The organism is Bartonella sp. HY038 (assembly GCF_014117425.1).
GTDB lineage: Bacteria > Pseudomonadota > Alphaproteobacteria > Rhizobiales > Rhizobiaceae > HY038.
On record NZ_CP059725.1, the window covers coordinates 1499457 to 1557127 of the forward strand.

Consider the following 57671-nt stretch of genomic DNA (forward strand, 5'->3'; position numbering starts at 1 on the left):
GGCGAAGTTATCAACCATTTGGCGTGTAACACTTTGTGGAAATGGTGTTACATTTTCTTCCACTACACCGTGATTGCCTGCAAAAACAGCAACCAATGGACGAGTAATCACTGGTTTGTCTTGACCACGCCAACCTGCAAGCCAAATGGCAATATCTTCCAAGCGGCCAAGCGAACCGACGGGCTTAGTTAATTGTTGCTGACGCAGACGCGCTTGCGCCATAGATTCTTGATTTTGTTCTGGAAGATTGTGCAAAAGCGCACGAAAATCGTCAAAGGGGCTTGCCATATTGCTCACGAGAATATCCTGCTAGACTTTTAATTGTTATAAATGTGAATCTCTTTGCGTTGGTTTATACGCTGTTCAAATTGATTTTTCAAAGGATCTTACTATCTTGTTGGCGATTATTGCATCAATATGTCGAAGTTTAGGCTTCCTGACCCGTTTGCCAATTAATAAAAGATGGTATGATCGCTCTTATTTGCCAAGTGATGACGCTGCAAGCTTTCCAATTGCAGGTTTTCTCATTGGCCTGTTTGGTGCTGCATTTTTTTTAATTGCGATATTTTTAAACTTAGGAAATCTAGTTGCAGCAATTATCAGCATTATTGCCATTATATTTTTAACTGGGGCCCTTCATGAAGATGGCTTAAGCGATACTTTTGATGGTTTTTTTGCGCCCAAGAACCGCGATCAGCGCCTTGAAATCATGAAAGATTCACGTATTGGGGTTTTTGGCGCTTTGTCGCTTATTTTGTCTATTTTATTAAAGATAGCCTTATTAAATAATCTTTCAACGCAATTTAGCGTAAGCTGTGCAATAATTGCGTTGATTGGTGCAGAAACAATCAGCCGCGCTGCCATGATATGGCTTTGGTATCATTCTCCTTTTGCCCGTTCAAATGGTGTGGCTGTTGCGGCCGGTGCACCAACGCAAATAATGATACGTAATGGATTATTGATTAGTGCATTTTTACTATTTTTGTTAATCGTTCCTTTTTTTGGTCTTATACACTTTATTATAGCGGTCTTACTGACAATGTTTGCTGCATTTTTATTTATGCGCCTTTGCCAGAATAAAATTGATGGAATTACTGGCGATTGCCTTGGTGCATTACAACAAATATCCGTATTGGCCTTTTTAATTGGTGTTTCAATAAGTTATATATAAAAAGAAATAAAAATATTGTACATAATCTGCTCATACCATTCATATTAATTGTGCTAATTTTTAATTTCGCAAAAGGAATTTTTTATCCCATTTTATCCAAGAGAAACATGAAATTAAAAGGCAACTTAAAATATTTTGCGACGTCTATTTATGCCGGAGGTAAAAGTTAAGTCCTTAATGTTTTGAAAAATAGCGAAAGAATTTTAATTTTTTTCTTGATTTACGATATCACTACTATATTATAGATATATCAGAAAGAAAAAATCATTTAAATTGTTAATTGTACATGGAAGAACACCAAAATTTAGACGGCTATTTGATTCATTAATACAATAGGTTATTTTTTTAAAAGGCTTTGTGTTTTTTATCTATGCTTACAAGCTGGGGAGCTGAGCGGTGACGATAAAACAAGGTGTTTTTTTAAAATAGTTGATAGTCGTTTTCCAGTCTCAAAGCAAAATGGCACCAGTTTTTCTGGATGTTGTTTGTTTAAAAACTACAAATGAAATGGGAGTAAACGAATGAAACACAAACTATATACTGCTGGTTTAGCTGCATCGCTATTAGTATCATCCGCATTAATGGCTTCAGCTGATAAGCTAGATGATATTATTAGTTCAGGCACCTTGCGCTGTGCTGTTACGCTTGACTTTCCTCCGATGGGGTCACGTGATGATAAAAATACACCAATTGGCTTTGATGTTGATTATTGCGGAGATTTGGCTAAAGCCCTCGGTGTAAAAGTTGAAATCGTTGAAACACCGTTTCCAGATCGCGTTCCTGCATTGATGTCAGACCGCGCTGATGTAGTTATTGCCTCAACATCTGATACTCTTGAACGGGCGAAAGTTGTTGGTTTTTCAGTTCCTTATATGGTCAACCGCATGGTTATTTTGACGCGCGAGGAAACTGGAATTAATACTTATGAGGATCTTAAAGGCCGTAAGCTTGGAAATACTGCAAGCACCTTTGAAGAAGGTATGATGAAAGCCGATATCGAAAAATGGGGCGGTGGCGCTTACAGTGCCTATCAGTCGCAAAACGATACTATCCTTGCTGTAGCTCAAGGTCACATTGAAGCAAGTGTATTAACCGAAAGCACGGCGCAGCAGGCTATTAAAACAGGAAATTACCCAAACCTAGTCATTAAGGGGGTAGCGCCTTATGTTCCTGATTATTATGGCATAGCAACAAAACGCCAAGAATATGGTCTTATTAATTATCTAAATCTTTTTGTCCATCAACAAGTTCGTACAGGCCGCTATCAAGAACTTTACACAAAATGGTTTAATGGCGATGCCCCATCTTTAATCGTTGAAAAGACCTATCGCTAACATATCATTGATGAAAAATGACTAAATAACAATAAAGCCAGTATATATGACTAATCATTTAATTGGTCATATATAATTATTATGTCTAAAAAAGATAGCTTTATTTAATACGTCTCTCATTCAATGCTACCTTAATTCCAAGCTAATCTTATCCCTCTGATTTCAAATAATAATTAGAGGGATAGTGCAAATTATATTCTACCTAATCTTGTTCTAATTATGTGATAAATGCTTTTGCTGCTTAATTAAATATAGCTGATAAGCAAGATAATTTTTATTGGAGTGAATTTTGGGACCTAAAAATAGGCAACCAGATAATGGGAAAATAGAATTTAATACAGATTATCATATGGGCGGCGATGTCGTTGGTGATTTGATTTTTGCAAATGAGGCACTAAGTTTCTGGGGCGGTGTATCGCCTGAAACTGGCGAGGTGATTGATAGACATCATCCTTTAAGTGGTCATGTATTAACAGGCAAAATTCTTGCAATACCTGGTGGGCGTGGTTCTTGTACAGGTAGTGCTGTGATGCTTGAACTTCTATTAAAAGGAACAGCCCCAAGTGGTCTTATTTTAGCCCAGAGAGATGAAATTCTTATTCTAGGCGTGATGATTGCTAAAATGTTTTTTGATATTTCAATGCCCGTTGCGGTGATAGGAGTTGAGGATTTTAAGCAGTTAGAGAATTTTTCTCATAGTGCAATCATGAATGACTTTGTTCTTGCCGCTCATCATGAAATTGACCGCTCATTAATTGCTCCGCAAATAGAAAATTCTAAAATGCAAATAAGCTTAAGCAATCAAGACCAAAAACTGCTTGCTGGCGATTTTGGAAAAGCAAAATCAATGGCAATGATGGTTATTTGCAAAATGGCCGAGTTGCAAAATGCACAAGAATTAATTGATGTAACTCAAGTACATATTGATGGTTGCATTTATACTGGTGAGGGCGGATATCGTTTTGCTAAAATGTTACGCGATGCAGGTGGTAAAGTCGCCGTTCCAACATCAATGAATTCTATCTCACTTGATATGAAGCGTTGGCAAATGCAAGGTGTCAATGAAAAAGAGGCCAAAAACTCAAGCGCACTTGCAAGCGCCTATACCGATATGGGTGCAAAACCTACCTATACATGTGCGCCTTATCTACTTCCAACGGCTCCTCAATTGGGAGATAATATAGGTTGGGCAGAATCCAATGCCGTGGTTTTTGCCAATAGCGTCCTAGGCGCTCACACACAAAAATATCCAGATTTCTTAGATGCATGCATCGCGATAGCCGGTAGAGCCCCTAAGGCTGGCTGCCATTTAGATATTGGTCGTATTCCAACTTTACTTATAAATGTGGAAAAGACAGACAATATTGATGATGCTTTTTACCCTCTCCTTGGTTATACTATTGGTGATGTCGTAGGCCATCAAATCCCCCTTATATGCGGCTTGGAACAATATCAACCAACACGTGATAATCTGAAAGCGTTAAGTGCCGCATTTGCAACCACTTCAGGAGCACCAATGTTCCATATTGAGGGAATTACGCCAGAAGCAAAAGACAATCCTCAATGGAAAAAGATAATAAACAAAACCATAAATCTTAATAAATTTGATTTGGTTAAAAATTGGCAATCATTAAATGGCTTCAGTCCAGATGAGATTGATCTTATTGCACTCGGTAATCCACATTTTTCATTTGAAGAAGCACAATGCTTAGCAAGTTTGGTCGCGGGCAAACAAAAGAACCCTTTAGTTGATTTTATGGTGACTATGGGCCGCGATGTTTTTGCCAACCTTAAAAAAAGTGAATCTTATAACGTACTTCGATCATTCAACATAAATTTTGTCAATGATACCTGTTGGTGCATGATCACAAAGCCTGTGATTGGTAAAAATGTTCAAACTATTATGACAAATTCAGGAAAATACGCTCACTATGGTGAAGGTCTTACTGGTTGCAAAATGCGTTTTGGCAGTCTTGCAGATTGTGTAGAAGCGGCAATTTATGGAAAAATTTCAAAAAAACTACCCAACTGGTTGGGTAATAATTAACTTCAGAGGTGAATATGTTCAATTATACATTTCAATGGAGGGTTGTTTGGCAAAATCTCGATAAATTGTTAGAAGGTGCATGGGTTAGCCTTTACACTGCAGCAATTAGCGTAATTTTAGCTATTATTCTCGCCTTGATACTACTGGTGTTCCGCCGTTCCAATAATATTTTTCTTACAAGTTTCGCGTCATGTTGGATATCTATTGCGCGTAATACTCCAGCGCTTTTACAAGTTTATTTTATCTATTTCGGCCTTGGCGCTTATGGTATTTTTTTGGGGTCATGGCTTACATTGCTCGTTGGTATTACTTTTAACAGTGCGGGCTATTTGGCCGAAAATTTCCGTGGCGGCATGCAAGCTGTGCCAGAAACCCAAACCCGCGCGGCACGCTCATTAGGCATGAGCGCTTATCAAGCCTTTACATTGGTTGTTGTTCCGCAATTGTTGCGCGTAATTTATTACCCACTCACCAACCAGATGATATGGACGCTATTAATGACATCTCTTGGCGTAATTGTTGGTCTTGATTCAGATCTGATGGCGATAACCAAAGGTATTGCAGATCAAACCTATCGCACTTTTGAAATCTTTTTTGCAGCAGCCATTATCTATTATATTTTGAGCAAGATCCTGCTGCTCGCAGCACGCCTCTGCGCTCATAAAATATTGCGCTATTAAGGGAGTTAATTGATGTTTTTTGGTAAATTATCATGGAATGATATTCTCTATATGGCCAACGGCGCTTTGGTGACTATCGAACTTACTGCTCTTGCAATGCTTATTGGAACCATAATTGGCGTATTCTGTGGGTTCTTACGTGCTGGTGCCCCCACCTTATCTGCGCCTTTATCGTGGTTTTTGGACATTACTCGTAGTGTACCATTGCTTATTCAATTTGTGGTCTTTAACTCGTTCAAAAGTGTTATAGGCCTAAATTGGAGCGCATTTACAATTGCTTGTATTGTACTTGGACTTTACGCCGCATCTTATTGTACTGAAATTGTGCGTAGTGGCGTTTTGGCTGTGCCTTCAAGTTTACGTAGAGCGAGCCGCTCCTTAGGGCTTAGTTGGTGGCAAGACATTATCTATATTGTTTTACCTCTCGCAACGCGAATTTCGTTTCCTGGTTGGCTCAACCTTACACTGTCAGTCATGAAAGACACAGCTCTTGTCTTCTGGATTGGAATTGTAGAATTATTGCGGACTGCGCAACAGGTTAATGTTCGTTTAAATGAGCCATTGCTGATATTTTTTATTGCAGGTATTTTCTATTATATCATTAGTTGGGTTGTTTCCCGTATTGGCGCCCACTTTGAAAAGAAATGGGGTGCAGCATGATTGAAATTCATGAAGTTTCAAAATCCTTCGGTAACTTAGAAGTTTTAAAAGGGGTTTCACTTAACGTTAATAATGGCGAAGTGATGTCGGTCATCGGTGGATCTGGATCTGGTAAATCAACAATGCTTATGTGCATTAATGGACTAGAACGTATTAATAGCGGATTTATAAAAATTGATGGTACAAGTGTTTTTGATAAAAGCACAAATATTGATAAGCTTCGGCAAAAGATTGGTATTGTATTTCAACAATGGAATGCTTTTCCCCACCTGAGCGTCATTGAAAATGTTATGCTCGCGCCCCGCAAAGTCTTAAAAATGAACAAGAAAGACGCGCGTGACATGGCCGTAAAGCAACTGGAGCATGTTGGACTAGGCTCTAAGCTTGATGTATATCCCTCGCAATTATCTGGTGGACAGCAACAACGCATGGCAATTGCGCGAGCCCTTGCTATGTCGCCAGATTATATGTTGTTTGATGAAGCCACTTCAGCGCTTGATCCACAATTAGTCGGCGAAGTATTAGATACGATGCGCACCTTGGCAAAAGAAGGCATGACTATGATATTGGTAACCCATGAAATTAGCTTCGCGCGTGAAGTATCTGATCGCGTTGCTTTTTTCCATCAAGGAAAAATTCATGAAATTGGAACACCGGATGAAGTTTTAAAAAATCCTCAAAGGCAGGAAACTATTGAGTTTTTGCAATCAGTTCGATGAGTAGTTCTCCCAATATATAGTGAAAGCGCCGTATACTTACGTGCACTTAAACCAATTGACTATTAGCTTTCTAAGTTAATTTCATTTTGCTAATTATCTATTATAAAAGGATATTGCAGTTATGCGCAGCAATAAGATTATTCACGTCGTTACATGTCATGCTGAAGGTGAAGTGGGGGATGTTATTGTTGGAGGTGTCCTCCCTCCTCCTGGAGATACAGTTTGGGAGAAATCTCGCTTCATAGCTCAAGATCAAAATTTGCGCAATTTCGTTCTGAATGAACCGCGCGGCGGCGTATTTCGTCATGTTAATTTACTTGTTCCTCCAACTGATCCTAAAGCGCAAATGGGGTGGATTATTATGGAGCCGGAAGATACGCCGCCAATGTCAGGTTCCAACTCTATTTGTGTTGCAACTGTTCTCTTGGATAGTGGCATTATCCCCATGCAGGAGCCGGTTACCAAGCTATATTTGGAGCCCCCTATGGGCTTAATTGAGATTGCAGCGGAATGCCAAAATGGTAAAGCTGAGCGGATACATGTGACCAATGTTCCCTCATTTGCAGATAAGCTGGATGCGCAAATCGAAGTAGAAGGAATAGGTACCATCAAAGTTGATACCGCCTTCGGCGGCGATAGTTTTGTTGTCGTACACGCAAGTGATATCGGCTTGGAAATACGACCAGAATCGGCCGATCAACTAGCTAAAATTGGTGTCAAAATAACACAAGCTGCCAATGAACAAATAGGCTTCAAGCACCCATTAAAAGATTGGAACCATATTTCCTTTTGCGCGATTACTGAGCCTGTCCAACGTATTAATGGTATCCTTACTGGTAAAAGTGCGGTTGTCATTCGCCCTGGTAAAATAGACCGTTCGCCAACTGGAACATTTTGCTCTGCTCGTATGGCGCTTTTATATGCAAAAGGTGAAATGGCTATTGGTGAAAAATTCATTGGCACATCTATCATTAATACTGAATTCCATTGCCAGATAGCTGAAAAGGTCGATATTGCCGATAAAAAAGCAATTATTCCGGTTATTTCAGGGCGGGCATGGATTACTGGAGTTTCTCAGCTGATGTTGGATCCATCTGATCCATTTCCCAATGGCTATCGCATATCCGATACTTGGCCAAATGGATAAATAATCTTAACAAACAACTTTACTCGTGATAGAGCAAGCATGTTTTTAAATTGCTTATGAGCCATGCATGATACGTTTAGCCATATGCGGATTTTATCTATCGATTGCACCAATAATTTAAACTATATATTTAGGAATAATTATGTCCAACCAAGTTGTAACATTGTCTTTTAACGAGCTAAGTGCATTAGTTTGTAAAATTTTAATAAAAGCCGGTGTGCATAAAGATACTGCTCAACTCATTGCTAATAATTGTGTAACCTGTGAAGCGGATGGAACCCATAGCCACGGATTATTTAGGGTTGCCGGTTATTTATCTTCATTAAAATGCGGTTGGGTAAACGGCGATGCAACGCCGATTATCGACGATTGCGGCGCTTCCTTTATTCGGGTAAATGCTGATAATGGATTTGCTCAACTGTCTTTAGCTGCAGCTAAGCCCTTGCTTTTGAAAAAAGTCAAAGAGACTGGTGTTTGCGTGTTATCAATTGCCTTATCTCATCATTTAAGTGCTCTTTGGCCTGATGTTGAGCCCTTTGCGCGAGAAGGTCTTGTTGCATTGAGTTTTGTTGCTGGACTGCCTGTAGTTGTTCACCCTGGTGGACGTAAGACAATTTATGGCACTAATCCTTTTGCTTTTGCTTCACCAGTTGCTGATGACAACCCTTTAGTATTTGACTTTGCAACAAGTGCACTTTCCAATGGCGATACGCGCATTGCAGCAAGCAAAGGTCATTTGCTTGCTGATAATTCTGGAATTGATCGTAATGGCGATGCAACCAATGACCCAAAGGCTATACTTGATGGGGGAGCTTTGCTGCCCTTTGGTGGGCACAAAGGGGCGGCAATTATTCTCATGGTAGAAATACTAGCGGGCGCTCTTACTGGCGGCGCATTTTCAACCGAAGTTGATTTTAAAGGCTATGAGGGGGCCGAAACCCCAAAAACAGGACAACTCTTCATTGTTATTGATCCAAAGCGCGGTAATAATTTTGATTTTGCAACGCGGGTTAAAGGTTTGCTCGATCTTATACGTGATAGTGGTAGCGATGTAAGACTACCCGGTGACAAACGCTATCAGCAACGCCAAAAAGCATTACGTGAAGGAATTACTATTCCCAAAAACCGCTATGACGAATTACTTTCCTATTTGGTTGATTAAACGAGCATTGTCGTAAATATCGCCTAACATGATATTTACGACAAAATCTTTACCTAAGATGTTTAAGCCATCATCTCACGCAAGTGATGCATTAATTCACGCGCTTTATTGCCAGCTACATCAGAATCCCCTGACATAATGCTGTCAATTAATTCAATATGCGCTGCTGCTGATCTGCGTATAGCATCTTGACCGCGATGCAATCGATACCAAAACCGCCTTGAATGGGTTTGTAATGGCGCTACAACACGTGCTGCGAAAACATTGCCGGCAGATCTACCAAGATTTTCATCAAAGATCTTATCGGCATCTAGAAACAAAAAAGCGTCGTTGATTTCAACTGATTCCTTTAACTGCTTAGAAGCCAATTTCATCCGTTCAAAATCAGGTGCTCCAGCATAGCGTGCAGCATCGCGCGCCAGTAACACTTCAAGCCCTTCTCGCGCGTCAATTACGCGCGCAAAATCTTGCGGCTCTAACGCAGTTACCGCAATGCCTGAGCGCGGGCGAATTTCAAAAAAACCTTCCCATGCTAATCTTTGAATGGCTTCACGCACTGGTGTGCGCCCCATACCTGTTGCTTCAATAAGGGAACGCTCATTAACCACCATGCCGGGCTCAAGCACCAATGTAACGATCATCCGTTCAAGGCTTTTATAGGCCAAATCAGCCTGACTATCGGACATCCCGGTAATTTTAATTTCTTCCATTTTTCCGCCTAAAAATCGACTTGACATAAAAATATCTTACTGATATCTATCTGATATATCAATGCCTGTAGTTTGGTTTTTCAATCTTTTTTATGTTTATTTCCAATAGCAGGCCAAAAAAAAATAAATAATGTTATTCGCAATGAGGAGACGAATATGAGCGCTTCAATATTTTCTGGTGTAATTCCTGCTTTGATGACCCCTTGTAAAAGTGATCGTAGCCCCGACTTTGATGCTTTGGTCAAAAAGGGGCAGCAACTTATAGAAAGTGGCATGTCGGCGGTCGTTTATTGTGGTTCAATGGGAGATTGGCCACTTTTGACTGATGCCCAACGTATGGAAGGTGTGGAGCGTCTCGCAAATGCAGGTATCCCAGTTATTGTTGGCACTGGCGCCGTAAACACTGCAACTGCGGTAGCTCATGCATCCCACGCCCAAAAGGTTGGCGCAAAGGGTCTTATGGTAATTCCGCGTGTGCTATCGCGTGGTAGCGTTGTCAGCGCGCAAAAACATCATTTTAAGGCAATTTTGTCTGCCGCTCCTGATCTACCAGCCGTTATTTATAATAGTCCTTATTATGGTTTTGCAACTCGTGCCGATTTGTTTTTTGCTTTACGGCAAGATCATAAAAATCTCGTTGGTTTTAAAGAATTTGGTGGCGCTGATGACATGCTTTATGCTGCTGAAAACATAACTAGCCAAGATGATGAAGTAACTTTTATGGTCGGCGTAGATACAACTGTTGTTCATGGCTTTGTTAATTGTGGTGCAACTGGTGCAATCACAGGCATTGGCAATGTGCTACCTAAAGAAATCATCCATCTTTGCAATCTTTCTATGGCCGCAGCCAAGGGCGATGTAGATGCGCGTAACCGCGCCTATGAATTGGAACATGCTTTGGCGATCCTTTCATCCTTTGATGCAGGCCCTGATCTTGTTCTTTATTTCAAATATATGATGGTTTTAAAGGGTGATAAAGAATACAGCCTACACTTTAATGAAAGTGATGAACTAACTGCAAGTCAACGTGGATTTGTTGAAACACAATTCAACCTATTCAATACTTGGTATGCTGAGTGGTCAAAATTAGCTGGCGCCGTAACAAAATATAAGCCGTAAACACAATTTTGATAAAAGCCCTATTAAAAAATAGGGCTCCATTTGAAAGCATAGGAATATATTTATTATATTTACATGCTGACGCTTGGTTATTCGCGATCAAAACAGTGGGAGGAGGCCTGATGGATAACACACCGAAGGATATTGTCATTATTGGAGGAGGCATTATCGGTATTGCGAGTGCCGCTTTACTTAGCGAAAGAGGGCATAAAGTGACCCTTATTGATCGCACGGGCATTACCGAAGAGACAAGCTCTGGTAATGCTGGTGCATTTGCATTTACAGATGTGTTACCAATTGCATCCAAGGGTATTATGCGTAAATTACCCAAATGGCTGTTAGATCCCCTTGGACCTTTTACTATTCGGCCCAGCTATTTACCAAGCCTCATTCCTTGGCTTTACCAATTTTGGCGTGCTAGCAGTAAATCAAAACAAGTTCATACCATTGAAGCGCAAGTTGCAATGATGGGACTTGCCGAAAAAGAAATGCTTGCGCTTATAAAACGAGCTTCCCTTGAAAACTACCTTGGCACGATTGGCAATTTAGAAGTTTATGAAAGTGAAAACGAATTGCAATCAGCGCTGCCAAGCTGGAAACAACGTGAAAACTATGGCATTGAAGTGCGCCATATGAAAGCTGGTGAAATGGCGCAATTGCAGCCAGGTCTTTCACCGCGTTTTGTTGCGGGTAGTTTTGTTGAAGCCTGGCGCAATGTTACTGATCCAAAATTATTTGGTAAGGCTCTCTGGGAATATGCGCAAAATCTTGGCGCAAAATTTATAAAGGCGACTGTTTTAGAAATATCACCTTTAGAAAATGGTGCGAACATTACCACCGATAAAGGTGAAAAATTAACCACGAACTTTACCATTATTGCGTCAGGTGCTTGGTCTAAGCATTTTGCACAAAAATTGGGTGACACGATTCCTCTAGATACCGAGCGTGGTTATAACACTACATTACCTGCTAACGCACTCGATTTACGCCAACAGGTAACATTTGGCGGTCATGGTTTTGTTATTGTGCCGCTTGCTACCGGCATTCGCGTTGGGGGTGCAGTTGAAATGGGCGGTTTAAAATTACCTGCCAACTATAAACGATGTGGTGCCATGTTGACAAAAGCTAAGGCCTTTTTCCCTGATCTTAAAATTGATTGTGGCAAACAATGGATGGGGCATCGGCCATCTATTCCCGATGGCTTACCAGTGATTGGCACCGCTAAAGCAAGTCCTTATATTCTATATGCTTTTGGACACGGACATTTAGGGCTTACACAATCTGCTGCCACGGCACGCCTTATTAATGATATTATTGAAAAAAATAGCAGCGAAATATCAATTGCGCCTTTTGATCCTCGGAGGTTTTAAAAATGGCACGTCATTCGTTTTTTTGTATTGATGGACATACATGTGGTAATCCTGTGCGTTTGGTGGCTGGTGGTGGGCCTCAATTGAAAGGCAGCACCATGATGGAAAAGCGCCTACATTTTTTAGCTGAATATGATTGGATCCGTACTGGGCTAATGTTTGAACCTCGTGGTCATGATATGATGTCTGGTTCTATTCTTTATCCGCCAACACGTGACGATTGTGACATTGGTGTTCTTTATATTGAAACATCTGGTTGTTTGCCAATGTGCGGACATGGTACAATTGGTACCGTTACTATGGCGATTGAATATGGTTTGATAAGCCCTAAGACACCAGGTAAAATTAGCCTTGATACCCCAGCAGGTAAGGTTGATATTGCTTTTCAACAAAATGGCGAATATGTCGAAGAAGTTCGATTAACTAATGTTCCAGCTTTTCTTTATGCAGAACAGCTTGATGTAGAATGCCCTGTACTTGGTCATTTAAAAGTAGATGTTGCCTATGGTGGCAATTTTTATGCGATTGTAGAACCACAAGAAAATTATTCCGATATGGCTGATTATAACGTTTTGGAGCTTATCGCTTGGAGTCCGATCTTGCGCGAACGCCTCAACGAGCTTTATAGTTTTCAACACCCTGAAAAGCCTGAAATAAACCATCTTAGCCATATTATGTGGACAGGAAAGCCAACGCAACCTAGTGCCCATGCTCGTAATGCAGTATTTTATGGTGATAAAGCAATTGATCGTTCGCCTTGTGGTACCGGCACATCAGCGCGAATGGCACAGCTTACAGCCAAAGGAATATTGAAAGAAGGCGATAGTTTTATCCATGAATCTATCATTGGTTCAATGTTTGATGGACGCGTTGAAAAAATAACACATGTTGCAGATCGCGCAGCCATCATTCCATCTGTCGCGGGTTGGGCAAGAATGACTGGATTTAATACAATTTTTATCGATGATCGCGACCCCTATAAGCATGGCTTCATCGTTAAATAATTATAATTTATAAGCCGTAAAAAAACCTTCGCAAATTTACGAAGGTTTTTTAAAAGTCTAAGGCTCTTCAAATAGGCAATATATTGCCGCAAGGCTTCAATTTATCAAGCTTTCATCTCTGCCCTGTTAACTTATAAAAGCAATTGCAAGCTATCTCATTGGCTATCGATTTCAAACCTCATTATTCACAAAAGCTCAAAATTTTTCAGTACTTTCCATGACAACGCTCATTGTCATTTATAGTAGCTTTTGCTTGATCGCCATTAAAAACTTTACACAAAATTTGAGCAAACAAATATATTTTAAGCTAATTGTGTTAAAGTCCTCTCAACTATCCTTCCAATTCCATTTTATATTTATTTTTTATGGTTAGTAATTAATTCAATTACATCATCAATTGCAATCGGCATGCTAAACGTATTGGATTGCAAATATTCGCAATTTGCTTCCTTTAGCATAATGGCAAGACCTTCATTTTCAACACCTTCAGCAATAACCTGAAAACCAAGATCATGAGCCATACCTATGAGTGAGCGCAACAAAATATTTTGCTTTGGTCGTTCATTATTAAGCAAAGAACGATCTAGCTTTATGATGTCAAATGGAAAACGCACAAAGTAAGAAAGTGAAGAATATCCTGTACCAAAATTATCAAGAACCAAGCCAACACCTAAACCTTTAAGACGCTCGAATAAAGATACTGAAAGTTCAGGATTTTGCATAAGAACAGCTTCTGGCATTTCAATCAATAATTGTCCTTCTCGCAATGGATTACGAACCATCATAGATTGAATGCTAGCTACGAGCTCATTGCGCAGTAGATCAGCACTAGGCAGGTTGACCGAAACAAAATACCGGTTGCCAGGAAATTTTTGGTTTAGCAGCATTATGCCTTGTGCTGCGCGATGAAGCACAAAATTTGCCAATTCCAATGTAATTCCCGCGTTTTCCGCTGCCGAAATAAAGTCTTGGGTAAATAATGTACCTCGGCTTGGATGATCCCATTGCAACATTGCTTCAAAGCCGACCAAGGTGCCATCGGCAATTTTTAACACTGGATGATAAACGACATAAAGTTGATTATGGTTCAAGGCTTCACGCAATTCATCATCAATGGAGCGCTTTTCGATATTTTGGCTACGGAAAACCGGCCTAAATGGCTCGATTTTATTACCACCATTATATTTCGCTGCAAACATTGCTAAGATAGCGTCATTCAAACGATCTTCAGCCGGTGCATTACCACCAAGCCAGGGTAAAAGCCCAATAGAAGCTGTTAACTGCACTTCACGCTTAGCAAAGCTGATAGGCATATTTAAAGCTTTTTTTAGATTGATCGTAAAATTTGCAACCTTTGAAAGATCGCTTTGTGAAGCGAGTAAAAATGCAAACCTATCTGAAGATATACGGCTCAATGTATCTAATGGTTTAAGATGCCGAGCAAGACGCCGCGCCATTGCAAGCAAAAATGTATCGCCAACCGACAATCCGTAACGTTGATTGATTGAACGGAAATTATCAAAATCAATAATTAACAATGTTGGCTTTAAATCTTCATCATTTTGAGCTAAGTCGCAAAAACTTTGCAAGCGATCAAGAAATAATTGTCGATTAGGAAGACCGGTTAAGCTGTCATAGATCGCATTGTGCAATAGACGCTCTTCAGCTTTCTTATGCTCGGTAATATCCATTAACATGCCGACACAACGAATAATTTCGCCGTCTGGCCCAATGACAGGACGTGCCCGCAACGAAAACCAACGATATTGACTATCCCCTGCCCTTAATCTGAAAGTTTGATCTAACCGTCCTGCACGCGTATCAAGAATTGCATCAAGGGTCATCCGGAAACGATCTCGATCATCGGAATGCATAGCTGGTAGCCAATTGCGCATCGGTCCAATAAGACTTTTTGCTGCGGACCCAATATAAATTGATAAATCTGGAGTGGTAACAACGCGGTCCCTTACCACATCCCAATCCCATACGATTTGATCCGTTCCCATAACGGCAAGTGCTTGTCTTTCAAGGTCAGAAAAAATACCCTGATTACCAGCACCGCCAGAAAATGCGTGCTGCATAACAGTAAAGCTAAGCAATAATACGATAAGGACGAGGCCACCAGCTAAAGCAGGCTGCACGATATCGTTTTCAAGCTTTCCAGTAACTGCAGCATAGGCAGCAAACAACCAAAGTATGAATAAAATCCAACTTGGCACCAACATAATAGCACGATCATAGCCGCGAATGGTGAGGTAACAAATAAGCAAAACACCAATTAATGCGGTTGCACCAAGAGAAACGCGGGCAAAACCAGCAGCTTGAACCGGATCAAATACCACCATGCCAGCAAGACCGCAAAGGGCTCCAAGCCACAATACAATACCGAAACTAAAATGATAATGCCAACGATGTAAATGAAGGTAGGTAAAGAGAAAAACTAATATTGTGCCTGCTAAGGCCACCTCTGTTCCTGCCCGCCATAGTGGTTCAGAATTAGGAACAACATTTAAAAATTTATTTAAAAAACTAAAATCTACACAAATATAACCAAGTACCGCCCATGCAAAAGCTGCGGTTGCAGGAAAAAGCGAGGTACCTTTAACCACAAATAAAATGGTAAGCAGCAAAGCTAGAAGACCAGAAATACCAAGTAATATTCCACGATACAGCGTATAAGAATTAACTGTATCCTTGTAAGCATCAGGTTCCCACAAATATAATTGCGGCAAATCACGTGATCCAAGCTCTGCTACAAGCGTTACAACAGCACCGGGATTGATTGTAAAGCGGAAAACATCCGAGTCTGGACTAGCCTGACGTTCTAAAGTAAACCCCTCACTTGGAGTTATCGATCGTATCCGAATAGAACCTAGATCAGGATCAAGTAAGCCAGAACCTGCTAGCCGATAATGGGGTGCTACAATTAACCTATCAAGCTGTTGGTCGCTTGGATTGGCAAGAGTTAAAACAGCCCAATTGCCTTGCGAGTTTTCACTATTAGCTTGCACTTCAATCCGATGGATGATTCCTTCTGGATCAGGAGGGGTTGAAATACTAAAGCTCGAACCTTGATCAAGGTTTATTTCAACTAGCCCAGAAAGGTCAAGGGCGGCACTATCAGGTGATATTTTAATTGGATCAGCAGCATTAGCAGCTATTGATAGGCCAATTAGCATAAAGAATAAAAGGATGAAGCGCATAAAAAAGCGAATTATAGCCAATTGGGGCCTCCGACACTTTTTGCATTATCAAGCTGTTTGCATATAAATGCATGTTTAGATAAAGGCTTTCGGCTTTGGCTCGGCATTAGACCAATTATCCCTTTATATTAGAAAATTTAGGCAAATCACCTTGCCCGATTTTAATAAATCAATAAAGACCCTTTGCAGGGCTTTCAAGCTATTTAATGGCAAGCAACCCAGAAAATTATAAATCATGACGATAGCACTTCTTTAATTTGTCATGCGACCATAAGCAATACATCAAAATAATAAATATTTTAGGAACGCCCCTATTTTTATTGTAGTTTCATTTTATTGTGGTTTTATGGGGAGTAAAATGATTACTGACCATACAGATGATCAATCGGAGCGTTTAGCACCCATCATTGCTTATAGACGAACTGGACAGTGTGGTGGTAATACAAATAACCGCAGCTTTATCAACGCCTTGATCTGGCAAGCGCTCAGGTCGGCGTTAGTGTGACCTTCTAGCTTGTTTTGGCCCTTACGGAACAGTAAATCGACGCGAATAATTGCGGATTGAAAAGAGTTTCCTACCTGAGCGGTTAGAGAAAATTGCTATAGAGCCGGCCATCATATGACTGATGCTTGATGCAAGATTTGTTCATGCTTATGCTCAATCAGCACGAGCGCGGAAAAAGGAAGGCCTTGATGCCCATGAACTTAGTTATTCCAAAGGCGGCTTAACTAGTAAAATGCATGTTGCTTGAGATGCTTTGAGTACACAATTATGTCCAATTGTGACTTAAAACTATTTTAACTTACGAAATCGTAATGGCATTATGCAAGTTAACAAGCAGTGAGAATGCTTAACTGCAACATAGCGCAGCGCTTCTTTTAAACTGCATAATTTTTGAATGTATATTTTAAGATCCGCTCAATAATTATATCTCAATTTAAATATAAGATTTATAAATTATTGAAAATCGTTTTGGGCTGTATTTTGAACGGCGTTTTTACCATTGCGTTTTAGTTTTACGCCAACCACTGGTATCATATCTTCAGAAACCTTAACCGATAGGGTAATATTCATTGTATCATTATCAGCTAGATGCGCGGTCATCGTACCATTAATATTTTCTCGCACTAGACCAAAAACCATATGTTTATTGCTAATACGCCCCGAAATGATATCCATGCCGTCAGCCTTGGCACCATTATTAAATGCGCCTTGATAACCTTTTTCAATGCGTGCAACACGAGCTTTGACGCTTTGGCTAAAAATGCCTACACGGCAAGAACCATCCAAGACCATACCAACCTTTGCCTGTTCCTGCACACCTGAAAATGTACAGGTAAAGCGCGTACCTTTATATTTCCCAGCAACAACTTCACCTGGCCCGGTCCATTGCCCTTCAATTTTTTTAAAAAATACTTCCTCGGCGTCTTGTGCAGCACCGTAAGCGGAAGAGGCACATATGACAGCTGCAAAAAGCGGCAATAAAATTTTTTTCATTTAAACAGCTTTCCTTTTATCAGCTTCACATTAGCTTACAACCATGGAGCATCCAATTAAAGTAACAATTAAATGCATTTAATATCAAGCATCAAGATTTAAATTAAAGAATAATAGTTGAGATTCTTATGGTTAAAAATCGCAAAAAATGGTTAATAAGATATTTCAATTGCTAGGCTAAATAATAATTATTCCGCTTTAATTATAAAAGAACTTGGCCTTAGATCAAATTACATTATTAATCTTTGTTTGAAAAACGAATAAGATCACCGGCAAAATCACCAATACTGGGACGTTTTTCACCATCGAAAGGAAAAGGACGAAGTGCATCCATTGCTGCAATTCCTATACGGGTTGTCATCAACCCATTTACAACACCTTCACCTAGTTTTGCCGACAACCTCGCTGCAAGTCCCTGCCCAATGAATTGCTGTATAAAACTATCACCTAATGCAATAGTACCAGTTACAGCTAAATGAGATAAGACTTTACGCAATATGGCAATAAAACCAAACCGGCTTGGTCTACAACCGTAAAGCGACGCTATAGCGCGAATAAGCTTAGTGGCTTCATAAAAAACATAAATAATATCAACAAAGGCGCGCGGACTTACTGCTGTTACGACTGATACACGCTTAGCAGATGCCAAAATTAAACTACGTGCTTCTTTATCTAAAGGACGCAATATTTCAGCCTCTGACAAATGAATAAGCGCGCGACCATCAATGATATCACCTTCAAAAGCAGCAATTGCTTTGCGTCCATGCAGAGTTAACGCCTGCCCTTCAACTAAATTATTAAGTGCATGGATTGCTTTTTTCGCTTCTTTCATGTCATCGCGCATAACGGCATCGCGAGCCTGCCGCCTTATTTCAGATACCGAGCGTAAACGTATAATTGCGCGCAATTCATTGAAAATAAAAATAATGAAAGCCAAGAGCCCTGTAACTGCAATTACAAGCGCAAACCATCCAAGAGCTACATAGCGAGAAAATAAAGTACGGACAAGATCATCAATCCATAGGCCAATTGCTAAGGATAATAATATGCCAAGAGCGGATAAAAAAATCTTACTCCACGTGAAATATTGCTTATTGCCCTGCTCTTCCTGCGCTAGCACGTCAAGATCGGCTAATTCAGCCTCATCAAAGGGATCTGCTGTTATATTGATAGTTTCAAGATCAGAAATGGCCCTTGGCCTACGCTGTGTCATGCAAGGTAATCTCCAAGCAAAAATTCCAAACTACGATCCAAACGAATATGCGGCAATGGATCAGTCGCTTTAACAATTGGTGGGCGAAACCGGATAAAGCGAATATTCATCTTTTTATCATGATCGACAATATCTTGAGGATCTTTTGGCAAATCACCGGGAAAAATTGCAGTCTCTGTTTCGCCATCAAAGCAAACGCCATCAATTATTTCACCTTCTAATGGTGTCCCAATAATTATAGGTAGTTCTTCATCGCCAATTTTTGCCAAGGCTTCACGGGTGGTGCGAACTGAAGCCATGGCTATGCTATCAGTTTTAACACCACGCAATTTTGCATTTTCAAGAGCATTGAGTGTTAAGAGCTTAATAATTTTTTCCAGCCTCTCATGGCTTTCATGATGAAGTTGATCTGCCTTTGTTGCTGCAACCACAATTCGATCTATTTTGTGGCTAATAAGTTGACTCGCCCAATTATTAGCACCTGAACGAAAACATGATAGAATTTCTGTCAAAGAATTTTGCAGGTCTTGCACAGCATGGGCACCCGAATTAATCGCTTGCATCGCATCCACAAGAATGATTTGCCTATCTAAACGAGCGATATGATTTAAAAAAAATGGCCTAATCACGTGCTTTTTATAAGATTCATAACGCCGCTCCATCACAGATGCCAAAGAGTGAGGCTCAAATGGTTTATCGCTTAAATTAGGCAAAGGTGCAAAGGTAAGCGCAGGCGAACCATCAAGATCGCCAGGCATTAAAAAACGACCCGGTGGCAACATGGAAATTGCACTTTTATCTTCCTTTGCCAACTTTAAATAAGTCTTAAAAACCGAACTTAATTGATCGATGATATCATCGCTAGCCTTTGCAAAGCTATTGACGTGGTGGGCTGCACCAAGCCAATCACTTGCAAATTCCTTATGTAATTTATTATTTGCGCGCTCAAAAGACTCTTTTGAAAATGTCCGATAATCCTTTGCCAGCAAAGGAAGATCAAGCAGCCATTCACCAGGATAATCAATGATATCAATAGTTAACTTTCCACGTGAGAAATATTTACTAAATGTAGAATTTGATTGATACTTTATTGTTAATCGCAATTGTGATAATGAGCGAGTAGAATGGGGCCACTGGCGCTTTAATGCTAAACTATCTATATGCTTTTCAAACTCAAAACGAGGCAATGTATCGTCTGGTTGATGCTCTATATCAACGGATATGATACGCTTTTGTGCTATAGCTTTAAAAAGTGGCAAGCGCCCACTTCTTAGTAAGTTCTGAATTAATGATGTAATAAAAACTGTCTTTCCAGCGGTAGAAAGTCCAGTGACACCCAGTCTTATAGTTGGATGGATAATTCCTGAAAAACGGTCAGAAACAGTGTTAAGGGTCATCCTAGCTTCATCGCCAAAAGATGTGAATGATGCCAAAGCGATTGCCCTTCAATGATGGTAATATAATTAAATGAGATTGCTTAGATATAGTGAGATTAGCGATAGTGATTTAAAAAAAACACAAACGACGCTAAATTGCTTGTTCTCGACGTTTTTCTAATATTTCCATGGAAACAGGAGTTAATTCAACAGATTCACCACAGCCACAAGCCGAAGTTTGATTAGGATTATTAAAAACAAATCCTGTCCTAAGGGTGGTTTGCTCAAAATCCATTTGCGTACCAAGAAGGAAAAGAACAGCATCACGCCCAACAAAAACTCGGGCTCCGTCTTTTTCAACAATATCAAAATTTCCCTCATGCTCCTTCATCAAATTGATGGTATATTCCATTCCTGCGCAGCCACCCTTTTTTACACCAACATGGATACCTTGGGCATCAGGATTATTCCCCATAATTTCTTTGATACGCTCAACAGCACTGTCTGTTAGAGATATAACGGCAAAACGGCTCATTTATTCAACCTTTCAATTCGTGTTATACTTAGTGTGGCTGATTGACAAACGCAAGAACACCATCAATATTTTAATTAAACGACAAGATTTTAATCAGAATACGAGGCAGGCAATATAAAACAAGATGAAGCTTCTGACAATTTCAATCGCATGCCTTTTTACCAACAAAATTGCCATCCCATTGTCAGGCAGTGGCGATTTGCCGCCATGGACACTTACCGCGTTACGTTTTATCTAGAAGAGATTTAAAATAGACCTAAACATAAAGCATTCAATCAAAAACCATGAAAACACATTTAATAAAATATTTTTTGCCAGTTGCATTATTTATACTCCCTCCTCTTGCCACGGCGCAAGAGCCATTAGGCGATATTGAGCGCGGCTCAAAAATATATAAACGATGTGCTGTTTGCCATTTGATCGATAATGATAAAAATCGTGTAGGTCCATCATTACAAAATATTATAAACCGCACTGCGGGATCGCTTCCTAATTTTCGTTATTCGCCAGCAATGAAAAAAGCTGGAGAAGATGGCCTTACCTGGAATAAAGACACGTTACGCGAATTTTTGCTTGGGCCTCAGGCGATGATAAAAGGCAACAGAATGGCTAATATAAGGTTTGCGTCAGGTGAAAACCTTGATGACCTCATCGCTTATATTTTAAAAGAGTCATCTAACAGACCACAATAAGTTAGGCTTCTCCCCCCTATGACTGCTCAATATTTACATATAATGATATGCGAACCGTCTTTAAAAACAAGATTATTCATTTTTCTTGTTATTAATTTGAAATTTTTCGCTTGCCTTTATCAGCTTCATAATCTATTGCTTCGGTCGGCTCGGAGCGTAGCGCAGCCCGGTAGCGCACTTGACTGGGGGTCAAGGGGTCGTGGGTTCGAATCCCGCCGCTCCGACCAATTTTCCAACCAAAATTAAATCTAGCTATGGAATTAATATAGAACTGTGATAATGAGAAGCTATACTCTCATTGTTTTGCCTGTTTATGTTTTTTTAGTTGTTACATTTTAATATAGGCGTTTTCTATAAAGAAAAATCAAACTAATTATAAAAACATTCTTAGCAATATTTAATATGCTAAGGATAGCTTTAAGATTTATGTAGAAATTTCAGTAAAGCATAGAGAGCCAAAAAATTATCTATAATTTATATTTGCTTATGCGCATTTTCTTTTGAAAATCACTATAAATTAAAAAAGACCCATCATTTATTATGATGGGTCTTACATTAAGAGAAAAAAACTAATTATCTAAGTTTACTTAGTCTTCCAAAGCATAACAAGCAATCCCTGCATCTTTCAAGCTATTACATGCTTGCCACGCAGCAGTTTTAGATTGAAAACCCGCAAAGCGTGCACGATAATAACGCTCATTACCTTGATCAAAAACAGCAAGGAACGGATCTGTGCCAGCTAAAGCCTGTTGACCTGCAGCTGCCGCCTTTGCCAAAGCCTCATTTGCCTCAGCAGTGGTGGATTTTGATCCAACTTGAATAACCCAACCCTTTTTAGAGTTACTAATCGATGAAGTAACAACGGTGTCCAAATCATTAGGCACGGGAATAACATCATCTTGCGGAACAGCTATAATCTCACTATTAATCGTATTAGCAACGACATCTTCCACAGCTACCTGTTTATCATTGACATTTGACTTAACAAAACTTGCTTTAAAAACCGGCTTTGGTGGATTTTTAATTGGTGAGCTTTCAATTACAACATCATTAGCCGCAGCAATTGCCGGTGGTAGTTTTGCACTACGTGAAGCGAGAGCTGTTAACAACGCAGCATCATGCTCACGATCGGTTACGCTCGTAACCTCAACATTTTCAACAGGTTGAGCCTGTGGCTTAACATTATTGTTGCGCGCAACAGGTATTGGTGCTTCATGGCCTTGAGGCAATTCAAAACTGCGGCTAGCCAAAAGCGGTGCTACGCTACGTTTTCCTGTCCCACCATCAATATAAGTAAGCAATAGTTCACGCATATGCTGATCACGCAACGCACCCGAACGACCACCCATAACTACGCCAACAATTGATTTATTTCCAATTCGCATTGAAGTGGCAAGATTAAAACCAGACATACGCGTATAACCTGTTTTAATGCCATCAACACCCTTCATTGCACCAACAAGACGGTTATGCCCGTTAATTGTCTTACCACGAAAGTTAACACTTGTAGAAGAAAACCAACCATACTGGCGTGGAAAATGCTCACGCAATGCGAGTGAAAGCAAAGCCATGTCACGTGCAGTCGTGTAATTGCGTGGATCAGGCAAGCCAGATGCATTAACAAAATTACTATTCATCATACCAAGACGACGTGCTTTTGCAGTCATCATTTGCCCAAAACGAGCTTCTGAACCACCAAGATATTCAGCAATTGCTGTTGCAACATCATTTGCCGAGCGCGTAATCAAAGTTCTAGCTGCAATTTCTGCAGGAATCGTTTGACCAGGCTTAAAGCCAATTTTTGTTGGGGGACGTGCGGCGGCATAAGCAGAAACAGGAATAGGTGTATTTGGTGAAATGCGCCCTGACTGCATGGCTTCAAACAGCATATAAAGCGTCATCATTTTCGTTAGCGATGCAGGATAACGCTTTGCATTAGCATTTTCCTGAAAAAGAGTTTTACCCGAATTTGCATCAATAACAATTGCAGCATATTTATCAGCATAAACCCCTTTAGGAGCAGCAGCGGCAATATTTGCACTTAATGACAACGCAACAACTGCCATTGTTGACTTGCAAAAAAATGATGTTAATTTTTCAATAGTTTTACGCACATCTACACCCTGCATTAAGCATTACACTTCAGCGCTAAAAATTCGCTTAACGATGATTTGGTGTTAGATTAGTGCAAACAGCGTTACTAATCCGTTTACGCACATTCAAATATAAAAGCTTTTTTAAAGAAAAATCATTTTTATAGCGAGAACAAAAAGAGAAAAGAAAAAGGCAAAAAGAAAACAAACCATAAACATTATTTAAATAATCTTTTAAAAACAAAATATTAAAAAAAATTAACCATATTACAAATTAGAATTTAAACATTGAGACAATGATAGGGTTATTATTTCCATAGTTGCAATCATCCTATAAGGGAATAAAATCACGGCAAAATAAGACATGAAAGGTTTTAAGAATGTTCTCACCCAAGGACGCAAAAATGGGGAAGCTTCATATGCAGAAGGACAGTGCAAACAATGGCAATGAAAGTGATTCTGAAATTGCTGTTGAGGTTCGTACGCGCCCAAAAATAAAAAAGCCAAACCTTTACCGTGTTATTCTTCTTAATGATGACTATACACCCATGAATTTTGTGATTGATATCTTGATTGAAATTTTTCATAAAACGATAGACGAGGCAACAGCTATTACCTTTTCCGTCCATCATCTTGGTGCCGGTGAATGCGGCATATACACCTATGAAATCGCGGAAGAAAAAGTAAGTCAGGTTATAGACCGTGCCCGATCTGAACAGCACCCACTTCAATGCATCATGGAAAAAAAATAAGTTTTTGAAATGACCTTACATATATTGGACGCAGCAAAGATCATATGGTCAACAAAAAAACATAAAACAGATGATTTATATAGGTTTTTATTTCTGATAATAGTCCTACTGCTAACATGATTGGTTAAATGACTAAAACTACCTTGCTAGATTTTATGTTATTTTCCATCCCCATAATTAGCATAAGGAAAAACCGGAATTACGGCAAAATTCGGCTTTATAGAGTTAACCAAAATTGAAATATAAAACTACCAAAAAATTGAAGCATCACAAATGCGCTATAAGCGCAATAAATCTACATCGTTAAATTTTACAGCCAATATTATTATAAAGATTTTAGATAAAACACTTGAAGAGACGCAAGCAATTACCTATTCTGTACATCATCTTGGTGCTGCAGAATGTGGTGTTTACACATATGAAATTGCTAAAGAACAGCTTGTCCAAATGCTTCAGCTTGAATATTTGGCGCAATACCTTTCTTTACGGCATAATGGAAAATAAGTGAGGTTGTATGCCATCTTTTACCCCTGGCCTTGAAATGGCTTTACACCGCGCCTTAACATTTGCGAATGAAAGTCGCCATGAATATACGACATTGGAACACCTTCTCCTTGCATTAATAGAAGAAGAGGATGCGGCAAATGTTATGCGTGCATGTGGTGTTGACCTTGATATTTTAGCTGCCAGAATAAAAGATTACATTCAATCTGAGCTTGATAAACAAGTTATGGCCGATGACCATGATACTAAACCAACAACAGCTTTCCAACGGGTAATTCAACGAGCAGTTATTCATGCCCAATCAGCAAGCAAAGACGATGTAACGGGTGGCAATGTTTTAGTTGCTATTTTTGCTGAGCGTGAAAGCCATGCAGCATTTTTTCTACAAGAACAGGAAATGACCCGATATGATGCCGTGAATTATCTTTCCCATGGCATTGCGAAGGCTGGCAGTATTCCTGACAACATGATCTTTTATGAAGATTTTGAAGTTGGTGATGATGACGACACTGAAACAAAAAGGACGCCTGATGCACTGTCATCTTATTGCGTCAATTTGAATGAACTTGCAAAAGAAGGTAAGATTGATCCACTTATCGGTCGCGACAGTGAGGTTAACCGCACTATCCAGATTTTATGTAGGCGTTCAAAAAACAATCCACTTTATGTTGGAGAGCCTGGCGTTGGCAAAACTGCGATTGCTGAAGGATTAGCAAGACGCATCGTTGACAAGCAAGTACCAGAAATTTTAGCAGACGCTACAATTTTTTCTTTAGATATAGGTGTATTATTAGCAGGCACACGTTATCGCGGAGACTTTGAAGATCGTTTAAAGCAAGTTGTGGTAGAACTTGGCAACCATCCTGGTGCCGTGCTCTTTATTGATGAAATTCATACAATCATTGGCGCTGGCGCAACATCTGGTGGCACGATGGATGCGGCTAACCTTTTAAAACCAGCTTTGGCGTCCGGTGCAATACGCTGTATGGGGTCAACTACCTATAAAGAATATAGGCAGATTTTTGAAAAAGATCGAGCACTCGTTAGACGCTTCCAGAAAATTGACGTGAAAGAACCAACAGCGAGTCAAGCATTAGATATTATGAAGGGTTTAAAACCCTATTTTGAAGATTATCACAATGTTAAGTTCACTGATGAGGCATTAAAAGCTGCGGTTGACCTTTCGGCTCGCTATATTTCTGATCGGCAATTGCCAGATAAAGCAATCGACGTCATCGATGAAACAGGTGCTGCACAAGTTCTTTTACCTGAAAAGAAGCGTAAAAAGACTATTACTATCAAGGAAATTGAAGCAACAATTGCGAGTATGGCACATATACCACCCAAAACGGTATCTCGTGATGATAGACAGGTTTTATCAAACCTTCTCAATGAGTTAAAGCGCGTTATTTATGGACAAGATAAAGCAATTGAAGCACTTACTGGCTCAATTAAGCTTGCTCGGGCTGGCCTTCGCGAACCCAATAAGCCAATTGGTAGCTATCTTTTTTCAGGACCAACTGGTGTTGGTAAAACCGAAGCGGCTAAGCAGCTTGCCTCATCATTAGGGGTTGAATTGTTACGTTTTGACATGTCAGAATACATGGAACAGCACTCCGTATCACGTTTGATCGGTGCCCCTCCAGGTTATGTTGGCTATGATCAAGGCGGCTTGATAACCGATGCAGTTGATCAGCATCGCCATGCGGTTTTACTGCTTGATGAAATTGAAAAAGCCCATCCCGATGTCTATAATGTGCTGTTGCAGGTTATGGATAATGGCAAGCTTACAGATCATAATGGTAAGCAGATTGATTTTCGCAATATTATTTTGATCATGACGACCAATGCTGGCGCATCGGATTTAGAAAAGGCTGCAATTGGTTTTGGTGATACGCGACGCACTGGTGATGATATTGAAGCAATAAACCGGCAATTTACGCCTGAATTTAGAAATCGCCTCGACGCTATCATACCATTTGGACCACTGGCAATGCCTGTCATTCATCAGGTTGTACAAAAATTTGTTATACAACTTGAAGCTCAACTTGCAGATCGTGGCATTACCTTTGACCTCACCGATGGCGCGATTAAATGGTTGGCTGAAAAAGGTTATGATGCACGAATGGGCGCTCGTCCTTTGGCACGAATTATACAAGAGCACATTAAGAAACCGCTTGCCGATGAAATTCTTTTTGGAAAATTGCGTAAAGGTGGAACTGTGCGAGTTGCATTGAACAAGAATAATAGCGGCATTGCCCTTGATATCCTGCCGGCTGATACACCAATTCGTGCCCCTAAGACAAATGACAAAAAAAATGAAGATGCTTGCCTTGGCGACGCATCCGACGAAAGTGAAAGCAGCCTATAATTCGTATCAATTTTAAATTAACCCATTGAAATATATATTTTTTAAATTTCTATAAATAAGCCAAATATATGTTATTGCCTTTTGGGTTTGAGATTTTGAGAAAAAAATATCACAAAAATGTTTTTAGCAAAGTTATATCTGCTTTGCTAAAAATGCTTTGACTTTCATTTTCATCATCAATTTTCTTTTCAACTATTTGATCTAATTCTATTAGCTATCAAAAAAATTAGGATAAATATAATGCGCGAGAAAATATCCGGCTCTCAATTGGAAAAGGGGCTTGATGCCCTCGCCACTAGATTTCATGCTAATTTTAGTCGCAATGAATCTGTCTGCTCAACCCACACCCATACAATTACTACACTTCCTCACCAGCTACCCGATGCGGTGGTTTATGTTGAAAATACTCAAGATATGCAAGATGTAGTGGTAATTGCCAAACAATATAATCTTCCTATCATCGCATTTAATGCAGGTACATCGCTCGAAGGGCAATTAAACGCACCATTTGGGGGCATTAGCGTTGATTGTTCACGCATGGATAAGGTGATCGAATTTAACCCAGAAGACATGACTATAAGCGTTGAACCAGGTATTACGCGCGAAGTATTAAACAGCTGGTTGCGCGACAGTGGTTTATTTTTTCCTGTTGATCCGGGTGCAAACGCCTCTATTGGCGGCATGGCATCGACCCGCGCATCTGGTACCAATGCTGTACGCTATGGCACCATGAAAGATGCAGTTCTAAGTGCAGAGGTGGTTATGGCTGATGGCAGGCTTATTCGCACCGCTAGCAAAGCAAAAAAAAGTGCTGCAGGCTATGATTTAACTCATCTTCTTGTTGGATCTGAGGGTACATTAGGATTATTTACTGCTATCACCTTAAAACTACACCCTATCCCTGAAGTTATTGCCAGTGGTGTTTGCACATTTGATAGCGTTAAACATGCGTGTGATGCGGTAATTGAAATGATTCAATGCGCCGTACCGATAGCGCGTGTTGAATTAATGGATCAAATTCAAGTTGCTGCTTGTAACGCTTATTCAGGTTTAGACCTTGAACCGCGTCCAACTCTCTGCCTTGAATTTCATGGTGACAGCGCTGGTGTAGACACACAAATCGCGCTTTTTGACGAAATTGCCAAATCCCATAGCGGCTTAGATTTCATCCATTCGCGAGATCCGCAAGAGCGGACAAAATTATGGACAGCGCGCCACAATGCGTTTTGGGCAAGCGAAGCTTTAATGAAAGGGTGTGAAATTTTTTCAACCGATGTCTGTGTACCCATATCAAAACTAGCTGATTGCGTGGAAGAAACTCAAAAAGACTTGCAAGAATCAGGATTAATGGGACCTATTGTTGGGCATGTAGGCGATGGTAATTTTCATGTTTTACTTGGATACCACAAAGACAAGCCAGACGAAGTTTCTAAAGCTATGGAGTTTTCTGCGCGCTTAAGTGAAAGAGCTATTGCTTTTGATGGGACCTGTACGGGGGAACACGGCATTGGCCAACGCAAAGCACCTTATTTACGTAAAGAATTTGGCTATGGCGTCGATTATATGCAATTGATCAAGCAAGCACTTGATCCGCAAAATATTTTAAATCCGGGAAAATATGGCTTTAAAAATTATTAAAGGCATTTTTCATATTTTCATATTGCCTTGCATTAATGTTTAATTTTTAGTCTAATCAAATAAAAATGCCGAGACATCAAAACCTTGCCGGCATTTTTACTTAATATCTTTATTTAAATCGATACTCTAATATCTTGTTAATTAAACAAAATACAATCAATCATCTTTCCATGCTTCGATCATCACATCGCTGGTTGAAACAGGTTCAAAGCCTAGCTTTTGATATAGCTGTAAAGCACGCGGACTATCAAGCGTGTTAGTTTGGATTATTACTTTTTGCGGGTCTAAATCCCAAGCTGAAGATAAGACTTCATTTAAGAAAAATCGTGATAACCCACGTCCTTGAAACTCTTTAATCAAACCAAAATATAACACTTCAGCAATAGGCATGTTACGCAGGTTAAGCTCCGCAAAACCTGCAGGACAACCATTAATATATAAAATATAAATTACAGTATTTGGTGATTGGATAATATCAATTAATTCTTGATCTTTTAACTTGCGTCGTACGGACCAGTGATGCTCCTTACCTATTTCGCGATATAAATAACGATAGAAATGAGCGGGGCATTGTTCCGCTTTCATGATCGCGAGCGTCATACCGATGGGTAATGGAACGCTATTATTACCGCGTGTTTGCATTTCAAGATGTGTAACACGAGCAGCAAGATATTGGGGAGATTTTTTAAAAACCATTTTTTACATTTCCAAATCTTCATCTGTAACAACAGAACTATCAACTAATGAACCCCATTCGCTCCACGAGCCATCGTAAAGTCGTACATTTTCATTTCCTAACCCTTGTAGTGCCAAGGTTAAAACGGCAGCAGTTACACCCGAACCACATGTCGTCACTACAGGTGCTAATGGATCTATTCCTGCACTTTTAAAAATTCCAAAGATTTCTTCGTTCGACTTGAATTTCCCCTCGTCAGAAAGCAAGGAATAGGGAACATTTTGAGCATTTGGCATATGCCCGGAACGTACCCCTTCTCTTGGTTCCTTTTCTTCGCCAGAAAAGCGTTTCTTTCCGCGCGCATCAGCAATAGCAACATTGCCATCACCCACAATACCGCGCATTTCATCGATTAAAACAACTTTGGTAAGATCAGCATTAGCATTAAATATTTTGGGGGTGATAATTGTGTCATTACTAGTTACAGGACGCCCTTCCTGTTGCCAAGTTTTAAAACCGCCATCAAGCACATAGACTTTTTCTGCGCCCATCAAGCGCAATAACCACCATGCACGCGGCGCAGAAAAGAAACCATCACCATCGTAAACGACGATGGTATTTTTTTCATTTATACCAAGCGCACCAAGCGCTTTTGCAAAATACTCAGCATCAGGCAATGTATGAGGCAAGGAGGAATTGGGATCACTTAAAAGATCATGATCAAAAAACACTGCTTCAGGTATATGCGACCTACTATATTCTAAGCGACCATTTCTATTGGCTTTGGGTAAATACCAAGATGCGTCAATAATATGAATATCACTTGCACCCAATTGGCTTTCCAACCAGTCTGCAGACACAATAAAAGGATTGTTGTGAGACATTGCGTTTCCTTCCCTAATTATTCCTATATTACGCCTTTCTTGTTAAAAATCGAGAACAATTTAAGAGAGAATATGCGATTCATTCCCCAATGATAAGGACTGAGAAAAAACCTAAATATGATTTTTGAGATTATACAAAAGGAACATTATATTGTTGCGCTTTATCTAGCCATTGCGGGATTGGCAATGATTTTTCGCGCAAGAATTGTGGATTATAGAGTTTTGATAGGTAGCGGTCACCATAATCACAAAGCATGGTAACAATGGTTTTGCCCTTACCTAATTCGCGCGCTAAAGAAATAGCACCGGCGATATTAATACCTGATGACCCGCCAAGGCATAAGCCTTCATGTTGAGCAAGATGGAACAACTCAATAAGCGCATCACTGTCACTGACCTGATAAGAAAAATCAGGCAACAAACCATCAAGATTGGCGGTTATACGCCCTTGCCCGATGCCTTCAGTTATTGAACTACCTTGAGATTGCAATTGACCGTTGGTGTAAAAAGAATAAAGGGCTGCGCCATAAGGATCGGCAAGACCAATTTTAATCGCTTTATTATGCTCTTTTAAGCCAATAGCCGTACCTGCCAAAGTTCCGCCAGAGCCGACAGAGCAAATAAACCCATCAATATTGCCTTGTGTATCGCGCCAAATCTCTTGAGCCGTTGTTTTAATATGGGCTTCACGATTAGCAATATTATCAAATTGATTAGCCCATAAAACACCATTTTCAGTGGTCTTTTTTAAACTCTCGGCAAGGCGGCCCGATAATTTAACATAATTATTGTCATCACGATAAGGCACTGCTGGCACTTCAATAAGCTCGGCCCCCTGCAAGCGCAGCGCGTCTTTTTTTTCCTGTGATTGGGTGTTTGGAATAACGATAATTGTTTTATAGCCTAAAACCGCCCCCACAAGTGCAAGACCAATGCCGGTATTACCTGCTGTTCCTTCAACAATAATGCCCCCCTTTTTAAGTTCGCCCTTGCGTTCTGCATCAAGAATAATCGATAAAGCTGCCCGATCTTTAACCGATTGACCAGGGTTTAAAAATTCTGCTTTACCCCAAATTTCGCAACCTGTTAACTCACTTGCGCGGTTTAAACGGATAAGCGGCGTATTTCCAATAAGATCGAGCACAGATGTATCAGCCACGTTTTTTCCTTTAATGTTGAGGTTTGAGCATTTTGGCGACATAAATTTGCAACAACAATTTATATCTTTTTGGTAAACCTCACCAACAATAAAAAGTAAACATCATGCAATCAAAGAAAAATATACCACAAATACAATATTATATGACAAATTCCATCAAATATCGAGATCAATCAAAAAAATATTCCATTCACAAAGGGCACATAAATACCCTTTGTAAAATACCCTATAATGCAAGTTATGAATATAAAATACTCATAACTTTAAAGATAATAATATGACGCCGCCAGCAATAAAAACAACGCCAAGCCAATTAATACCAGATAGTTTTTCACCAAGAAATGCTACACCAAAAATCGCGACTAAAATAACCGATAATTTATCAACCGGTGCAACCCTTGAAGCATCGCCGATTTGCAAGGCCCTAAAATAAGCAAGCCATGAAGCACCTGTTGCAAGCCCTGATAAAACGAGGAACAGCCATGATTTAGCTGATACTTCACTTGGCTTATGCCATTGATCGGTAAGGGTTAAAAACAGGCAAAGTGCCGCCACAATAACCAGCGTGCGTATAAAAGTAGCAAAATCAGAATTAATGCCATGAATACCAACTTTTGCAAAAATTGCGGTTAATGCTGCAAAAACTGCTGATAAAACTGCCCAAAACTGCCAAGAAGCTGCCATTTTTAAAACTCAACCCCCTTTTGTCCTTTAATGCCTGAGCGAAACGGATGCTTGATGAGCTCCATTTCAGTAACAAGGTCAGCTTCATCGATAAGCTCTTGCTTGGCATTGCGGCCAGTAATAATGACATGCTTCATGAATGGGCGTTCACGCACGGTTTCAAGCACTTCTTCTAAAGGCAAATAATCATAGCGCAGAACGATATTCAACTCGTCACAAAGCACCATATCGTAATTTTCGTCCAAAATCATTGATTTGGCAACTTCCCAAGCTTCCCGTGCCATGGCAATGTCTTTTTCACGGTCTTGTGTTTCCCAAGTAAAGCCCTCGCCTGCGGCAAACACAGTTATTTGATCACCAAATTTATCCAAGGCCAAACGCTCGCCGGTGGCGCGTGAACCTTTAACAAATTGCACAACACCAATTTTCATATTATGGCCAAGGGCGCGAAAAACCATACCAAAACCTGCGGTTGATTTGCCTTTACCTTTACCGGTATTAACAATCAAAAGTCCTTTTTCGCCGGTTTTCCCCTCATTCATTCGATCGCGGGCAGCTTTTTTTTTCTTCATTTTTTCCGCGTGACGGGCATTGATTTCCTCGGTCGTCATAGTGGTTTTATCCATTTCATTCACCCTTATTTTGTAATTCTTCCAATTGAAATGCTGCTGAATTGGAGCGCCCAACCCAAAGACCACGATCTAAAGCCTCATTTAGCTTTTGTGCTATCTCACGCAGTGCTGCCGGATTTTGCTCAGTTAAAAATGATCGAACCATATCATCATTAATATAGGCATTATAAATTGCTTCAAAATGTTCGCTACGCACGGCATTTGTAGTTGCGGCAAACGCAAAAAGATAGTCAACACTCGCTGCCATTTCTACGCCCCCCTTAAAACCATGTCGCATGGCACTTGCAATCCATTTGGGATTGATAGCACGGCCACGCAATGTGCGGGCAATTTCTTCCTCCAAGGTTTTGATAAGGGGGCGTTCTGGCCTTGATAAATCATTATGATAGATTTGCGGCCATAGCCCTGATTGTGTTGCCGCAGCAGCAGCCATACCACCTTCAAAAGCATAATATTCACCAGAATCTAGTAAATCATGCTCTCTATTATCCTGATTTTGTACCACCAACTGCAAGGCAACCATTCTGGCATTTAATTCCGCGCTTGCCGTTTCCCCCTCACCTATGCCATAGGCATGATCAGAATTAGCAAGCCATGCTTTTCCAAGATCATCTCGCCCATCCCACTCGCCAGAATCAAGAAGCTCTTGTAACCCTGTGCCATAATGACCCGGTTTTGCACCAAAAATACGATAGCCCGCCTTTTGGCTCGCTTGTTGATGGGTTAATCCATCGTCATCCATGAAACGCATCATGTCCCCCTTCATATTGGCAGCAATCGGGTTATAGCCCTCCTCTTCATCAAGCGCACCAACAGCTCTAATGGCTTGGTCAAGCAAAACCAATTGATCGGGAAACGCATCACGGAAAAACCCTGATATACGCAGCGTGACATCAACACGCGGACGGCATAATTTTTCTAAAGGTATAATTTCATATCCCGTCACCCGCCGTGATGCCATATCCCATAAGGGCTTAACGCCAAGTAAAGCTAAAGCCTGTGCAATATCATCGCCGCCCGTGCGCATATTAGACGTGCCCCAAACGGTAAGCCCCAGCGCTTTTGGCCAATCACCGTGATCTTGAACATAGCGTTTTATCAACAATTCGGCAGAGCGAAAACCCAAATCCCATGCAGCAGGGGTTGGCACAGCGCGGTTATCAACCGAGTAAAAATTGCGCCCTGTTGGTAAGACATCAAGTCGCCCGCGCGTTGGCGCACCAGATGGTCCTGGAGCAACAAATTTACCATCAAGCGCAGTGAGCAGGCCATTCATTTCGGCATTGCCGCAGCTTTCTACTAAAGGGCGTAAAAACCTATCAATTTTTTGCAAAATTATTTGGGTTTGTGGCAGCAAGGCTGGACAAATAATAGTTTTTTCAACAAGACTTGCCGCTAATAATTCGATACGCTCAACGCTATCACCGAAGCTACGCCAAGGATCATTGATTAAATCAGCAAGGATTTGAGGTCGCTTACCTTGCCAAGGCGCTGCCAAATCACAATTTAACGGATCAAAACCCAAATCAAGATCATTGGCTATAGCACGATGTAAACTACCATCTTCATTTTGACCCCGTGGAACACGAACCAAAGCCACTAACAGATCAGTCAATTGCTTGCCGGTTGGCGCAGTGCCAAAAACATGCAAACCATCTCTAATTTGTAATTCTTTCAAATCACATAAAAAGGCATCAAGTTTTTGCAAGGCAAGATACTCATCATCGTGCCCTTTAATCCCTGCATCACTGCCAATACCTGTTATGTCAACCAGTTGTAAAATTTGATCTTTCAGCTTCAACAATCGGCGCGGATCGACCCCTGATGCCTCATAATATTCATCCACCAAGACTTCTAAATCTTTAAGCGGCCCATAACTTTCAGCGCGGGTTAATGGCGGTGTCATGTGATCGATTATCACTGCACTTGAACGGCGTTTGGCTTGCGTCCCCTCACCTGGATCATTGACGATAAAGGGATAAATATGCGGGATTGCACCAAGCGCTAATTCCGGATAGCAATTTTGCGACAGCGCCAATGCTTTACCTGGTAACCATTCCAAATTGCCATGCTTACCCATATGCACAATGGCATCTGCCCCATAGACATGACGCAGCCAAAAATAAAACGCCATATAGTGGTGAGATGGAACAATGTCAGGGGCATGGTAAACTTGTTTGGCATCCATACCAAAAGCACGCTCAGGCTGTAATGCAACCACTATTTTACCAAAGAACAGAATTGGAAGCGCAAAAGCATCATCAACAATAAATGCATCCTCCTGTGGGTCACCCCAGCGCTCTTTCATTTCATCTTGGGTGATCTGCGGTAATTGTGCAAATAATTGCCGATAACGGTGAAGAGCAAGGGACACATTAATAATACGACCTTTTACCCCCTCATTGGTGGGCCCTTCGATCAGCTTTTCCATAAGAGCTAGTGGTGTTTCAGGGATATTTTCAACATTATAGCCATTATTTTGTAAAGCATTCAATACCAAATGGGTGGCTGCAGGTGTATCAAGACCAACCCCATGTCCCAAACGGCCATCACCACCCGGATAATTAGCCATAACTAACGCGACATTTCGTTCAATTGGCGCTTTTTTGCCAAGTTTAATCCAATTTCTTGCTAAATCAGCAACAAAATCAACACGATCTTGCTGTATTTGATGGCGAATAATATTGGCTTCCACTTCTTCATCAAAAAATTCTGCCGCTTTAAAGGATATAGCACGAGTTAAAACACGGCCGTCTACTTCCGGCAAAGACACATTCATGGCAATGTCTCGTGCTGGCAAACCACGACTTGATGATTGCCATGTAGCTTTATCGCTACCTGATAAAACCACCTGCAACACCATATTATGATATTTATCAAGCACTGTACCGGTTGTCTCACCGCTTAATGACGAAACAGCAAAACCCGTTGTGTTTAAAATAAGCGCTGGTGGGCACTGGCTTAGCAGTTCATCAAGAATAGCAACACTTAAACTGTCTTTTAAGCTACTTATAAAAAGTGGTAACGGTGCAAGACCGCGCTGCTGTAAAGCTTCCACTACCGCTGCAATTGGCTCAGTCTGCCCACTTTGAACAAGAGCACGATAAAAAGTAATTGGCACAATAGGGCTATTGGCGACTACCCCATTTTCTTGCCATTTATTTTGAATTTCTGTCAAGCTAGGATTTGCAAGATTGGGCCACCAAAGTCCCGCTTTCATCAAAGGTTTTGCACCAATTGGACGTTCATTTTTCCCTAATATAAAACCACAATAATTGAGAAAATTCTGGGCATTAAAGCTGCCACCTTCAATCAAATATTGCCACAAGGCATCGCAATCTTCGCGGGCAATGTTACAAAAACGCAACAAAGTTGGATCTGGTTTATCATCACCTGGTAAAACCACCAATTTAATATCGTGCGCACAAACGGCAGCGTAAAGCGTTTCCAAACCATAGCGCCAATAACTTACGCCGCCAATGACGCGTACAACAATAAGGCGAGCGAATTTTGCAGTTCGCTCAATATATTGATCCACCGACATCGGGTGAGAAAGAGCCATTAAATTGGCTAACCGTAATGAATAAGCCTTATCTAAAAGCGCGGATTTTGCCGCGGCTATGCTACATAGCTCCGTATCGGCAGATGATAGAAAAATTACTTCACCTACCGATTGTCCAAGATCAATTGCCTCATCAGCGTCGCTGATTGCACCTTTTTGCGCCAGTAAAAGATGCATTATTAGGTCTTATCAGCTACTTGCTGAATGGACTTTGTAATTTTTGTAACATCCATATCATGCAATCCAATCACCACTAAGCGACTTAAACCCTTTTCACTTTCATCAAGCGGACGATCATAGTAATGTTCAATACGACTGCCAACAGCTTGAACAACAAGGCGCATAGCTTTGCCTTTAACTGCCATAAAACCTTTAAGGCGTAAAATATCATTGTCACGAATAATATTCTTTAATGTATCAACAAAAAGGATTGGATCGGTGATTTCACCAAGTTCAACCACAAAGCTCTCAAATTCATCATGACTATGGGCCTCCCCTTCTTCATGATGCATTTCATGGTGAGATTTACGGTTTTCAATGTCGCTTTCTGTGCAGACATTTAAACCAAGCACTATATCTGCATCAAGTTTACCAAAATTAGCAGCAACCATATTAGCAACCCGCTCGCCATGTGCTGCAATAGTTTGTTTAACTTCAGCCAATTGTTGCTCATCAATTAAGTCGGTTTTATTTAAGACAATAAGGTCTGCAGCCTTGATTTGGTCTTCAAACAATTCTTCCAATGGACTTTCATGGTCTAGCGATTCATCACTTAAACGTTGGGCGGCAATCTTGTCATGATCATCGGCAAAGCGTCCCTCAGCAACCGCTGCACTATCAACAACGGTAATAACGCCATCAACGGTTACTGATGTTTTAATTTCAGGCCAATTAAAAGCTGCTACCAAGGGCTGTGGCAAGGCAAGCCCTGATGTCTCAATAATAATATGATCAGGCCGCTCGCTACGTGCCAAAATCTTGGTCATTGCAGGTATAAAATCATCAGCAACGGTACAACAAATACAACCATTATTTAGCTCGATAACATCTTCTTCCTTGCAATTTTCAATTCCACAACTTTTAAGCAGATTACCATCAACGCCAAAATCACCAAATTCATTAATAATCAAAGCTATCCGTTTACCATTTGCATTTTCAAGCAAATGACGGATCATAGTTGTTTTACCAGATCCCAAAAAACCTGTGATGACGGTGGTCGGAATTTTGGTTGTAAGCAATGTCATAACTAATTACCCTTTAATTGGATTGGAAGTCCTGCTGCAATAAAATAAACATTATCAGCATAGCTAGCAATTTTTTGATTGAGCTCACCGGCAAAGTCACGAAACTGCCGACCTAGCTTATTGTCCGGCACTATACCCAAGCCTACTTCATTAGCAACAAAAACAAGATGAGATTGATTGTTTTGCAGTTGATTGAGCAAAGTATTTTGATAGGCTGCAATATCATAGTCGTTAAGCATTAAATTGCTGAGCCATAAAGTCAAGCAATCAACTAGAATAATATTGTCCGGGCTATTCAAGTTTTTAAGCGCCGCACCCAACTCTAACGGACATTCTAATGTTTGCCAATGATCTTTTCGTCGTTCTTGGTGTACATTAATGCGAGTTTTCATCTCATCATCGAAGGCTTGTGCTGTAGCAAGATAAATTGCAGTTAAGTCTGTTTGAAGAACTAAATTTTCTGCAAATACTGATTTTCCAGAACGTGTTCCTCCTAGAACCAAATCAATGCGTGCCATATTACCTTCCCTATTATGCTGGGCTGCTTTATTTTAAAGAAATTCTAAAGAGAACAATCTTTTTCTCTATGGTTGTATTCAGGCTCTTCACAAGCTTTATAAATTAAACTAGACCTTATCGGCAATTAAGCATGACTGCGGTAAAACTATATCATTATTTTTTCAAGGCTTTCATATAAAACTCTTGATTAAAAGTGAAATTAATATGGACGTATTTTATGGCTAACCCTATTAACACAATCGAATTAGAAAAAATGGAGCCAATTGCATCACAATCCTATCGCGATGCAATGAGCCATTTTGCTGGTGCAGTTCATATTGTTACAACCGATGGACTTGCTGGTAAGCGCGGCACAACAATTTCCGCCTGTTGCTCCCTATCAGATTCCCCACCCACCTTACTCATTTGCCTCATGAAAACCCATGCCAATAATCGTCTTTTTATCGATAATGGCCGGTTTTGTGTCAATACTCTTGCAGGCAATTTACATGAACTTGCCGACATATTTGCAGGGCGCGGTGGCCTTAGCCAGGATGAGCGTTTTGCCAAAGCTGAGTGGCACAGTATGAAAACAGATTCGCCCGCCCTTGTTGGTGCCCTTGCTTCATTTGATTGCCGTCTTGTTGGCTGGCATGAACATGACACTCATTATGTGCTTTATGGCGCGGTCGTCGATATTAAACGCGAATCCGCAGATGATGCTTTAATCTATCTAAACCGTGCCTACCACCATTTACCATTAACTAAACTACCATAAGAGCCGATTTTTATTTTGGGGGCAGAACAGTGGATAGGGTTGATTTATTTAATTTAAAAGCTTGATTTGCTGAATAAGCTTTCATATAAGGCTAAATTGTTGACTATTAATCTTTTGATAGCCCCATATGTCTCCGTAGCTCAGCTGGATAGAGCAGCGGTCTTCTAAACCGCAGGTCGTAGGTTCGAATCCTATCGGAGACGCCATAAAAATCAATTAAATCAAATCAATAGACAATTTGAACAATCTGAAACTTTAGAACAAACAGTGTATTTAGGACCCGCAAGAGTTGGCGCAATTTGTTCTACTTACGTTGCAATGATTAAATTGCAGCTTGTTGATGCGTTAATACAGCTGTCTCCAAAACCAATTGCTCAATAATATATTAAAATTAGACAGGCTTATTATTGATCAAGCTCATATATTTAAGCTATCAGTGCCTTTGACTTACAGCTTCAAAAAGCCATTATTTTCTTTAGTCGCATAACAACACTATTTTTATATGAAACTAAATTTCAAAATTTTCGTTATTTTTATGATATTATCACAAATTATTTATTAGAATTTGCAAATTTAACATCTTGCAGTTAATTTGATTAATTGGTTGTAGAAAGTTTTCATCCAAAAACCATCATTGATGAGTGAAAAACTAGAGCATATTTATACATCGAATTTTTACGAAATAAAATGAAAGACTAAAACATATAAAGGTAAAACTATGAGCGAAACGAAACAAAAAATCATTTTAGACTGTGACCCTGGTCACGACGATGCCATTGCCATGTTGTTAGCCCATGGTAATCCTAATATTGAACTTGTAGCTGTAACCACTGTTGTTGGTAACCAGACGCTCGAAAAAGTGACACGCAACGCGCTTGCTGTCGCACGTATTGCTAATATTACCAATGTACCTTTTGCAGCAGGTTGTGTGCGCCCATTAATTCGCGCCATTGAAGTTGCCCCTGATATTCATGGTGATTCTGGTCTTGATGGCCCCGTGCTACCAGAGCCAACACTAAAGCTTGATCCGCGTCACGGTGTTGATCTCATTATTGACACCATCATGTCACATCCGCCTAAAACAATTACAATCGTACCAACTGCCGGCCTTACCAATATTGCTATGGCGGTTAGAAAAGAACCACGCATTGCCGAGCGGGTAAAAGAAGTGGTGCTAATGGGTGGTGGCTATCACGTCGGTAATTGGAGTGCGGTTGCCGAATTCAATATTAAAATTGACCCAGAAGCTGCCCACATCGTCTTTAACGAAAAATGGCCGCTCACCATGGTAGGGCTTGACCTTACCCACCAAGCACTTGCAACGCCCGATATTGTTGAAAAAATTGCTGCGATTGGCACGAAACCTGCTCAATTTGTTGTAGAGCTGTTAGAATTCTTTGGCAAAATGTATAAAGAAGCGCAGGGCTTTACGGCTCCACCAGTACATGATCCTTGTGCGGTTGCCTATGTCATCAATCCAAACCTTATCAAAACTAAGCGTGTTCCGGTTGATATTGAACTCACAGGAACTCTCACTCTTGGTATGACTGTTGCAGATTTCCGCTTCCCAGTTGATGAAAGCTGCCATACGCAGGTAGCAACCGAGCTTGATCGCGAAGGTTTTTGGGATCTCATCATTGATGCGCTACAGCGCATTGGTGAGGTTAATATTTAAATTACATTCAAGGGCATCTATGATGCCCTTTTTCCCAATATTAAATCACGTATTGTTGATAAATTATGCCATTCTTCATGCATCTTGATGCTGATGCTGTATTTTAACCAAATTCCATATCATACTATTATCAAGCAACATTATTTTGCCATGATTTCGCATATTTCCAATTTATGCCTATAGACATAAATTAGAAATTAAATTATGAATTTACCTTCATTTTTGTAATTATCATACTTTAAACAATGCGGACTCGTAATAAAATGTCAACCGCTTCCTCCGATAGCACTACTAAAAACTCCATCGGCAAGGTTTTGCTTGCAAGCCTTATTGGCACGACTATAGAATTTTTTGATTTTTATGTCTTTGCCATTGCTGCAGCCTTATTCTTTCCTGATATTTTCTTTGCAAAAGGCGATGCGCTAAATCCAGATGCCAACACGCTTGCCGTACTCAGCTCATTTGCCATTTTCTCTGCGGCCTTTTTTGCAAGACCGCTTGGAGCCATTATATTTGGCCATTATGGCGATAAGATTGGTAGAAAAGCCACATTGGTTGCTGCTTTGCTCACCATGGGCATCTCAACTGTCATCATTGGCTGCTTGCCCACCTATAAGGACATCGGTTGGTTTGCGCCTTTGCTACTAACACTTTGTCGCTTTGGTCAAGGTATTGGTCTTGGCGGTGAATGGGGCGGCGCTGTGCTGCTTGCAACCGAAAATGCTCCACCTGAAAAACGCGGTTGGTATGCAATGTTTCCACAACTAGGCGCGCCTATCGGTCTTATTTTATCCGCAGGCTTATTCTGGGCGATGATAACCGTTTTGGATATGGAGCAAATTTACAATTGGGGTTGGCGTATTCCATTTATTGCCAGTATTATCCTTATTGTCGTTGGTCTTTGGGTTCGTCTTTCAATTAGTGAAACACCGCAATTTAAAGCTGCAATTGAACGTGAAGAACGCGTAAAAGTACCAATGGTAGATGTTTTCACCAAGCATTTGCGTACATTGTTATTAGGAACTTTTGCCGGTATGACTACATTTGTGTTGTTTTACTTGTTTACTGCCTATCTCCTTACTTACTCACAAAAAAATGCAGGGCTAAGCTTTACCCAAGCTTTGGAGGTTGAAATCGCTGGTGCTGTATTTTTTGCACTTTTCATTCCTTTCGCTGGTCGGATTTCTGATATAGTTGGTCGCCGCCGCTTAATGATTTATGTAACCATCTTCATCGCATTATTCTCCTTTACTGTTCCTTATTTCCTCAGCCAAGGTATTTGGGGACTATTTGCAGTATCAATTATTGGCCTATCACTTATGGGCCTAACCTATGGCCCAATTGGTGCGGTATTAGCTTCACCTTTCCCAACTAATATTCGCTATAGTGGCGCGTCGATGACTTTCAATTTGGCTGGAATTTTAGGTGGGTCTTTTGCGCCATTTATCGCAACGTTACTCGTTGATAAGTTTAACAATCTCGCTTATCTTGGCTATTATCTTTGCCTAAGCGCTATAATTTCTTTAATTGCATTCATAGCCTTTAAAGATAAAGAAATCAGTCAGTAGTCGCAATTTGCGAATAGATGCCCAAAAAATAAAAAGCCCTTTCATTCAAGATGAAGGGGCTTTTCTATTAGGTGCATTTTAAAAATCTATTAAGGCGTTGTTTAAGGCGCCAAAATGAGCCAAAATATTGCAAAAGGCGGTAAAAAGGCTAAAAATGTAACCCAAATTGGCAATGGTCGCTTTAAAATACGCCAAAAAACAAGCGTATATATAACTGTAAATAATATGAAACTTAGATCAAACGCCATTAAAACATGGGCCTCACCAAAAAGCGATGAATAAATATGACTAAAACCAATGAGAAAAAGCGTTAGTAATGAAGCTGCTAAAGCCCAAGACAAAATAAGAATACGTTGTGTAAGTAACATCTACTAACACCTATCAACGCTTCATTGACTTTACTGTCCGCCATAGTGCATAGCCCCCAAGCGCAATAATAACAACAAAAATCCAACGTCCATATTCTAAATGACTTGGATCAAGCAATGTTTCTGGCTTTGCTAACCCCCAAAAACCAATGGCTATTAATAATATTGGTGTTACACGCATTTTAAGCTTTTTTCTCCCATTTTTGGTTTTCGTTTTGTTGCCAATAGGTGACTGTATGCCCCGCTGTTTTAAACTCTTTCCATTGCGCGCGTACACGATTAAGTTGTTCGCTATCATGTCCATCGAATATGATGACAATACGCTCGTAATTATCAAGATTTTTGCACTGCGCTCCCTCAATGCAAAAACGCACTGTTGATTGATTAGGATTTTCGTCCGTGCAGGTCATGATAACCGGCTGCTCATGAGGCCAAATATCACTATCAAGTCCATGTGGAATAAATGATATTGGCGAAAATGCCCATAAATGCTTATCAATTTCATCACGGCGTTTTTCACTATCAAATTGGATTGAAACGCGCCACTTTCGCTCTAATGAGCGCTCGACAAGACCCGGCAGGGTCCTGTCTAATGTTGATTGTGTTAAGTGATAGAACAGAACTTCACTCAAAACTTAGTCCTCATAATATTCGGCAACAAACCGATCTAATAGGCGTACGCCAAAGCCCGATGCCCATGATTGGTTGTACTCATTTTTAATTGAATCAATAGCTGCACCAGCAATATCAAGGTGGGCCCAAGGAGTATCACCAACAAAGCGTTTTAAAAATTGCGCCGCCGTTACCGAACCAGCCAACCGACCAGTACTGTTGCGCATATCAGCAAATTTCGAATCAACAATCTTGTCATATTCTTTGCCCAATGGCATGCGCCACAATTTCTCACCGGTTAAACGGCCGGCATCAAGTAGATGATCGGCCAATGCATCATCATTAGCAAAAAGACCAGCATGCTCATGCCCAAGAGCCACCATAATAGCCCCAGTCAGTGTTGCCAAATCAATCATCAACTTTGGTTTAAACTTTTCTTTTGTGTACCATAAGGCATCAGCAAGAACTAAGCGACCTTCAGCATCGGTATTGATAATCTCAATCGTCTGCCCTGACATTGATGTAACAATATCACCAGGGCGTTGTGCATCACCATCCGGCATATTTTCAACCAAGCCCACAACACCAACCGCATTTACCTTGGCTTTACGGGCTGCCAAAAGGCGCATTGCACCAACAACTGCGGCGGCTCCCCCCATATCACCTTTCATATCTTCCATACCTGCCCCGCCTTTAAGCGAAATGCCACCAGTATCGAAAACAACACCTTTACCAACAAAAGCAATAGGATTATCTTTAGATGCGCTGCCATTCCAACGCATGATTGCAAGGCGCGGTGGACGCGCAGAGCCACGCGCCACACCTAAAATGGCATTAGCACCAAGCTTGCGTAACTCTTTTTCACCTAGAATTTCAATTTTTAGTCCAAGTTTTTCAAGTTTTTGTATTTCTTCAGCAAATTCAACGGGGCCTAAAATATTCGCAGGCTCATTAATAAGATCACGAGCAAGAATAATTGCCTCAACCATTTGTTGAGACTTTTCAAAGGCGGCACTTAAAAGCTTTTCATCATCAGCTTGAATAGTCAGCTTTACTGGTGCCTTATTATCTTTCTTTGCTTTAGTTTTATACTTATCAAAATCATAGAGCCGCAGCAATATACCGCTTATAAAATCAGCAATATCACGCTTCGACGGTGTAATATCCGCAAAAGAAAGGGCAACAGTAATATTTTGACTACCACCAAATTGTGCCGCAGTTGAACCGCCAAGTTTCATCCAGTCATCAAAATTATATTTATCAACCTCACCAGCACCAATGAGAATAAGACGATCATAACCTTGTTCATTATTTTGAATAGATTCGACAGCGGTGGAAACTTCACCTTTAAAACCATGAACTTTAATTAATTGGTTGACGAAATCTTCATTGGCAATTTTTAAAACCTTATCACTTGGCCTTACATTAGCCCCATTAAATATTATAAAAGTGCCTTTTTTAGGCTTGGCAACGCTGGAAATCTTAGGCGAAATAATCTTTGACATTGAGCATCCCTTTGTTTTGGATTTACTGTTTAATTACACAATTTATGATAGCTTCTTGAAAAAATGTAAAAACCTATGGCAAAAGTAAAATAATTAAGCTTTATATGCGATTCTTATCGGTAATATGATAAATTAAGTTTCATTTTACAAATTGATATTTTTTAAAAGGCCTATTCGCCCAAGAGAGCAGGAGTTTCAACTCTTTTTATGCATTTAATCGAGACCTATATCCTGCGCAGGATTCTAACTTTATTTTTTGCCGTTTTGCTTGGTTCAATCGGGATCGTTTGGATTGTCCAGCTACTTGATCGCATTAATTTTCTAACCACAAGCGGACAAACTTTTTGGACATTTTTTAATTTGTCCACGCTTATTATACCTTCAGTTATTCCGCTCGTTATTCCTTTTGCGCTTGTTATCGCGATTGTTATTATTTTTTATATGATGAACCAAGACTCCGAGCTTGTCGTTATATCGGCTGCGGGTAGTCCGCGTTATGTTATCTGGCGCCCAGTAATATTATTGGCGATTTTAGCATCTATCAGCTCCTTTGCTATTACAAATTATGTTGCACCACATGCGCGCCTCAATATGCGACAAATGTTGGCTTCAGCCAATTCAGATCTAATTAATATGTTCTTACAAACAGGAGCCTTTCGCCAGTTAAAGCAAAATATCTATCTCGAAATTGGTGAACGTACAGCGGATGGAAAGATTGGTGAGCTTTTTATTGTCAATCGCACTGATCCAAACATTGAAATTAATTATTACGCGGTTAGCGGTTATGTTGCCAATAATAAAAATGGAGATTTTTTAGTATTAAAAAACGGTGAAATCCAACGCCGCGAATACAAGACTGGTGATATAAAAATCATTAAATTTGAATCCTATACATTTGATTTAAGTGAATTTGCGCCAGAAGAACGCGGCTCTTTTACCTATCCTAAAGACCAATTCTTATCGGAATTACGCCACCCAAACCCCGATGACCCCAATTTTCAACGCCGTCCACAACAATATACAGCCGAATTGCACCGCAGGTTTTCTTCATGGCTTTATCCAATAGTATTCGCCTTGATTGCGTTGACAACCGTTGGCGACGCGCGCTCACACCGCCAAGGTGGTACATCCGCAATTTTGGTTGCCTTGGGTTGCACGTTTTTTATTTTTTGGCTTGGTTATTTTTTTGGCGACAAGGCCGACAATGATCTTGCTTATATTCCTTTTCTCTATGCGGTTCCCATTTTATCAATTATGTTCCTGTCATTTTTATTACTGACAAATCGTCAATTATCTATACCGCAAATTTGGCAAGATAGTTTAGCAAAAGTGTTTTCGAAAGTTCGATTTAAAAAAACTAAGAAAGCAGCGAATGAAGGAGTCCAAAAATGATTGGCTGGACACTTGGACGCTATTTTTTCATTCGTTATATCCGTATTACTTTTTACTTTGTCATCGGTATTTTCACCCTTGCCATGTTAATAGATTTTTCTGAAAATGCGGGGCGACTTGCGTCTCTTCCCGGCTATTCAGCTTTAGGCGCTTTTGCTTTATCTGCCTTACGCATTCCTTTTATCATGCAACAACTCTTTCCCTTTGTTGCTTTATTTTCAGCAATGGCAACATTAATGTCTCTTAATCGCCGATTCGAGCTTGTGGTGGCACGCTCTATCGGGCTTTCTGCTTGGCAATTTTTATTGCCTGCTTGTGTGGGGGCGTTGCTATTTGGGCTTGCAGCAGTGGTCATCGTTAACCCACTTGCAGCTTGGAGCCAAGCAAAAGCAGAAAGCCTTATTGCTCAATGGACTAATCCAACCAACATTGCAATTAACGCAAAAGATAATCGTGTTCCTTGGCTAACACAAAGCACTGGGAATAGCAGGATAACTATTGGTGCTGCATTGATTCTCGAAAAAGGTCGCGTTTTACAAAATGCTGTATTTGTTCGCTATAATGATGACAAAACAATAAAAGACTGGCTAAATGCTAGCACCGCAACCTTAGAAACTGGCAAATGGATTTTGGACAATGTAACTCAAACCAGTGCAGGCGCGCCACCCAAGTCTTTTAAAACATTGGAAATACCGACCCAGCTACGCCCCGAATATTTAGAGGAGCGCCTAGCAGATCCAACAACCATTCCGTTTTATGAACTTCCTCATAAAATTGAGGTCGCACGTTCTTTTGGGTATTCTGCAAATAATTTTAACATGCAACTGCAATCTCTCATTGCATTACCTGCCCTTCTTGTGGCAATGACATTAATCGCAGCAACTGTTTCATTGAAATTTGTACGATTTGGCCAGTCTGGTATTATGATTTTAGCTGGCATCCTTGCAGGTTTCGTGCTTTATGTTGTATCGGTAATGGTTAAAGCTTTTGGTGATGCAGGTTATGTCCCCCCCATAGTCGCTGCATGGGTACCAGTTTTAATTGCAATGTTCTTTGGAGTTTCTTTCTTGCTCCATAAGGAGGATGGCTAGTGAATAAATTAAATAAACACAGTAATTACATTGGTTACCTACAAGCCTTGGCTTGTGGTACAGCACTTGCTTGTGTTTTAGGAACTGTAGGACTACCTTCCTCTGCCTATACCCAAAATATTGGCTCTTTAACCACTAGTAATTCTGCTAATAATAACGCTCCAATGTTATTATCAGCTGATGAAATGGTGATGGATCGAGATCAGCATACAGTAACTGCTCGAGGCAATGTTCAAATTGAATATAATGGCAACCGTATTGTTGCACGAGAGGTTACCTACAACCAACAAACTAAGCGTGTGATGGGGCGTGGCAATGTAGAGATTGTCGATGCAAAAGGTGTAAAAGTTTATGCCCAAGAAGTTGATTTAACCGACGATCTTGGTGAAGGATTTGTGAATAGCCTTCGTGCTGAAACCGCCGATAATACACGTTTTGCAGCTGAAAGCGCTGAGCGCAGTGGCGGGCAAATGACCGTCTTTAATAACGGCGCCTATACAGCTTGTGAGCCTTGTTACCAAAAGCCTGATAGTGAAGTGCTTTGGCAGGTTAAAGCGCGCAAAATTATCTGGAACGGCACAACTAAAACCATGCGCTTTGAAGATAGTCGCTTTGAAGTATATGGTGTACCGATTGCTTGGTTTCCCGTTTTTGAAATGGCCGATCCTTCAGTCAAAAGAAAGAGCGGTTTTCTTTCACCTAGCTTTATTTATAAAGATAATTTAGGGTTTGGTGTTTCAAGCGGCTATTTCTGGAATTTAGCACCCAACTATGATTTTACTTTGTCAACAACTGGCTATTCCAAGCAAGGCGCATTGGTCTCGGGTGAATGGCGGCATCGTTTAGAAAACGGTAGCTATGACATTCGCTTAAATTACATCAACCAATTAAATCGTGACGACTTTGATAGCTGGTCAATTGATAAGCGCCAAACTAATCGCTACTCTTTGACTACTAAGGGCGATTTTAATATTAATCCGCGCTGGAATTTTGGTTGGGACATTCTTGCACAATCAGATCGTAATTTTAGCAGAACCTACGGTATTTCTGATTATAATTCAGAGGTTAACCGGTCGCAAATATACTTGACTGGTTTGAATAAGCGCAATTATTTTGACATGCGCTTTTATCACTTCGATGTTCAAGAAGATCTATTAAAATCAAATAGCAGTGAACGTAATACCAAACAACCTTGGGTTTTACCAAGGATCGATTATTCGTTCATTCCTGATGAAGCTGTTTTCGGCGGTGAGTTAAAGGTTACGACAAACTTCCAATCGCTATATAGAGAAAATGCCGATTATGCATTTGCTGACTGGAATGGAAACGCACTTGACAGAGCGCGCTTAGCCGGCATCAATGGAACATCAACACGCTTAACTGGCGAACTTGAATGGAAGCGTGATTTTATATCTGAGCAAGGTTTGGTGATAACACCGTTATTTGCTTTGCGCGGCGATGGTTTTGTAATATCGCCGGACGATAATTATAGCAAAGCGCTATCATCTAGCTTAGACTATAGCAAATTTGATATTAAAGATAATGCCTTGCGTGGCATGGCTACAGCTGGCTTGGAAGTGCGCTATCCAATTTTAATAAGTGCGGGCAGTTCAACCCATATCATTGAGCCAACCGCACAAATTTATGCTCGCAATAATGAACAATATGCTGGGCGCTTAACCAATGAGGATGCACAAAGTTTCGTATTTGATGCAACTACATTATTTGAGCGCGACAAGTTTTCGGGATATGATCGCGTAGAAGGCGGCACTAGAGCCAATTTGGGTGTACGTTATTCTGGCAACTTTGATAATAACTGGTCGCTTTATGGCCTAGCAGGACAGTCATTCCAAATCGGCGGCATAAATTCATTTGATAGCAGTGACTTGGTTAGCGTTGGCTCCGCTTCTGGCCTTGAAACCGCACGCTCTGATTATGTAGCAATGCTTGGCTTATCTGATGGCGCAGGCCTATCCTTGGCAACGCGTGGGCGCTTCGATGAAAGAACCTTGCAAGTGCGGCGCGGTGAAATAGATCTTCGCAAGCAATGGTCCAGTCTATCGCTAGGAACGCAATACGCCTATATTGAGCGCCAAGCTAATTATGGTTATTCTGATGACCGCCAAGAAGTTTCAGTTAATGGAAGCGTTAAAATAATTAACAATTGGAATATATCAGCCAATACTAGCTATGATATTGTTTCAGAGACGGTTGTACGCGCAGGTACCGCAATAAATTATCAAGATGAATGCTTTGGTATTCTTTTTGGTTATTCGCAAACTCGCAATCCAGGAGAAACCGCATCTTCGCATAATTGGAATTTTATGCTATCATTTCGTACAATTGGTGATTTTGGATCAGGAACCGCCCGTTAATTTTACACTTGTTAATATGGTTCGTTATGGACCTGTCATTGTTTTGCCTTTTATTTTATTATAATTGTGTTAAAACATATGTCGTTATGACATCGAATAAGATGAGAGCTTGAAATATGGTAAGAATAAAAAGCCGCCTTTTTGCATATTTAATGTCTGCGGCCTTAAGTGTTAGTTTTGTTGGTAGTGATTTTGCAGGCTTGCATGCAGCTCAAGCAGCATCAACAACCGTTGCCTTGGTGGTAAATGGCAATGCAATAACAAATCTTGACATTGAACAGCGTAAAGCGTTTCTAAAGGTTCAAAACCGCGGCGGTAATCTTACCCAGTTAGCTCGCGAAGAGTTAACTGACGAAATGTTAAAGCGTGTAGAAATGAAACGCCGCAACATTGAAGTCAGTCTACAAGAAGTTAATGCTGCATATGACAATTTTGCCGCGCGCAATAATATGTCCCCTCAGCAAATGGGACAAATGTTAACGCAAGCAGGTTTGACACCAGCCCATTTTAAAGCTTATATCATGGTGCAAATGGGATGGGGTCGCTTGGTCAGCGCGCGTTTCCGTGCTGAAGGTATGGTTTCCGAAGGGGAAGCTGTACAACGTATGTTAAAAAATGGTGGTGTTAAACCAACCGCTAATGAATATCTTATACAGCAAGTTATATTTGTTATACCGGCAAACCGTCGTGGTGCAATATTAGGTCAGCGCCGCCAAGAGGCCAATGCTTTACGTTCACGCGTTAATGGATGTGATTCTACCCGTGAATTAGTAAAAGGCAAAATTGATATTACTATTCGTAACCTTGGGCGTGTGCTTGAGCAACAATTACCACCTGAGTGGGAAAAAACAATTAAAGCAACAAGTGTTGGCAAAGCTACAGCCGTGCAAGAAACCGCTCGCGGTGTTGAATTTTTGACTATTTGTTCCATTCGCAAAGTCAATGATGACCGCGTAGCTCAGCTTGTTTTTTCTATTCAAGAAGGCAATAATAGCGAAGCTAAAGCATCTCAGCTTGAAAAGAAATATATTGCTGAACTTAGAAAGTCAGCACGGATTCAAACACCTTAATGCTGCCTATTGCTCTATCATCTGGGGATCCTTCTGGAATAGGCTTGGAAATTGCTTTGAAGGCTTGGCTGAACCGCAAGCTTTCAAACTTACCGCCTTTTTTTATTATTAGTGACGCAAATATTATAGCGAAACGCGCTAAGTTATTTGATCTTGATGTTGATATCCATATCAGCACTCCAAATAATCCTGCAGAAAATTTTGATTATTCTTTACCTGTTCTACCTTTGATAAATCATCAAATTGATCAGGTTGGCGTACCCTTAACGAAAAATGCCGCTGGCATTATTGAGGCAATTGAACAAGCTGTTGGCTTAGTTTTTGATAAAAAAGCAAGAGCTATTGTCACCTGCCCTATTGCAAAAATTAACTTATATGAATCTGGGTTTGGGTTTCCTGGTCATACTGAATTTTTAGCAGACCTAGCGCAACGCTATATAGGACAACCAGTTAAGCCTGTTATGATGCTAGCAGGGCCAGAACTGCGAACGGTTCCAGTGACGGTACATATTCCTTTGAAGCAAGTACCACAAGCACTGACTAAAGAGCTCATTATCGAAATAGCAACAATTTGTAATAATGATCTTATCCATAAATTTGGCGTTAGTGCGCCACGTATCGCCATAGCTGGGCTAAACCCTCATGCAGGTGAGTCAGGCGCCATGGGCGTGGAAGATAGGGATATTATTCAACCTGCTATTGATATTTTACGCCAACAAGGTCTTATTATCACCAATCCCTTGCCATCAGACACTATGTTTCATGCACGAGCACGCGCAAATTATGATGTTGCCCTTTGTATGTACCATGATCAAGCGCTAATTCCAGTAAAGACAATTGGCTTTGATGATACTGTTAATGTGACTTTGGGATTGCCTTTCATTCGAACATCTCCAGACCATGGCACCGCCTTTGATATCGCTAATAAGGGTATTGCGCTACCTGATAGTTTGATTGCAGCGATTAAGCTCGCAGATAAATTATCACAGAACCATACTGAGTAACTTTAACCATGTTGGCTACCATTATTTTAAATGCTAAAGCCTTTAGCAATGCTGACTTCTCTAGTTTTTAGGATCTTAAAATAATTATCGGTCAATTGTATGATATCTTGCATTTACCATTACAATCAGTTACCGATGCGAAAGATATTTAGAAATTTAAGGTATAACATGGCCATTGATAATCTCCCCCCATTGCGTGACGTTATCGAGACATTCGGTCTATCCGCCAAAAAATCACTTGGCCAAAATTTTTTATTTGATCTTAATCTAACCACAAAAATTGCTAAGCAAGCTGGCGATTTACAAGATAAGCCGGTTTTAGAAATTGGCCCCGGTCCCGGTGGATTAACACGTGCGTTATTAGCGCAAGGCGCAATTGTAACCGCAATTGAACGTGATGAGCGTTGTCTTGCGGCATTGGACGAGATTTCACGCGCATACCCAAATCGTTTAAATATTATTCATGGTGATGCGTTAGAAGTCAAATATACTGAACTATATTCAAATATTGAGGAAAAACCACGCATCATTGCGAATCTACCCTATAATGTGGGTACGCAATTATTGATCAATTGGTTATTAACTGAACCATGGCCACCTTTCTATCACTCTCTTACCTTGATGTTTCAAAAAGAAGTAGCACAACGTATTGTAGCCAAAGCAAATGATGATCACTATGGACGACTTGGCGTTCTAGCTGGCTGGCGCACACAAGCACGCATAGCTTTTGACGTACCACCTCAGGCTTTTACTCCTCCTCCCAAGGTAACATCGTCTATCGTTCACCTTATACCTAGAGATAAGCCATTAACTGTCAACGTTGCAAAGCTAGAACAGGTGACACTTGCGGCCTTTGGCCAAAGACGCAAAATGTTACGCCAAAGTCTTAAAAGTCTTGGTGGTGAGCAACTGCTAAATGAGGCTAGCATCGACCCTACTCGGAGGGCGGAAACCTTAGACATTGAGGACTTTGTCAAACTAGCAAATTTAATATAGCCTTCTTAACACAAGCTACATTAATAAATAGTTGTAGGTTGAGCTATTTAAAAATATTTCATTTTTGTATTTTATGATAACAAAAAATAATCTAATCATTTATTAAGCGATCGAATATCTGCTTGCTTTACATATGTTTATGCTAAGATAAACATCCCCAAAATATGAATTAAATCAATCACAATAAATGGTCATTTATCGGGAAAAGACTATTTTTTAGTTCTAATTACATACAAGATGTAAAGTTTGAAAATGGTAGACATAAGATACAGATGCGCGACACCTAATTGTTTTGACAAAAAAATAATATTAAGCCCCTTTGCATAAAGTCAAAGTATTGCTTAAAAAATACACGAAACAGTCACAAATATTTCTTGGAGCCAGAACCTAGAACCTCACTGAAAATTTAATTGAGTATCACCGTCCATTATTAATTCACTTTGTTTGGGAAAACGGAAGGATGGATAATCAATTGGACTCATACTCCCTATAAACAGTATAACACAAGAAAATTGCGTTAGTTAAAACGATTGCACTGATGGTTAATGGGCAACAGTTAATTGGGTTTTGATTTCGTTCTTGCAATGTTGGTTCCCCACAAGCAAGAAGATCGTGATATCGGGAACCCTTTTAATAAACAGCCAATACAGTTTGTAGGATTGATCATTGATCCAAAGACTTTGCGCCATTTACATTGATTGAATATCATTTTTATCGCTTGCGGGATGTAGGTTTACTTGACCTTATTGATCAAGCGCTTGTCGTTTTTTTGAGTTTAATCTACCAGCAAGCTGAACAGCCAAGCATAGCAATTATTGCTAACCAATCTGTAAAAACAGCAGAAAGTAGCGGCATTGGGATATTACTTAAAAGATAGTTATTGGAAAAAATAACGCATCTTAATTGGTGCATAACGCTGATAAAGAATTGGGAAAAGACAGCAGCTTCTCAATCATTTGATTAATTAAATCAAATATTGATTTATCTTATAAATCCAATAATTCTCACAGACACAACTCAAACACAGGCTTTGAAATTGCTAGAATAAGCAATCAATCTCCATCATTCATTTCAAGACCTAATTGTGGAGTACAAAAAGAACGTTTGCCACGGTCTTCAATAAAATTCAACATATCAATAACCGCTAATGAATCAGGATATTGTGCACGCACATCCTGGGCACGTTCCTTAATTGGCTTAGTACGATCAAACAGCATATTCACCGCATGACGCATTGCATGAATCTCAACGCGTTGAAGACCAGATCGTTTCATTCCTATAATATTCAAGCCACCAAGATGGGCATGAACTCCAATAGCACTACCAAAAGGAATAAGATCACCCACTAATGCAGCCAAACCACCAACAAATGCATGATGACCGACCCGAGCAAACTGGTGGACAGCTCCGCCGCCGCCAATAATAACATGATCACCTATAACGACATGGCCGCCAATCATGACATTATTAGAAAATGTTACATGATTACCTAATATACAATCATGTGCTACATGCGCATAAGCAAGAAATTGACAATCATCACCAATAATAGTCGTCCCCAACGCATTATCAGAACCGCGATGCATGGTAACACCTTCGCGGATAATACAATTTTTACCGATCACAAGGGTAGTGCGCCCACCTTTATGCTTGTTATTTTGTGGATCTGCTCCCAAAATAGCATGTGGATATACTTTTGCACCCTCGCCTAAGCTTGTTGCTCCCATAATGACGACATGGCTCATCAGCTCACAATTATCGCCAATTTCAGCGTCGGCACTAATATGGCAAAATGGACCAATAATAACATTATCGCCAAGCTTGGCACCGGTCTCAACTAATGCAGTTGGATGAATTTGAGCAGCAGCCATAATAGTCACCTTCACTTAGTTTTCATTTTAAAAAATATTATAAACGTCCAATTTCCATCAAACTTTTAAAAAAGTTACTAACTTGGATAGAAAGTTTTATCATACATATTAGAAAATTATTTGTCACACGAACAAAAACTTGCAAATCTTGTTAAATGAAAACCTGCTCTTTAAAGCTTTAGGTTTTCGCAAAACATCATAAAATTGAAATAAAGGTTGCAGCCATATGTTAGACAGAACCCACTATTTAAACAATAAACGATCAGCGAACCTGCAAAAAACGAAGACGAAAAATCAGTTAACTACTTACTTTTTGCATCTATCATTGCCGTCACTTCAGCCTCGGCAACCTTATCACCATCAACCTCAGCAATGCAGGCGAATTTAACAATATTACCGCGCCCCTTTACCTTCTTTACATGTAAAAGAAGTTGATCACCTGGGACTACAGGTTTGCGAAATTTAGCATTATCAATAGTCATAAAATAGACTACACCAGGTCGATCGACACCACGCTCATGAAGACAAATCGCACCAGCAGTTTGCGCCATAGCTTCAATAATTAACACACCTGGCATAATAGGATTTTCTGGAAAATGCCCCATAAAATGCGGTTCATTAATGGTTACATTTTTCACACCGGTCGCAGAAACATCCGATTGAATATTAATAATTCGATCAATAAGTAGAAACGGATATCTATGCGGCAAAGTAGCTAGAATTTTCATAATATCCATTGACGTCAAAACCGTGCCGGCATCGATCGCATTCATTATTTTTTCTCCTTGGGTTGACGGCCGATACTGCGCAAGGCTGCAACTTCTCTAAACCATTGCTTGAATGGCCGAGCCGGAATACCGCCCCATTTTTCGCCATCGGGGATATCATTCATAACACCACTTGCAGCAGCAATCTGTACATTGGATCCTATAATGGTATGATCTGCAAGTCCAACACGTCCACCCAACTGCGTAAAATCACCGATTGTTACGCTGCCTGCAATACCGCAATGGGCGGCAATAAGACAGTAGCGACCAATATGAACATTGTGTGCTATTTGAACCAAATTATCAATTTTAGTACCCTCGCCAATGATTGTATCACGCAATGCACCACGATCAATCGTCGAATTAGCTCCTACTTCAACATGATCTTGTAAAATGACCCTACCAAGTTGCGGAACTTTCTCGATTCCACGCGGACCACCGACATAGCCAAATCCATCTTGACCGATACGACATCCAGAATATAGGTAAACGTGATTGCCTAGCAAAGAATATTGTACTGATACGTTGGGCGCAATATAACAATTACGGCCAATTTTACAATTTTCGCCGATTACTGATGTTGCGGAAATTACGCTATTGGCGCCAATTACAACGTTTTTACCAATAACTGCACCAGCTTCAACCGTTACATTATCCTCCAATTGTGCAGTGCTATCAATAAAGGCATTGGGAGATATCCCCCAACATCCTGTTGCCGGATATGGTTCTACAGAGGGAGGAAACAAAATACGACCTACAAGCGAAAAATCACTGTGAGGATTTGATGAAACAAGAATAGCAATGCCTGCAGGAACAATAGAAATTAATTGTTCAGGACAAAAGATTGCCGAAGCTACGAGCGTCTTCAACGAATCGTTATATTTTTTATTATCGATAAAAGTGAGACAACCTTCGGTGGCATTATCTAGCGGCGCAAGCCTATTTATAACGACGTCAGCCAATTCAGATTGCAATAAACGAGCACCAGTAAGAGATGCCGCCTTTTGGGCAGACATCTCTTGAGATGGGACAAAAAACTTCGTATCCAACATCAAAACACTTTCTCTCCTTGCTTAACAAGGAGAAAGAGAATTAGAACTTGGTAGAAACACCAAAGTTAAAGTTCTGGATACGATCAGCTTTTTCTTTAGAAATTGGCCAAGCATAGTCAAAACGTAGTGGGCCGAAAGGAGAATTCCACATTAAGCTAACACCAGCAGATGAGCGCCAAGAGCTACTTGTATTAAGAACATCACCTTCAAACGACGCTGTAGCAGCTGATGGAGTATAATTATTACCATAAAGAGTAGCAGCATCAGCAAAGATAGCACCACGCATACCCAAACTATCAGGAACAATTGGCATTGGGAACTGCAATTCAGCGGTAGCATTCATATAGGTGGTACCACCTAAGAAATACTTATCACCATTTGCAGAATATTGAACTGGACCAATACCATTAAACTTGAAACCGCGAATCATATCCGTGTTACTTTTGAACATATCAAAAATACGGGTACCATTTTCACCATTTTCATGAATGTAGCCGGCGCCACCACTTACAAGACCAACAACATCATATTGCTCTGAAAGTGTCTTGTAAAGCATTGCCTTACCTGAGGTTTTCAAATAATCAGCATCACCACCGATACCAGCATATTCTTGAGAAACCTGCAAGAACAAGCCATCATGGGGATTTTTAAGATCATCAATCGCATTATAGGTCAAACCATAACTAATCGATGAACGGCGCCATGGACTATGATCAGATGCTTCGATAATAGCTCCAGAATAAACATTATAAAGCATTTGATTGGCTTGATCGCCATAACGCTCTGTAAACCATGAACGATCTAAATTATATTCTTCCTCGACATAGTTATAACCAATACTTGCAGTCACCTCATCCGTAATTGGAATACCAAAACGAACGGTACCACCTGTTTGGCGAACATCGTAATCATCATTCATCCGATAAGAACGACGGAAAACATCGACACCGGCTGACATACGATAACCTAGGAAATACGGCTCAGTGATTGAAAATGAATAGTTTTGAGCATCGTTTTGACCAACACCGGCACCTAAACGTACATATTGACCACGACCAAGGAAGTTACGCTCAGTAATCGATGCTTCAACAGAAGCACCAGGACTATCACCACCGGTTGTATAACCACCACCGATGGAGAACTCACCGGTTGAACGTTCAACAACATCTACAACCAAAACAACTTGATCTGGCTCAGAACCAGGAGCAGT

48 protein-coding genes, 2 tRNA genes and 1 pseudogene (2 of these 51 cut by a window edge) are annotated in these 57671 nt (G+C 40.3%); 27 read left to right on the forward strand and 24 right to left on the reverse strand.

Annotated features, from left to right (window positions below; genetic code table 11):
* Positions 1–297, reverse strand: partial view of a nicotinate-nucleotide--dimethylbenzimidazole phosphoribosyltransferase gene (cobT, locus tag H3299_RS06350; protein ID WP_371739813.1) — the 5' portion only. It extends 741 nt beyond the left edge of the window; the window shows 297 of its 1038 coding nt (coding positions 1–297); its start codon is at positions 295–297; the stop codon falls past the left edge of the window.
* Positions 298–394: 97 nt separating this feature from the next.
* Between cobT and cobS the strand changes: the two genes are divergently transcribed.
* From cobS to H3299_RS06390, 8 genes are all read left to right on the forward strand, one after another.
* Entirely contained in the window at positions 395–1171 is a 777-nt protein-coding gene (cobS, locus tag H3299_RS06355; protein ID WP_182419429.1) for an adenosylcobinamide-GDP ribazoletransferase, read from the forward strand.
* Positions 1172–1692: 521 nt separating this feature from the next.
* A complete protein-coding gene (locus H3299_RS06360) occupies positions 1693–2505 on the forward strand; it encodes a transporter substrate-binding domain-containing protein (RefSeq protein WP_182419430.1) in 813 nt (270 codons plus the stop codon).
* Between the two features lie 289 nt (positions 2506–2794).
* Entirely contained in the window at positions 2795–4552 is a 1758-nt protein-coding gene (locus tag H3299_RS06365; RefSeq protein WP_246708164.1) for an aconitase X, read from the forward strand.
* Positions 4553–4566: 14 nt separating this feature from the next.
* Positions 4567–5232 (forward strand): amino acid ABC transporter permease, encoded by a 666-nt coding sequence (locus H3299_RS06370; RefSeq protein WP_182419431.1) that lies wholly within the window; start codon positions 4567–4569, stop codon positions 5230–5232.
* Positions 5233–5244: 12 nt separating this feature from the next.
* Positions 5245–5892, forward strand: a complete 648-nt coding sequence (locus H3299_RS06375) for an amino acid ABC transporter permease (RefSeq protein ID WP_182419432.1) — start codon at positions 5245–5247, stop codon at positions 5890–5892.
* Positions 5889–6611 (forward strand): amino acid ABC transporter ATP-binding protein, encoded by a 723-nt coding sequence (locus H3299_RS06380; RefSeq protein WP_182419433.1) that lies wholly within the window; start codon positions 5889–5891, stop codon positions 6609–6611. The genes H3299_RS06375 and H3299_RS06380 overlap by 4 nt, the downstream gene beginning before the upstream one ends.
* A 121-nt stretch (positions 6612–6732) precedes the next feature.
* Positions 6733–7758 (forward strand): proline racemase family protein, encoded by a 1026-nt coding sequence (locus H3299_RS06385; protein ID WP_182419434.1) that lies wholly within the window; start codon positions 6733–6735, stop codon positions 7756–7758.
* Between the two features lie 142 nt (positions 7759–7900).
* Positions 7901–8920, forward strand: a complete 1020-nt coding sequence (locus H3299_RS06390) for an Ldh family oxidoreductase (RefSeq protein WP_182419435.1) — start codon at positions 7901–7903, stop codon at positions 8918–8920.
* A gap of 62 nt (positions 8921–8982) precedes the next feature.
* Here the strand turns inward: H3299_RS06390 and H3299_RS06395 are convergent, their stop codons facing one another.
* A complete protein-coding gene (locus H3299_RS06395; RefSeq protein WP_182419436.1) occupies positions 8983–9630 on the reverse strand; it encodes a GntR family transcriptional regulator in 648 nt (215 codons plus the stop codon).
* A 156-nt stretch (positions 9631–9786) separates the two neighbouring features.
* Here H3299_RS06395 and H3299_RS06400 point away from each other — a divergent pair, with 156 nt between their 5' ends.
* From H3299_RS06400 to H3299_RS06410, 3 genes are all read left to right on the forward strand, one after another.
* Complete coding sequence (locus H3299_RS06400) at positions 9787–10749, forward strand: dihydrodipicolinate synthase family protein (RefSeq protein WP_182419437.1); 963 nt, start codon at positions 9787–9789, stop codon at positions 10747–10749.
* 122 nt (positions 10750–10871) lie between these two features.
* Positions 10872–12119 (forward strand): FAD-binding oxidoreductase, encoded by a 1248-nt coding sequence (locus H3299_RS06405; RefSeq protein ID WP_182419438.1) that lies wholly within the window; start codon positions 10872–10874, stop codon positions 12117–12119.
* Between the two features lie 2 nt (positions 12120–12121).
* A complete protein-coding gene (locus tag H3299_RS06410) occupies positions 12122–13123 on the forward strand; it encodes a 4-hydroxyproline epimerase (protein WP_182419439.1) in 1002 nt (333 codons plus the stop codon).
* A gap of 356 nt (positions 13124–13479) precedes the next feature.
* On the opposite strand, the gene H3299_RS06415 is transcribed toward H3299_RS06410, so the two are convergent.
* The 5 genes from H3299_RS06415 to sufA all read right to left on the reverse strand — a co-directional run bounded on the left by H3299_RS06415 (position 13480) and on the right by sufA (position 20948).
* Complete coding sequence (locus H3299_RS06415; RefSeq protein ID WP_182419682.1) at positions 13480–16326, reverse strand: EAL domain-containing protein; 2847 nt, start codon at positions 16324–16326, stop codon at positions 13480–13482.
* Between the two features lie 958 nt (positions 16327–17284).
* Positions 17285–17824, reverse strand: a complete 540-nt coding sequence (locus H3299_RS06420; protein WP_246708167.1) for a hypothetical protein — start codon at positions 17822–17824, stop codon at positions 17285–17287.
* 238 nt (positions 17825–18062) lie between these two features.
* Positions 18063–19037 carry a YcjF family protein gene (locus H3299_RS06425; protein WP_182419440.1) on the reverse strand — a complete coding sequence of 325 codons (975 nt, stop codon included), beginning with the start codon at positions 19035–19037 and terminating at the stop codon, positions 18063–18065.
* Entirely contained in the window at positions 19034–20470 is a 1437-nt protein-coding gene (locus H3299_RS06430) for a YcjX family protein (RefSeq protein ID WP_182419441.1), read from the reverse strand. The genes H3299_RS06425 and H3299_RS06430 overlap by 4 nt, the downstream gene beginning before the upstream one ends.
* Positions 20471–20564: 94 nt before the next feature.
* Complete coding sequence (gene sufA, locus H3299_RS06435; RefSeq protein ID WP_182419442.1) at positions 20565–20948, reverse strand: Fe-S cluster assembly scaffold SufA; 384 nt, start codon at positions 20946–20948, stop codon at positions 20565–20567.
* Between the two features lie 284 nt (positions 20949–21232).
* Here sufA and H3299_RS06440 point away from each other — a divergent pair, with 284 nt between their 5' ends.
* Together H3299_RS06440 and H3299_RS06445 are read left to right on the forward strand one after the other, a co-directional pair.
* Entirely contained in the window at positions 21233–21640 is a 408-nt protein-coding gene (locus H3299_RS06440; RefSeq protein WP_182419443.1) for a cytochrome c family protein, read from the forward strand.
* A gap of 150 nt (positions 21641–21790) precedes the next feature.
* A tRNA-Pro gene (locus tag H3299_RS06445) sits at positions 21791–21867 on the forward strand.
* A 360-nt stretch (positions 21868–22227) separates the two neighbouring features.
* Here the strand turns inward: H3299_RS06445 and H3299_RS06450 are convergent.
* Positions 22228–23769 carry a D-alanyl-D-alanine carboxypeptidase family protein gene (locus H3299_RS06450; RefSeq protein WP_371739814.1) on the reverse strand — a complete coding sequence of 514 codons (1542 nt, stop codon included), beginning with the start codon at positions 23767–23769 and terminating at the stop codon, positions 22228–22230.
* Between the two features lie 368 nt (positions 23770–24137).
* On the opposite strand from H3299_RS06450, the gene clpS reads away from it, so the two are divergent.
* The 4 genes and pseudogenes from clpS to H3299_RS06470 all read left to right on the forward strand — a co-directional run bounded on the left by clpS (position 24138) and on the right by H3299_RS06470 (position 28998).
* A complete protein-coding gene (clpS, locus tag H3299_RS06455; protein WP_371739815.1) occupies positions 24138–24485 on the forward strand; it encodes an ATP-dependent Clp protease adapter ClpS in 348 nt (115 codons plus the stop codon).
* Between the two features lie 273 nt (positions 24486–24758).
* Positions 24759–24989, forward strand: coding sequence for an ATP-dependent Clp protease adaptor ClpS (locus H3299_RS06460; RefSeq protein WP_182419444.1), 231 nt, complete (start codon positions 24759–24761; stop codon positions 24987–24989).
* Positions 24990–24999: 10 nt separating this feature from the next.
* Positions 25000–27223, forward strand: a pseudogene (gene clpA / locus H3299_RS06465) (ATP-dependent Clp protease ATP-binding subunit ClpA); the annotation flags it as partial.
* 377 nt (positions 27224–27600) lie between these two features.
* Positions 27601–28998, forward strand: a complete 1398-nt coding sequence (locus H3299_RS06470) for an FAD-binding oxidoreductase (RefSeq protein ID WP_182419446.1) — start codon at positions 27601–27603, stop codon at positions 28996–28998.
* Between the two features lie 156 nt (positions 28999–29154).
* On the opposite strand, the gene H3299_RS06475 is transcribed toward H3299_RS06470, so the two are convergent.
* The 8 genes from H3299_RS06475 to cobU all read right to left on the reverse strand — a co-directional run bounded on the left by H3299_RS06475 (position 29155) and on the right by cobU (position 38357).
* The gene (locus H3299_RS06475; protein WP_182419447.1) at positions 29155–29694 is read right to left on the reverse strand and encodes an N-acetyltransferase; all 540 of its coding nucleotides are present in this window, start codon (positions 29692–29694) and stop codon (positions 29155–29157) included.
* Positions 29695–29697: 3 nt separating this feature from the next.
* The gene (sseA, locus tag H3299_RS06480; protein WP_182419448.1) at positions 29698–30558 is read right to left on the reverse strand and encodes a 3-mercaptopyruvate sulfurtransferase; all 861 of its coding nucleotides are present in this window, start codon (positions 30556–30558) and stop codon (positions 29698–29700) included.
* A 130-nt stretch (positions 30559–30688) separates the two neighbouring features.
* A complete protein-coding gene (locus H3299_RS06485; RefSeq protein ID WP_246708170.1) occupies positions 30689–31717 on the reverse strand; it encodes a cysteine synthase A in 1029 nt (342 codons plus the stop codon).
* Between the two features lie 255 nt (positions 31718–31972).
* Positions 31973–32401 (reverse strand): EamA family transporter, encoded by a 429-nt coding sequence (locus tag H3299_RS06490; RefSeq protein WP_182419450.1) that lies wholly within the window; start codon positions 32399–32401, stop codon positions 31973–31975.
* A gap of 2 nt (positions 32402–32403) precedes the next feature.
* Complete coding sequence (gene cobO, locus H3299_RS06495) at positions 32404–33027, reverse strand: cob(I)yrinic acid a,c-diamide adenosyltransferase (protein ID WP_246708172.1); 624 nt, start codon at positions 33025–33027, stop codon at positions 32404–32406.
* Position 33028: 1 nt separating this feature from the next.
* Complete coding sequence (gene cobN, locus H3299_RS06500) at positions 33029–36772, reverse strand: cobaltochelatase subunit CobN (RefSeq protein ID WP_182419451.1); 3744 nt, start codon at positions 36770–36772, stop codon at positions 33029–33031.
* A gap of 2 nt (positions 36773–36774) precedes the next feature.
* Complete coding sequence (gene cobW, locus H3299_RS06505; protein WP_371739816.1) at positions 36775–37839, reverse strand: cobalamin biosynthesis protein CobW; 1065 nt, start codon at positions 37837–37839, stop codon at positions 36775–36777.
* Between the two features lie 2 nt (positions 37840–37841).
* Positions 37842–38357: a bifunctional adenosylcobinamide kinase/adenosylcobinamide-phosphate guanylyltransferase gene (gene cobU, locus H3299_RS06510; protein ID WP_182419452.1), complete on the reverse strand. Its 516-nt coding sequence runs from the start codon at positions 38355–38357 to the stop codon at positions 37842–37844.
* 218 nt (positions 38358–38575) lie between these two features.
* Between cobU and H3299_RS06515 the strand changes: the two genes are divergently transcribed.
* From H3299_RS06515 to H3299_RS06530, 4 genes are all read left to right on the forward strand, one after another.
* Complete coding sequence (locus H3299_RS06515; RefSeq protein WP_182419453.1) at positions 38576–39115, forward strand: flavin reductase; 540 nt, start codon at positions 38576–38578, stop codon at positions 39113–39115.
* A 129-nt stretch (positions 39116–39244) separates the two neighbouring features.
* A tRNA-Arg gene (locus H3299_RS06520) sits at positions 39245–39321 on the forward strand.
* A gap of 512 nt (positions 39322–39833) precedes the next feature.
* The gene (locus tag H3299_RS06525; RefSeq protein ID WP_182419454.1) at positions 39834–40790 is read left to right on the forward strand and encodes a nucleoside hydrolase; all 957 of its coding nucleotides are present in this window, start codon (positions 39834–39836) and stop codon (positions 40788–40790) included.
* A 263-nt stretch (positions 40791–41053) separates the two neighbouring features.
* The gene (locus tag H3299_RS06530) at positions 41054–42358 is read left to right on the forward strand and encodes an MFS transporter (protein WP_182419455.1); all 1305 of its coding nucleotides are present in this window, start codon (positions 41054–41056) and stop codon (positions 42356–42358) included.
* Positions 42359–42459: 101 nt separating this feature from the next.
* On the opposite strand, the gene H3299_RS06535 is transcribed toward H3299_RS06530, so the two are convergent.
* Genes H3299_RS06535 through H3299_RS06550 form a run of 4 tightly spaced genes read right to left on the reverse strand, consistent with a single transcriptional unit; the run spans position 42460 to position 44843 of the window.
* Positions 42460–42726, reverse strand: coding sequence for a hypothetical protein (locus H3299_RS06535; protein WP_182419456.1), 267 nt, complete (start codon positions 42724–42726; stop codon positions 42460–42462).
* 13 nt (positions 42727–42739) lie between these two features.
* Positions 42740–42907, reverse strand: a complete 168-nt coding sequence (locus H3299_RS06540) for a hypothetical protein (RefSeq protein WP_182419457.1) — start codon at positions 42905–42907, stop codon at positions 42740–42742.
* Between the two features lies 1 nt (position 42908).
* Positions 42909–43358: a DNA polymerase III subunit chi gene (locus H3299_RS06545; protein ID WP_182419458.1), complete on the reverse strand. Its 450-nt coding sequence runs from the start codon at positions 43356–43358 to the stop codon at positions 42909–42911.
* A 3-nt stretch (positions 43359–43361) separates the two neighbouring features.
* Positions 43362–44843, reverse strand: coding sequence for a leucyl aminopeptidase (locus tag H3299_RS06550; protein ID WP_182419459.1), 1482 nt, complete (start codon positions 44841–44843; stop codon positions 43362–43364).
* Positions 44844–45050: 207 nt separating this feature from the next.
* Between H3299_RS06550 and lptF the strand changes: the two genes are divergently transcribed.
* From lptF to rsmA, 6 genes are all read left to right on the forward strand, one after another.
* On the forward strand, positions 45051–46235 hold the full coding sequence (gene lptF, locus H3299_RS06555) for an LPS export ABC transporter permease LptF (RefSeq protein ID WP_182419460.1): 1185 nt from the start codon (positions 45051–45053) through the stop codon (positions 46233–46235).
* On the forward strand, positions 46232–47326 hold the full coding sequence (lptG, locus tag H3299_RS06560) for an LPS export ABC transporter permease LptG (RefSeq protein WP_182419461.1): 1095 nt from the start codon (positions 46232–46234) through the stop codon (positions 47324–47326). The genes lptF and lptG overlap by 4 nt, the downstream gene beginning before the upstream one ends.
* Entirely contained in the window at positions 47326–49701 is a 2376-nt protein-coding gene (locus H3299_RS06565; RefSeq protein WP_182419462.1) for an LPS-assembly protein LptD, read from the forward strand. Before lptG ends, H3299_RS06565 begins: the two co-directional genes overlap by 1 nt.
* 116 nt (positions 49702–49817) lie before the next feature.
* Positions 49818–50771 carry a peptidylprolyl isomerase gene (locus tag H3299_RS06570; RefSeq protein ID WP_182419463.1) on the forward strand — a complete coding sequence of 318 codons (954 nt, stop codon included), beginning with the start codon at positions 49818–49820 and terminating at the stop codon, positions 50769–50771.
* Positions 50771–51775 (forward strand): 4-hydroxythreonine-4-phosphate dehydrogenase PdxA, encoded by a 1005-nt coding sequence (gene pdxA, locus H3299_RS06575; RefSeq protein WP_182419464.1) that lies wholly within the window; start codon positions 50771–50773, stop codon positions 51773–51775. The genes H3299_RS06570 and pdxA overlap by 1 nt, the downstream gene beginning before the upstream one ends.
* 168 nt (positions 51776–51943) lie before the next feature.
* Positions 51944–52771, forward strand: coding sequence for a 16S rRNA (adenine(1518)-N(6)/adenine(1519)-N(6))-dimethyltransferase RsmA (gene rsmA / locus H3299_RS06580; RefSeq protein WP_182419465.1), 828 nt, complete (start codon positions 51944–51946; stop codon positions 52769–52771).
* A 1052-nt stretch (positions 52772–53823) separates the two neighbouring features.
* Here rsmA and lpxA read toward each other — a convergent pair.
* From lpxA to bamA, 4 genes are all read right to left on the reverse strand, one after another.
* A complete protein-coding gene (gene lpxA, locus H3299_RS06585) occupies positions 53824–54642 on the reverse strand; it encodes an acyl-ACP--UDP-N-acetylglucosamine O-acyltransferase (protein ID WP_182419466.1) in 819 nt (272 codons plus the stop codon).
* Between the two features lie 302 nt (positions 54643–54944).
* Positions 54945–55415 (reverse strand): 3-hydroxyacyl-ACP dehydratase FabZ, encoded by a 471-nt coding sequence (gene fabZ, locus H3299_RS06590; protein ID WP_182419467.1) that lies wholly within the window; start codon positions 55413–55415, stop codon positions 54945–54947.
* The gene (lpxD, locus tag H3299_RS06595) at positions 55415–56461 is read right to left on the reverse strand and encodes a UDP-3-O-(3-hydroxymyristoyl)glucosamine N-acyltransferase (protein ID WP_182419468.1); all 1047 of its coding nucleotides are present in this window, start codon (positions 56459–56461) and stop codon (positions 55415–55417) included. Before lpxD ends, fabZ begins: the two co-directional genes overlap by 1 nt.
* Before the next feature lie 40 nt (positions 56462–56501).
* Positions 56502–57671: the 3' end of an outer membrane protein assembly factor BamA gene (bamA, locus tag H3299_RS06600; protein ID WP_182419469.1), read on the reverse strand. Its footprint extends 1242 nt past the window's final position; only the last 1170 of its 2412 coding nucleotides appear in the window; the start codon falls outside the window, past its right edge; it ends in the stop codon at positions 56502–56504.

Coding starts and splice junctions, on each gene's coding strand:
- H3299_RS06410 (WP_182419439.1), top strand. CDS start 12,122: ATGGCACGTCATTCGTTTTTTTGTATTGATGGACATACATGTGGTAAT.
- lptF (WP_182419460.1), top strand. CDS start 45,051: ATGCATTTAATCGAGACCTATATCCTGCGCAGGATTCTAACTTTATTT.
- H3299_RS06515 (WP_182419453.1), top strand. CDS start 38,576: ATGGCTAACCCTATTAACACAATCGAATTAGAAAAAATGGAGCCAATT.
- H3299_RS06460 (WP_182419444.1), top strand. CDS start 24,759: ATGCGCTATAAGCGCAATAAATCTACATCGTTAAATTTTACAGCCAAT.
- H3299_RS06540 (WP_182419457.1), bottom strand. CDS start 42,907: ATGCGTGTAACACCAATATTATTAATAGCCATTGGTTTTTGGGGGTTA.
- H3299_RS06400 (WP_182419437.1), top strand. CDS start 9,787: ATGAGCGCTTCAATATTTTCTGGTGTAATTCCTGCTTTGATGACCCCT.
- H3299_RS06420 (WP_246708167.1), bottom strand. CDS start 17,824: ATGAAAAAAATTTTATTGCCGCTTTTTGCAGCTGTCATATGTGCCTCT.
- H3299_RS06490 (WP_182419450.1), bottom strand. CDS start 32,401: ATGGCAGCTTCTTGGCAGTTTTGGGCAGTTTTATCAGCAGTTTTTGCA.
- H3299_RS06405 (WP_182419438.1), top strand. CDS start 10,872: ATGGATAACACACCGAAGGATATTGTCATTATTGGAGGAGGCATTATC.
- H3299_RS06530 (WP_182419455.1), top strand. CDS start 41,054: ATGTCAACCGCTTCCTCCGATAGCACTACTAAAAACTCCATCGGCAAG.
- H3299_RS06440 (WP_182419443.1), top strand. CDS start 21,233: ATGAAAACACATTTAATAAAATATTTTTTGCCAGTTGCATTATTTATA.
- rsmA (WP_182419465.1), top strand. CDS start 51,944: ATGGCCATTGATAATCTCCCCCCATTGCGTGACGTTATCGAGACATTC.
- cobW (WP_371739816.1), bottom strand. CDS start 37,839: ATGACATTGCTTACAACCAAAATTCCGACCACCGTCATCACAGGTTTT.
- lptG (WP_182419461.1), top strand. CDS start 46,232: ATGATTGGCTGGACACTTGGACGCTATTTTTTCATTCGTTATATCCGT.
- cobO (WP_246708172.1), bottom strand. CDS start 33,027: ATGGATAAAACCACTATGACGACCGAGGAAATCAATGCCCGTCACGCG.
- H3299_RS06415 (WP_182419682.1), bottom strand. CDS start 16,326: ATGCGCTTCATCCTTTTATTCTTTATGCTAATTGGCCTATCAATAGCT.
- H3299_RS06550 (WP_182419459.1), bottom strand. CDS start 44,843: ATGTCAAAGATTATTTCGCCTAAGATTTCCAGCGTTGCCAAGCCTAAA.
- cobU (WP_182419452.1), bottom strand. CDS start 38,357: ATGGCACGCATTGATTTGGTTCTAGGAGGAACACGTTCTGGAAAATCA.
- H3299_RS06450 (WP_371739814.1), bottom strand. CDS start 23,769: ATGCAGGGTGTAGATGTGCGTAAAACTATTGAAAAATTAACATCATTT.
- H3299_RS06390 (WP_182419435.1), top strand. CDS start 7,901: ATGTCCAACCAAGTTGTAACATTGTCTTTTAACGAGCTAAGTGCATTA.
- clpS (WP_371739815.1), top strand. CDS start 24,138: ATGGGGAAGCTTCATATGCAGAAGGACAGTGCAAACAATGGCAATGAA.
- H3299_RS06535 (WP_182419456.1), bottom strand. CDS start 42,726: ATGTTACTTACACAACGTATTCTTATTTTGTCTTGGGCTTTAGCAGCT.
- lpxD (WP_182419468.1), bottom strand. CDS start 56,461: ATGTTGGATACGAAGTTTTTTGTCCCATCTCAAGAGATGTCTGCCCAA.
- H3299_RS06570 (WP_182419463.1), top strand. CDS start 49,818: ATGGTAAGAATAAAAAGCCGCCTTTTTGCATATTTAATGTCTGCGGCC.
- H3299_RS06360 (WP_182419430.1), top strand. CDS start 1,693: ATGAAACACAAACTATATACTGCTGGTTTAGCTGCATCGCTATTAGTA.
- fabZ (WP_182419467.1), bottom strand. CDS start 55,415: ATGAATGCGATCGATGCCGGCACGGTTTTGACGTCAATGGATATTATG.
- cobN (WP_182419451.1), bottom strand. CDS start 36,772: ATGCATCTTTTACTGGCGCAAAAAGGTGCAATCAGCGACGCTGATGAG.
- H3299_RS06395 (WP_182419436.1), bottom strand. CDS start 9,630: ATGGAAGAAATTAAAATTACCGGGATGTCCGATAGTCAGGCTGATTTG.
- sseA (WP_182419448.1), bottom strand. CDS start 30,558: ATGTCTCACAACAATCCTTTTATTGTGTCTGCAGACTGGTTGGAAAGC.
- H3299_RS06370 (WP_182419431.1), top strand. CDS start 4,567: ATGTTCAATTATACATTTCAATGGAGGGTTGTTTGGCAAAATCTCGAT.
- sufA (WP_182419442.1), bottom strand. CDS start 20,948: ATGAGCCGTTTTGCCGTTATATCTCTAACAGACAGTGCTGTTGAGCGT.
- H3299_RS06375 (WP_182419432.1), top strand. CDS start 5,245: ATGTTTTTTGGTAAATTATCATGGAATGATATTCTCTATATGGCCAAC.
- H3299_RS06470 (WP_182419446.1), top strand. CDS start 27,601: ATGCGCGAGAAAATATCCGGCTCTCAATTGGAAAAGGGGCTTGATGCC.
- lpxA (WP_182419466.1), bottom strand. CDS start 54,642: ATGGCTGCTGCTCAAATTCATCCAACTGCATTAGTTGAGACCGGTGCC.
- H3299_RS06380 (WP_182419433.1), top strand. CDS start 5,889: ATGATTGAAATTCATGAAGTTTCAAAATCCTTCGGTAACTTAGAAGTT.
- H3299_RS06425 (WP_182419440.1), bottom strand. CDS start 19,037: ATGACACAGCGTAGGCCAAGGGCCATTTCTGATCTTGAAACTATCAAT.
- H3299_RS06525 (WP_182419454.1), top strand. CDS start 39,834: ATGAGCGAAACGAAACAAAAAATCATTTTAGACTGTGACCCTGGTCAC.
- pdxA (WP_182419464.1), top strand. CDS start 50,771: ATGCTGCCTATTGCTCTATCATCTGGGGATCCTTCTGGAATAGGCTTG.
- H3299_RS06475 (WP_182419447.1), bottom strand. CDS start 29,694: ATGGTTTTTAAAAAATCTCCCCAATATCTTGCTGCTCGTGTTACACAT.
- H3299_RS06385 (WP_182419434.1), top strand. CDS start 6,733: ATGCGCAGCAATAAGATTATTCACGTCGTTACATGTCATGCTGAAGGT.